Consider the following 55,712-nt stretch of genomic DNA (forward strand, 5'->3'; position numbering starts at 1 on the left):
CCAATCGTCAGAACCTGTTCCTGAGGGAGTTCAGGACAGGCTTTGTTCGTAGTCCGTGTAGTCGAACTCACGGACCGTCCTGAGGCTGCCATCCAGTTCGCGGATGGCGATTGCCGGCATTTGCACGCCGTTAAACCAGTTTTTCTTGACCATCGTGTAGCCGGCGGTGTCCTGCAGCGAGATGCGGTCGCCGATGTTCAATTCCTGTTCGAAATTGAACTCGCCGAAGATATCGCCAGCAAGGCAGGACTTGCCGCAGACCTGGTACCGGTGCGGTCCCTGGTTAGGGTGGACCTTTGCGCTTTCCCGGTAGATCAGGAGATCGAGGAGATGCGCTTCGATGGATGAATCCACCACGACAAGGTCCTTGCCGTTATAGAGCTTGTCGAGCACGGTGACTTCGAGCGTGGTCGACTTGGTGATCGAGGCTTCGCCGGGCTCCAGATAGACCTGAACCCCGAATTCGCCGGAGAAGCGCTTGAGGCGCTCGGCGAACTTCTCCAGCGGATAGTTCTCGCCGGTGAAATGGATGCCGCCGCCGAGCGAGACCCATTCGGCCTTCTTCAGGAGGGGACCGAACTTCTGTTCGATATCGCCGAGCATCTGATCGAAAAGGTCGAAATCGCCGTTTTCGCAGTTGTTGTGGATCATGAAGCCGGAGATCAGGTCCATGACCGGCTCGACCTTCTTCAAGTCCCATTCGCCCAGCCGCGAGAAGGGGCGGGCAGGGTCTGCGAGGTCGAAGCTCGAGGAGGAGACGCCGGGGTTCAGCCGCAGGCCGCGGATGATGCCGGAGGACTGGCTCTCGAAGCGTGTCAGCTGGCCGATCGAGTTGAAGATGATCTTGTCGGCATGGCTGACGACTTCGTCGATCTCGTAATCGGCGTAAGCCACGGAATAGGCGTGGGTTTCCTTGCCGAAACGCTCATGGCCGAGGCGGACTTCATTGAGCGACGACGAGGTCGTGCCATCCATGTAATCGCGCATGAAATCGAAGACGGACCAGGTGGCGAAGCATTTGAGCGCCAGAAGCGCCTTGGCGCCGGAGAGTTCGCGCAAGGTCGCGATCTTTTCCATGTTCTGGAGCAGCTTGGACTTGTCGATCAGGTAATAAGGAGTCTGGATCAAGGCTCTATCCTTCGTGAACCCAGCCATATCTGGCGGAAGTGAACGGGACGCCCCGAATGCGTCGGAGGGGTCCCATAGGCAAAAGGGGGTCAAAAGGCAAGCATATGCTCAAGGGAATCTCCCCCGTTCCTCCTGTTTGCCTTGACATGGTGAAACGGCGATGACGATCAACCCGGCCGTTTCACAAGGCCGTCTTGCGTGGACGGGAATGCAGCCATGCGTGAGGCGGCGGGCTTCGTTCAGCAATCGGCAAGCTTTGCGTTGCTAAGCCAGGTTGTATCGGTTCTGCCTGGACGCCTCATGCATCTCGACCTCGCCACCATCCTGATCCTGCATCCGCTGTCGCTGACGGTCGGCGCGCTGTGTTTCCTTTATCTGCGCTTTGGCTCGCGGCGCGGCCATGGGCTCGGCAAGATGGCCGTCGCGTCCCTCGTGCTTGCTGTCGCCTCGGTACTGGCGGGCGCCTCCGAGCAGGGCTTCGTCGCTTACGAGACCTGGACCTATCTCACGACGATCGTCACCCCCGTTGCCTATGTTCTGATGCTTGTGGGGCTGAGCGACGTGATCACGGAAGACCGTGCGGGCAGGCTCTGGTGGGTGCTGCTCGTGCCTGCTGGCATCGCGGTCGCTGCCCTCGTGACCGCGTTTCCGCTGGAAAGGTTCTACCGCGGCGCAGTTTTCCTCACCTGCATGGGCGGCTTTTCGGCCGCCTCCGCTGCACTGGTGATGTGGGATCCGAAAAGGCAGAGGCTGACGAGCCGTTTCGGGCTTGCGGCAGCCTTCGGCGCCAAGGCCGTCACTGCTGCCGTAACCTTCGTGGCGCTCGTCGTGCCTGATAGCGTCCAGATGACGCCGGCGGCGGCATTTCTCGTGCTGATACTCGCCCAGTTTGCCATCGCCATGTTTGTGCTGATTCTGGTGCAGGAGCGTGCAGAACAGAGACTGATCGCCCTCACCGAAACCGACAGCCTGACGGGCATCCGCAATCGCCACTGGATGATGGACCGTCTGCCGCGCGAGGCGCCGGTCGGCAGTGCCTATGTGATCATCGACATTGACCACTTCAAGCAGGTGAATGATCGTCTTGGTCATCTGGCGGGTGACGAGGTGCTGACATCGGTGGCGCAGGCGATGACACGACAGCTGGGGCGCAATGCCATCCTGGCGCGTATGGGGGGCGAGGAGTTCGGCCTCTATCTGCCGGCTGCCAACGAGGCTGATGCCATGCAAACGGCGCAGCAATTGTGCGCCTCGATCGCCACGCTGACCATTTTCCACGAGGGGACGAAGATTGCGGTGACCTTGAGTGCCGGCGTGGCTGTGGCGCCAACGGCAATGTCGATCATGCAGCTCATCGGCCGCGCCGACGAGGCGCTTTACGCCGCCAAACGCGGCGGCCGCAATCGGGTCGTTCTGGCGCGATTCGAGCCCGCGGCACATGATATGCGCCTCCCGGAGGTCGATGTACCACTGGTGGCAAAACCCGTCTGAACCGCGGGAGGGCGAACGCTTTTGCCGTAGCGGCGGCTTGCCACAGCGACCGTAATTTGATTGGCCTTGGATCCATCCAGGTCCGTTTTTTGGCGAGTCCATCATGCTCAAAGACTTTTCTCCCCAGGCGGCCTTCATGGGCGTGCTCGTCGCCTTTGTCGGTTTTGCCAGTTCGTTTGCCGTCGTGCTCCAGGGGCTGAAAGGCGTCGGCGCGACGGATTACGAAGCGGCCTCCGGGCTGATGGCGCTGTCGGTCGCCATGGGGCTCTGCGGGATCGTCTTGAGTGTGTGGACGAAGCTGCCGGTCTCTGTTGCCTGGTCGACTCCGGGTGCTGCGCTGATGGTGACGGCGGGGATTCCGGTCGGCGGGTTTCCTGCGGCGGTCGGGGCGTTTCTGGTCTGTGCGGCGCTGATCGTGCTCGCCGGCCTCATCCGGCCCTTCGGGCGGGCGGTTGCCGCCATTCCGGCGCCGATTGCCAATGCCATGCTGGCGGGTGTCATTCTGAATTTGTGCTTCGCGCCGTTCAAGGCGGTCGCCTTCGATCCTTTGCTCGGTCTGCCGATCCTCGTGGTCTGGGCGGTGGTCGCGGCCTTCAAGCGGCTTTACGCGGTGCCGGCTGCGCTTTTGACCTTTGTTGTTGTCATCGTCTTCGGCGTAGACTTGCCGGAGGGGGCAATGGCCAGCTGGGCGGCATCGCTTGCGCCGCCGGTGGAGTTCGTGTTGCCGGTCTTCACGCTGCCGGCGCTGGTGTCGATCGCACTGCCGCTGTTCATCGTCACCATGGCCTCGCAGAACATTCCTGGTATCGCGATCCTAAAGGTCAACAAATATGACCCGCAACCGGGGCCGATGTTTGCCGTGACCGGTCTTTTTTCGGCACTCGCGGCACCTCTCGGCGGCCATGCAGTGAACCTTGCGGCAATTACAGCGGCAATGTGTGCAGGCGAGGACGCGCACCAGGACCCGAAGCGGCGCTACTGGGCGGCGATCATTGCTGGGATCGGCTATGTGCTGCTCGGGCTGGCAGCCGGTGCCGTCACCGGCTTCGTGTCGCTGGCGCCCCCGATCCTCATCCAGTCGGTGGCGGGACTGGCGCTGATCGGGGCCTTTTCGGGGTCATCGGTTGCGGCGTTCCAGGTGCCGGAGACGCGGGAGGCGGCGGCGGTGACGTTTCTTGTCACGGCATCGGGGATTTCGATCCTCGGGATTTCGGGGGCATTCTGGGGGCTGATCGCCGGGGTGGCGATGCTGGGGCTGGTCAAGCTGGCGAGAAACCGCACGTGAGACGGCTGCGCATCAAAGCCATCATCTTTGTGCTCTTTGCCGGTTTCTTCGGCTATGTCTTCTACACGCGCTACTGGATCTGGCGGGACTGCATCGCGGCTTCGCAATCGAGTTGTGTCACGCCCGATGGCAGCAATGTTACCGATGGCGGGATGGTCTGGGGCGTGATCGCGCTCGCCTTCCTGGCTGCCGCCGTCATTGCCCAATTCGGGCGGCGGTGATCTGGGTGTGCCGGATCTGGTGCAGTCGTAAGGGTTGCGCTAGGTTTTGCGCATGGAGTTCGAATTCGATCCGGTCAAAAGCGAGGCGAACAAGGCGAAGCGCGGAATCGATTTCGTGGCGGCGCAGGAGTTCGGTATGATCCTTAGATTTGAATGCTGGGTATGCTGCCGAACCAAGGCGGATCCGAATAGGCCTGATCTTTGATCTCTTGTGGGCAGGTATCTACGTTCTGCGTGACGAGCGCGTTCGGATCATTTCCGTTCGCCGGGCAAGAATTCAGGAAAGGCGTTTCTATGAAGACAATCAGCGCTGAAGAGCTGGATCGCCTGTTCGATGAGGGCGAAGAAGATGTGCTGCAGTACTTCAACCTGACCACGGCCAGACGTCCCAATCTCGAACCGGTTGAGCTGACCGTGACGGTCATGTTGGGAACGAAGCTTAGGCTGGAGCGTCAAGCAAAGGAACTCGGCGTATCCGTTGACTCCTTGCTTGAAGACTGGCTGCGCGAAAAGCTGGACGAGGCAAGTCCATCCGCCGCCGAATAACACCCTTGCGCGATTCAATTCATCGCGTTATTCCTGACCCCATGAAGATCAACGGCACGACCATTGCTGCGACTGAAATGACGGCCCGCACTGCGGCCCGCTTCGTCGCGTCGGTGCCAAACTCGCTTCTTCTTCTCGGCCTTATCCGCGGTTGCCGGGTCCATTGAGGAGCGCCCGGCGGCCGGGTCAGCCGTTTGGCGATTGCTCCTCGAAATCCCCTTTTGTAATGCAATCCATCCCTTGAATAGGGCCTGTTCGGACGTGCCAAAGCTCCGCTGATTTGTTATCAGCCATGGCAGCCGCCAGGGACGAGAAGAGACGAAGACGATGATTTTGAAGACCCATACCGTGAAGCAGGGCATGCCGGACGCTTCGCAGAAGTACCGCGCCTATCCGCAAATCGCCATTCCGGACCGCACCTGGCCGTCGAAGGTGATCGACAAGGCACCGATCTGGTGCTCGGTCGACCTGCGCGACGGCAATCAGTCGCTGGTCAATCCGATGGGCCATGACCGCAAGGCGCGCATGTTCCAGCTGTTGCTCGACATGGGCTTCAAGGAAATCGAGATCGGCTTTCCCTCGGCCTCCCAGACGGACTTCGACTTCGCCCGCTGGTGCGTGGAAGAGGGCGGCGTGCCCGCCGATGTGTCGCTGCAGGTGCTGGTGCAGTGCCGGCCGGAGTTGATCACGCGGACGTTTGAGGCGCTGGAAGGTGCCAAGAACCCGATCATCCACTTCTACAACTCCACCTCCGAGCTGCAGCGCCGCGTGGTGTTCGGCAAGGACGTCGCTGGCATCAAGCAGATCGCGGTTGATGCGGCGAAGATGATCATGGACATGGCGGCGAAGGCTGGTGGCGGTTATCGCTTCGAATATTCGCCTGAGAGTTTCACCGGCACCGAGCTGGAAGTGGCTTTGGAGATCTGCAACGCCGTTATCGCCGAAGTGAAGCCGACTGATGACAACAAGCTGATCCTGAACCTGCCGTCGACCGTCGAGATGGCGACGCCGAACATTTATGCCGACCAGATCGAATGGATGTGCCGCAACATCGACAACCGCGAAAACGTGCTGATCTCCTTGCATCCGCATAATGACCGCGGCACGGGCATCGCTGCGACCGAGCTGGGCCTGATGGCCGGTGCCGACCGCGTCGAAGGCACGCTGTTCGGCAATGGCGAGCGGACCGGCAATGTCGATATCGTGACGCTGGCGCTCAACATGTTTACGCAAGGTGTCGACCCGCAGCTGGATTGTTCCGACATCGAGCGGATCAAGGCCGTCTACGAATATTCCAACGAGATGGTCATTCCCGAGCGCCATCCTTATGTCGGCGAACTGGTCTATACGGCCTTTTCTGGTTCGCACCAGGATGCCATCAACAAGGGCATGAAGGCGATCAAGACCGCTAATCATCCGGTGTGGGAAGTGCCTTATCTGCCGATCGATCCGCAGGATGTTGGTCGCACCTATGAGGCGATCATCCGGATCAACTCGCAGTCGGGCAAGGGCGGTATCGCCTATATCCTGCAGGAGGACTACGGCATCAACCTGCCGCGCAACCTGCAGATCGAGTTCCGCGAGGACATCCAGCGGATCACCGACGAAGAAGGCAAGGAACTGCCGTCGAAGAAGATTTACGACCGCTTCATCGAACGGTACGTCGATCAGACCGGCGCGCGCATCAAGTTCGTCGATCACCACACCTATCCGGCCGGGACTGACCAGAAGGGTATTCGGGTGGTTGCCGCCGAGATTACCGACAATGGCGAGACAAAGCGGATCGAAGGCAAGGGAACGGGCCCGATCGACGGCTTCGTCAACGCGCTCTCGACCTATCTCGGCATCGACCTCTCGGTGCAGGATTATTCCGAGCACTCTTTGCAGCATGGCTCGAATGCAGCTGCCATCGCCTATGTCGAAATGACCCATGCTGGCGGCAAGTTGTTTGGGGCTGGCATCAACACCAACATCGTGACGGCCTCGCTGGAGGCGATCGTCTCGGCCGCCAACCGTGTGTTGGACGAGCAGAAGAAAGCCTGATGAGATGACGCTCTTCGCCGAGGTTCGACATCCGTCCTCGGCGAAGGCCCCACTTGCGTTGCTGCATGGTTTTGGCGGGATCGGCGCCTCCTGGGCGCCGGTCATCGAGCGGCTCGAGCCACACCAGCCGCTTGTCGTCTATGACCTGCCGGGGCATGGGCGCTCGCTTGATGCCGAGGGTGTCGGGCATGCCGGCGTGATGGCCAAGGCCATTCTGGCGGATCTCGACCGGCGCGGCATTTCGAGCTTTCATCTTTGCGGTCATTCCATGGGTGGGGCGATTGCCAGCCTGATTGCGCTCAGGGCGCGGGATCGGGTGGCATCCCTGACACTTGTGGCGCCAGGTGGCTTTGGTCCCGAGATCGATCATCAGGCCTTGCGGCGTTATGGTTCGGCCGTCGAACCAGACGAGTTGGCTGTCGGGTTGGCTGCAATGGCTGCCCAGGGTGTTGCGTTTGAGGCAGCGGCTCTCGATCGGCTCGCGGCTGCTCGACGGATTGCCGGGGCGACGGATCGACTGATGGAGATCCTCCAATCCTTCCTCGTGGAAACCGACGAACGGATCGGGCAGGGGACGTTGCCGCTCTCCTCATTCTCCGATCTCGGCATTCCAACGCGATTGCTCTGGGGAACGGCCGACCCGATCCTGCCGGTCGCGCAGGCAAAAAACATCTGGGAGGGCGCGGAGGTCACGCTGATCGAGACTGCAGGCCACATGCTGATCGACGAGGCGCCGGATAGGGTGGCTGTGGCGATCCGGGCGGCGATGGCTGAAGGATAGAACATTTCCGGCGGAATTAGAATCGCCTGAAATGCTCTATCTCTTTGCTTTGACGCAATTCCGAACGCAAAACCGGTTCCCACTTTTGCTGGAATTGCTCTAGCGGCTCAACCGAGCAGCCGTTCGCTGTGATCGAGCTTGAGCGGGGCATCTTCGCTTTCGATCTTGTAGCGCTGCCAGTCGAGTTGCCAGTTTCCGGCTTCGCCATCGATCGAGAAGAGATTGTAGCCGGCAGCGGGTTTCTTAGCGCCTGGTCCCTGGCTTGCCGAGGCGATGCCGACGACGGGGACGTTCTTTTCGCGGTCCGTCAGCCAGTAGAGCGTGTTGAGATGGGTGTGGCCGTGCAGCACGAGTTCGGCGCCGCCGGTGCGGATCGCGGCGGCGAAACGGCGGATGCCGATCATCCGCTTGTGCTGGGGAGCCGCTCCCCGGATCGGCGGATGGTGGATCATCACCACGCGGAAAAGACCTTCCTCGCCGGCGGCCTTTAGAAGTGCTGCGGTCTCGCGGGCCTGGCGACCGCTGAAATAGCCCTGGGCGGAGAAGGGTGGGGTGGCGATGGAGGTCGAGCAGCCGATCAGCGCGACCGGGCCACGGCGGCGGATATAGGGGAAGAGTTTGTGATCGTCCTGGAAAATCAGCGGATCGTCGTCGCCGCGCATGTAGTCGTACCAGGCCTGCACGACGCGCTCGTGGGCGCCAGGCACATAGGCGTCGTGATTTCCCGGCACAACGGATGTATCGAGCGGTGCACCAGCTTCCTTCAGCCATTCGGAAACGAGCTTGACCTCAAGCTTTGAGGCGAGGTTCACGAGGTCGCCCGTTATGGCAAGGTGATCCGGGTTTTCGGTACGAAGCGACTCCAGGACCATTTCCAGCGCATTGGGGAAAAGGTGCTTGCGGCGGTTGCGATGCCAGTTCACATAGCCCGTAATCCGCTTAGAGGCCAGTTCCCGGATCGTCAGGTTCGGCAGCGGGCCGAGATGCACGTCGGAGATGTGGGCGAGCTTGAACATGGCGCTTCTCTTAACGACGCTGAAACCGAGGGGCAAGGAAAATGACGCCAGCGGGTGGTGCCGGGACGGGTGCCGATAGCGAAAGGCTCGGATGGCCGAAGAGGTTCCTTGTTCGCCTTCTGCATGTCTATTTCGCCATCAATCGTGGCATGACGCTTGGTGTTCGTGCCGCCTGTTTCGACGAGGCGGGGCGGATCTTCCTGGTCCGCCACACCTATGTGCCCGGTTGGCATATGCCGGGCGGCGGGGTGGAGCGCGGCGAGACGGCGATCGAAGCGCTTTTGAAGGAAATGCGGGAGGAGGGTAATCTTGAACCCGTCGATGCTCCCGCACTCTTCCATGTCTACTTCAATGCCCGGATCAGCCGGCGTGACCATGTCTTGCTTTACCGTGTCAACGTGCGGCAGACGATGGTCCGCCCCGCAGACCGGGAGATTGCCGAGGCTGGCTTCTTCCACTTCGACGCTCTGCCGGAGGGCGTGACCCAGGCGACACGGCGTCGGATCGCGGAACTGCGCGGGGAAATCTCCCCGGGGCATCACTGGTGAGTGTCAGACGCCGAGCTTTTCTCGACCGTGCGGCGCCATCAGGTCCTCATCAGGGCCAACCGGCACGACCCCGGTCGGATTGATCATGGTGTGGCTGCGGTAATAGTGATGCTTGATGTGGCGCATCTCGACCGTCTCGGCCACGCCCGGCGTCTGGTAGAGGTCGCGCAGATAGGCCGACAGGGCAGGATAATCGGCGATGCGGCGGATGTTGCACTTGAAGTGGCCGACATAGACGGGGTCGAAGCGCACCAGCGTGGTGAACAGACGCCAGTCTGCTTCCGTCATGCCGCTACCGAAGAGGTAGCGCTGATCGGTCAGTCGCTTCTCCAGCCAATCGAGTGTCTCGAAGAGCGGATAGACGGCGCTTTCATAGGCTTCCTGGGTTGTGGCGAAACCGGCTTTGTAGACGCCGTTATTGACCGTGTCGTAAATGCGGGCGTTCACCTCGTCGATCTCGGAATGGAGATCTTCGGGGTGCATGTCGAGGCCCGAGCCGGTCAGGCCGTCGAAGGCCGAATTCAACATGCGGATGATCTCGGAGCTCTCGTTCGAGACGATAGTGTTCTGATGCTTGTCCCAGAGGACCGGTACGGTCACGCGGCCCGAGAAGGTCGGGTCGGCTTTGACATAAACCTGCCAGAGGAAATTCGAGCCGAAGAGATGATCCGGCGTGGCGCCGTCGCGGTCGTGGAATTCCCAGCCGTTCGACAGCATCAGCGGATCGACCACGGAAACCGAGATCAGGTCTTCGAGGCCCTTCAGGGCGCGGAAGATCAGGGTGCGATGCGCCCAGGGGCAGGCATAGGAGACGTAGAGGTGGTAGCGACCTGCCTCTGCCTTGAAACCGCCCTTGCCGGAAGGGCCGGCGGAGCCGTCTGCGGTCACCCAGTTGCGGAAGCTCGAGTCAGCCCTCTTGAAGTGCCCCGAGGTCGATTTCGTGTCGTACCAGACGTCCTGCCAGACGCCATCCACCAGTCTACCCATGGTCGCTTCCTTCTCGTTTGAACTTGACCCGGAAGATACGGCTGTCGGATGCAATTGCGAGGGGCGATGGATTGAACAGTGCGTTTTCCGTTGGACGGACAGAAATTTTGCTGCTATCGGAACAACACTCAAGATTTGAAGGCCCCGATGACCCTCGCACGGAACCCACGACGACGCTGAAGCTCTCGAACGCACGATATTCGTGCGCGTGAACCCTATTGCTGTCTGTCTATTGGTTTCGGTCATCCATGTTTCACTCCGGCCTTGTCTACCTCACCGAGGATGCGTCGCACGACGCTGTCATCGAACTCATCAACGAAGAAGCTTTCGGTCCCGGCCGGCACACCCGTGCGGCAGCGCGAATCCGCGAGCAGGGCCCACATGACCGGTCACTTTCCTTCATCTGCACCGACAATGGTGAGACGATTGCCTCGGTGCGCATGACGCCAGTGCTGGCCGGCGCCGTTCAAGGGCATCTGCTCGGACCGCTTGCTGTCCGCCCATCCCACAAGAACCGGGGGATTGGCCGCGAACTTGTGCGGATCGCGATCGAGGCGGCGCGTCGGAAGGGCTCGGAAGGTGTCATCCTGATCGGTGATCCGCCCTATTACATGCCGCTCGGCTTCGAGAAGGTCGCCTACCAGGCGCTCGACTTTCCCGGTCCCGTCGATCCGAACCGGGTGCTGGTCGTGCCTTTGGTGGGCGACGTGCATGACCGTTTGAAGGGTGTGATCGCCTGGCGGGACGCAAGTCCCGTCGAGGCCGCGGATGCGGCCGACGGTTCGAAACGCTACGCCTCCGCCTGACGCGGCGACTGCTCCCAGGGAAGGCACGGCCGTTCGCGCATCGGGTGGACGCTTTCAACCTCACGTTCGAGACAGGCACGAATGTAGACCCGGTTCACCAGTTGCATCAGCAAGGCAGTGAGCGGTGTTGCCATGGCGAGCCCAATCAGGCCGAAGAGCGTTCCGAAGACAAGTTGCGACGAGATCACCAGGACGGGAGGAAGAGACACTTTCTGCTTCTGCACGATCGGCGTGACGACGTAACTCTCCAGTGTCTGGACGAACATATAGACGGCAAGCACCATCAGCACCGCATTTGTCCCATCGGGTACGGCGAGCAGCAAGCCTGGGATCGCGGCGAGGATGGGGCCGACATTCGGGATGAAGGCGAGCAAGCCGGCGATGAGGCCAAGCGCCAAGGCGAGCGGTATGCCGATCAGCCAGAGACCGAGACCGGTCAGAATGCCGACGACGGACATCGATATCAACTGTGCCGACAACCAGCTCTGCAGCGTCGCGATGCTCTCGTCGATCACGTTGCCGGCCTCAGGACGGAGCGACGGCGCAAACAGGCGCAGAAAGCCTCTTCTGTAGGTGCCGGGATCGAACGCGCCATAGAGCGCGATAAAGAGCAGCAGGACACTGTTGCCGAGATAGCCGAATGCGGAACCAAGCGCCTGCGTGGCGGCGCCGCCGAACGCGCCGGACCAGAGATCGGTCTGCTCCATGCGATCGAGGAGTTCGCGGCCCCAGGCATATTGCTCGATGCGCTCGGCAAGGCTCTGTGCCGCTTCGGGGAGCTGTCGCCACAGCTCGTCGATCTGCGTCGATACGGCGGGCGCTGCGACCGTGCCGCCAATTGTAAAGCCGCCGACGATCAGCAGGAGGAAGATCGCCACACCCCATGCCGGGCGCAGCGACAGATGCCGGGCAATCCAGAGCCCTCCAGCCCGAAAGAATACGGCGAGCAGGAGCCCGGCAAAGATCATCAGCAGCGTTGCGGGCAAAAGAACCAGGAAAAGGATGAGCGCCGCTGCGAGGACGCCGAGTGACAGGACGCGCATCGAGACGCCTCTATCCCGCGCTTGATTGCGGCCTGATGCTCTGTCCGTTCGGTTCATGTGAATTGCCCCTTGTTCGCCAAAAGTCGCTGGGGCCATGCCGGCACCCTAGACTGGGAACAGTGGGGAGGGCTCGATGTTCCGATCCATTCTTGGCCCGCATGTGCTGGCGGTGATCCCAACAATGGGCGATCGGGCGAAGCAGAAGCTCAGAAGCGCTTGATCAGCCAGCAGATATCATAGCCCTTGGCAAAATCCTCGATGCGGCCGAAGACGTGGTAGCCGGCACGTTCATAGGCACGGCAGGCAGCCGGGTTGATCGTGTCGATATAAGCGCCGATGCAACCGCGCGCCTTCGCCTCTTCTTCGGCGAGTGTCAACAATCTGCCGGCCATGCCCTGACCGCGCAGGCGCTCAGGGACCGAGAGCAATTCCACATAAAGCCAACCGCGACCGGTATAGCCGACGAGGCCACCGTCGACGGAGCCGTCGTCTGCCTGAATCGGAATGAAGAGATCGCGCCTATCGGATGGGCCGAGCATGGTCTCGTTGTGGGCCTTGATGCTGGCGAGGATCGCGTCGCGGGCGGTTTCGGGGACGGTGTCGGCGGGAGGGAGTGATGGAGGCATGGGCGAAGGTTAGGCTGCGTTGGCTTCATTGTCCACGTGCTGGTCGGCTGGCCCACATCGGTCATGGGGGGATTCCGAGTGACCACAGCCGCAAAGTGCCTGTTTCCTCAGGGGGCTTGGTCGACGATGCATCGTTGGTCCGCCGTCGAATATGCTAGATCTGGTCCGCCCAGCTACCGATTTTGCAGTGAGAATTCCGATGCATCCGATACCGACATTCACAACAGGTCGCCTCGTTCTACGCGCCATGCGCAAGGAGGACTGGCCTTCGTACAAGCAGCTGATGGCGTCGGAACGGGCGCAATTCATGGGTGGCCCTTTCCTGGATGCTGCAGCCTGGGGCATGTTCTGCAGCGACCATGCGCAATGGGATCTGTTTGGTTGCGGGGCGCTGATGATCGATGAAACAACGACCGGTGCCTGTGTGGGACAGGTGGGGATCAATGCGGGGCCGCTGTTCCCGGAGTTCGAGTTGGGATGGTTCGTATATCCTCAATTTGAAGGCAGGGGCTATGCCCATGAGGCGGCTGAAGCGCTGCTCCATTGGGCGAGAGAAGTGCGGCAGTTGCCGAGCCTCGTCAGCTATGTCGATCCTGACAATGTCAGATCTGCCGGCCTCGCCACACGGCTTGGTGCCGAGCTGGACCAGCGAGCGGCACGGCCGTCGCCGGGCGATCTGGTATACCGTCACTATCCAAAGCAGCCGGAATAGGCGTGTCGGCTGGATGCGGCGTCACGGAAGGTCGCGGCATTACCGCCCCTCGCGCCACCACATGGCCGAGACTGCCAACAGCAAGATCCCCAAGCCAGCAAAACCGGCAAACAGGGGCATTGTGTTGACGCCCTTGAGCACCGTTTCGTCCGTCAGCTTGATCAGCATGCGGCGGTCGTCGGCGACGCGGACTTCGCCGCGCACCGGCAGGATGTCGGGGATGCGGACGGAAGCGTCGCCGTCGTCGAGGCGGGCGGTCAGGCCGCGGGTTTCCTCGCTGATCGGCGACAGCGTGTTCGTGCTGGAGATCATCGCGCGGAATTCGGGGGAGTCGACGGCGCCGACATGGACGAGGCTCGAGAAGTCTCCATTGGTGATGGTGAACAGGCCGGTCTCGGTCATGCGGCGTTCGCCGCGATAGAGGCCGGGCTGGATCTCGTTTAGGTTCAACGCAATCGTTTCGCCTGAGGGCGTGGTGATCGTCGCGGGGCCGGGGGCGTCGCCGATGGTCTGGCGGGTCACTTCCAGCGTGCGACCGGTGGCGCGCGCCTTCAGTGCCTCTTCCTCGAGCTCCGGCTCCTTCATCAGCCAGTGGGCGATGCGGCGATAGAGCGACACATGCGGGCCGCCGCCTTCAAAGCCGCGGGCCCAGAGCCAGCCCTGATCGGAGAGCAGCATGGCGACGCGGCCCTCATTGGCGCGATTGAGCACGAGCAGGGGACGGTCGCCGTCGCCCGTCATGACGGTTTCGCCATCGGTACGGCCGACATCGACGCTGCGGAACCAGCGACCCCATTGTGGCGGCTCGACGGCGGAGCCATCGAGGCCACGGGTGACGGGGTGGCGTTTGCCCTGCTCCGAGATGCGGGGATAGAAGCCGGCCTGATGGACATCGCCGGTCGGGGTGGCCGGAAGCACGGACTCGAGCGGTGTGAGGGCAATCGAATCCTGTCCGGCATGTTCCGGGCCGGCGGCGATCAGCAGCGCGCCGCCATTCCTGACATATTCGGCGATGTAATCGTAATAGAGGATCGGCAGGACGCCGCGATGCTGGTAGCGGTCGAAGATGATCAGGTCGAAATCATTGATCTTTTCGACGAAGAGTTCGCGGGTCGGGAAGGCGATCAGCGACAATTCGTTGATCGGCGTGCCGTCCTGCTTTTCCGGCGGGCGCAGGATGGTGAAATGGACGAGGTCGACCGAGGCGTCTGATTTCAACAGGTTGCGCCAGGCGCGCTCGCCGGCATGCGGTTCGCCGGACACGAGCAGCACGCGCAGGTTCTGGCGGATGCCCTCGATCAGGTGGATGGCGCGGTTGTTGACGTCAGTGACTTCGCCCGGTGTGGCGGCGACGGAGAATTCGAGGACATTGTTGCCGCCGCGCGGCACGCGGAAGGCAAAGGAGGTCTCGGCGCCGGGAACGGCCGGGACGATCCCCAAATCTTCGCCGTTCATCTTGACCGAAACATCCGCGGGCTGGTTCGAGGCTTCGCCGTCGTCGAAGACGCGGAAGGTCAGTTCCTGTTCCTCGTCGACGATTCCGAAGCGCGGAGCGCGGAGGACTTCGATACGGCGATCGAACTCGTCGGCCTTGCCGGTGATCAGCGAATGCACCGGAGCATCGAACGGGAGCGCCTGGTTTTCGGCGGGGATGTCATGCACCTGGCCGTCGGTGACGAAGATTGCGCCGCCGACACGGGCCGGCGGAACGTCCGTCGTTGCCGCAGCCAGCGCTTCGAAGAGCTTGGTGGACGGGGCGTCGCTGTCGCCGGGATCGGTGACCTCGATGATGCGCGGCTCGATATTGGGGAAGCGGCCGAGGCGGTCGCGGATGCCCTGCAGTGCCTGATCGGTCTGCTCGACACGGCCGGCGATCTGCTGGCTCTGGCTGCGGTCAACGATCACGGGCACGACTGTCGTCAGCGGATCGCGCTCTTCCTGGAGGAGGAGCGGGTTGGCAAGGGCTGCAAGTACGGCGGTCGAAGCGGCCAGGCGGATGGCGGTGCCGCGTACGCCGCGCAGGAAACCGAGGACGGACAGCGCCACGGCCAGCACGGCAAGGGTGGCGATGGCGATCCAGGGGATGAAGGGGGCGAATTCGAGCGTCATGGTCTCACTGCCCCAGTCGTTCGAGCAGCGCAGGCACGTGGACCTGGTCTGCCTTGTAGTTGCCGGTCAGCATATACATCATGATGTTGACGCCGGAGCGGAAGGACATTTCGCGCTGCATCTCATCGGCGGGGACGACAGGGAGCACGCTTGCGCCATTGGCATCGATTGCCCAGGCGCCCATGAGATCGTTGCCGGTGATCATGATCGGGCTCACGCCATCGCCGGAGGAGGCGACGCCGCTGTTGCTGGAGAGCGCTTCCTGGCGGGCCTCGACCCAGAGCGGGCTGCCGCTGTAGCGGCCGGGAAAGCCCTGCAGCAGATAGAAGGCGCGCGTCAGCACGTGGTCTGATGGAACCGGCTCCAGCGGCGGGATGTCGATATTGGCAAGGATCGCCTGCAGGCGTTCGCCGTTTGGAGAGGCCCCGACCTCGTTGCCGAGCGTCGAGCCCTGGTCACGCGTGTCGAAGAGCACGGTGCCGCCGGCGCGCATATAGGCGTCGATGCGGCTGATGGCAGCGGCAGAGGGCATAGGGGCGGAGGCCGAGATCGGCCAGAAGATGATCGGGTAGAAGGAAAGCTCGTCCTTCGAAATGTCGACACCTATGGGCGGAGCGGGCTCTAGCGTCGTGCGGTAGGTCAGGAAGTCGGTGAGGCCGGCGAGACCCTGCTCGGAAAGGCGATCAACCTCGGCTTCGCCGGTGATGACATAGGCGAGGTGGGTGTTGTCGAGCCGCTCAAGGATCTGCTCGTCGCCGGGCTTGGCATCAGTCGACTGGGCAAGCGCCTGACCGGGCATTGTTGCCGCAGCGAGTGCGACGGCAAGCGCCAGGATTGAGGCGGCAGCAGCCGGTGCGCGTTTCGGCAGGCGGGAGAAGGCTCCGCCCATGAAGAGGACGATCAGGCTGTCGATGACGAGAAGCAGGAAGGCGAGCGTCAGCAGGGAGGGCTTCAGCGGGGTGGCGGCCGTGCCGGCCATCGGGTCGCGGGCGACGGTGAGGCCTGCCGGCGAGGGGAGCGGGCGCAGTGTGGCATCCGATGGCAGGAGGTTGAGTGCCGTGAAGCCGTCTTCCGTGCCGTAGAGGCCGGGCGGATTGTCGAAGGTCGCGGCTTCTGGACGGTCCGGGCCGAGCGACAGGGGCTTTGCGGTGCCCGCCTCGGCGGTGAGCGCGCCGCGTTCGGTCAGAAGACGGAAGGGCGGAAGCGACGGGGCGGTTGCCTGGCCGGCCTGAGCCTCAGCTGCGCCGACACGAGTGAGCTGGACGATACGGCGGAGCATGTCGACAAAGGTGCCGGAAATCGGCAGATCCGACCAGGTGGCCTCGGCGCTGACGTGGAAGAGCACGATGCGGCCGGCGCCGTTGTCCTCGACGGTGACGAGCGGCGTGCCGTCGGCAAGGCTTGCCCAGGTGCGGGCGGCGAGATCCGGTGTCGGTTCGGCGAGCACCTGTCGCTTGACGAGGACGCCCTCGGGGCGCGGCATGCCGGCAAAGGGGCCAAAGGTCGGGAAGTCGGCAAGCGGCTGCGGCTCGGCCCAGGAGAGTGCGCCGCCGAGCGCGCGTTCGCCCTGGCGCAGGATGACCGGCACGAGCGGGTCGTCTGCGGGGGCGGCGGCAAGGCGGGGGCCGGCAAAGCGGATCAGCGTGCCACCACGGTTGATCCAGGCCTGCAGCGGATCATAAACATCGGCCGGCAGGCGTCCGACATCGGCCAGCACGAGGGCAGACGGGTTCTGGTTGAGGATTTCAGGTATGGCGACTGCAAGGTCGGTCTGGCCGGGCTTGACCACGTCGGCATAGGGACCAAGCGCGCGTTCGATGTAATAGAGCGGCGAGAGGAGTGGCTGGAAGCCGTCACCGCTGTCGCCGGAAACAAGCGCGACCTTGCGGCGGCGGAAGCCGTCGTCGAGCAGGTGGGTGGCGCCGGCCGAGGCGACGCCTGCGATCGAGAGGCGGGCGAAATCATTGCGCAGTTCGAAGGGCGCTGCGATCTCGCCGGACGCTTCCGTCGTGCCGGGGGCGAAATCGACCTGACCGGAGGCGATGACGCGACCCTGGCGGTCCTGAGCATCAACGATCAGGCTGCGAGGTTCCGAGGCGTTGAGGCGCGAGAGCGTGACGGTGAGCGCATCCGAGCCGTTGTTTGCGCCGGTGATTGCGACGCTTGCTGCACCATCGCCCTCGACGACGCGAAATTCGGCGGGCGAGAGGCTGGCGAGATCCGAGAGGAACGGATCTTCCACGTCGCGGGCGATGCCGTCGGAGACATAGGCGAGCGTGCCGGGGCGTTCCGACGAGAAGGTGGTGCGGAGCGCTTCGATGGTCCTTGCCCGATCGGGGCGCTGCGGATGGGGTGTGGCGGCGGCAAGTTTTTCGAGCGCCACGGCGGCGGTGCCGGGGATCGCGTCATGGTTTGCCTCTGCCGTGAAGACGATCGAGACGGGCAGGCTGCGGTCAGCGGCATCGCCGATCAGGGCGGTCGCGGTCTCGACGCGGCGATCCCAGTCGCCGACGGTTGCCCAGCCGTTGTCGACGACGAGCAGCAGAGGACCGTCGCCGGAGAGGGTGGCGTTGCGCGGATTGAGCACGGGGTCGGCCAGCGCAAAGATGACGATGGCGGCCATCAGCATGCGCAGAAGGGTCAGCCACCAGGGGCTTTTCGAGGGCGTTTCCTCGCGCTTCAAGACGCCAGCCAGGATTTTCAGCGGCGGGAAGACTTCCGTCTTCGGGCGCGGCGGGGTGAGCTTCAGGAGCCACCAGATCAGGGGCAGTGCAAGCAAAGCACCAAGAATGGCGGGAGCGCCGAAGGCGAGTGGCATACCGAACATCAGCCCGCACTCCTGTTGACGGCGGGCGGCATGCCCGACAGGTGCATGTGGACAGCGACGAGGGCCTCCGAGGCGAGGCGATCGGTGCGGTTGTGGGTGAAGCTCCAGCCCATGCGGCGGAGCTGATCCGACATCGATCCTCGGCGAGCGAGATAGGCCTGCTGGTAGTCTTCGCGCAGGGTCTCGGCGCGGCCGGAGGTGAGCTTTTCGCCGGTTTCGGGATCGGTGAACTCGGTGCGGCCGGTATAGGGGAAGGTCTCTTCCGCCGGATCGGCAACCTCGAGCACGTGGCCGCGAAGACCGCGGCGGGCGAGCGGCGTGATACGCTCCATCACCCGGTCCGCATCGTCGAGAAAGTCGCCGATCAGCACGATGTCGCTTGCGCCGCGGATCATGCGGGTGTCGGGCAGGCCTTCGGTCAGCGGCGCATGCATGATGGCGGTCGCAAGACGCTCGGCGGCGTTGCGGGCGGAGATCGGCTCCATGATGCCAGGGCAACCGATGCGTTCGCCGGAGCGCGCGAGGATTTCGGCGAGTGCCAGCATCAGCACAAGCGCGCGGCTTTCCTTGGAAACAGAGGCAAGCGTCGACTTGTACATCATTGAGGGCGACATATCGGCCCAGAGCCAGACCGTGTGGGCCGCTTCCCATTCGCGGTCACGGATATACATGTGGTCGTCGCGGGCAGAGCGGCGCCAATCGATGCGCGAGAAGCTCTCGCCATCTGCATAGGGGCGGAATTGCCAGAAGTTTTCGCCAATGCCGCGCTTGCGGCGGCCATGCCAGCCGGCAATCACGGTATTGGCGATGCGCTTTGCCTCGACCATGCAGTCAGGCACGAGCACGGCGCGCTGGCGGGCGCGCTTCAGCACTTCGCTGCCGGCTGTCTGCTCGACGATCTGGCCGATCGATGCCACGCGGTTAAGGCCTCCCTTACTTGCGCAGGTCGGAAACGAGACCCGCGATGACGTCGCGGACGGTCATGCCTTCGGCACGCGCCGCAAAGGTCAGTGCCATGCGGTGTTCGAGCACGGGTTCGGCGAGTGCGTATACGTCGTCGATGGAGGGGGCGAGGCGGCCTTCATAGAGGGCGCGGGCACGGGCGCAGAGCATCAGGGCCTGTCCGGCGCGGGGACCCGGACCCCAGGCGATGTTCTTGTCGGTCGTGTCGTTGCCGTGGCCGGGACGTGCCGAGCGGACGAGCGTCAGAATGGCGTCGACGACGGTGTCGGAGACCGGCATCTGGCGGATCAGCTTCTGGATCTCCAGCAGGCGGGCGCTGTTGATCACTGCACTGGCGCGGCGGTCACCGACGCCAGTTGTCTCCAGCAGGATCTGCCGTTCGGCGGCGAGTTCCGGATAGAGAACGTCCACCTGCAGCAGGAAGCGGTCAAGCTGTGCTTCAGGAAGGGGGTAGGTGCCTTCCTGCTCCAGCGGGTTCTGGGTCGCGAGCACATGGAAGGGAGCGGGCAGCTGATAGGGCTGGCCGGCGATGGTGACGTGGTACTCCTGCATCGACTGCAGAAGAGCGGACTGAGTGCGCGGGCTTGCGCGGTTGATCTCATCGGCCATCAGCAGCTGGGCAAAGACCGGACCCTTTACGAAGCGGAAGGAGCGACGCCCCGTCTCGTCCTGGTCCATGACTTCCGTGCCGATGATGTCAGAGGGCATCAGGTCGGGTGTAAACTGGATACGGTTGGCATCGAGGCCAAGGGCCGAGCCGAGCGTCGTCACCAGCTTTGTCTTGGCGAGACCGGGAACGCCGACCAGAAGAGCATGGCCACCTGAGAGAATGGCGAGGAGGGTGTTTTCGACGACCTTTTCCTGGCCGAAGATCACCTTGGCCACTTCCTGGCGGATCGCCGCGATATCTGCGAGCGCCTTCTCGGCCTCGGCGACGATCGCTTTCTCGTCCATTGCAACATCGGGATTTGGCATCATGCCCATGGTCTGCTCCAATTGGTTTTGGCCGAGTCCGGCGAATCGAACGGACGCGTAAGGTGCATGTTACTGAAACTAACTTATTGGCGAGAGGACGGCTGACAAGGACGTTTCGAATGACTATCTCGTGACTGTTATAAGCTAAAGACAAAACCGGGACGCAAAGATGGCAGGCGATACGCTGAAGGCGACTACAGATGCGGCGGGGCTCGCCGCGCTGATTTCGCGCGCGTCAGCGCAAACATCGGGCGGAAAGGCATCACTACCGCCGGTGGAACGCTGGGAACCGCCGTTCTGCGGGGATCTCGACATGGAAATCAGGGCTGACGGTACCTGGTTCTACATGGGCACGCCGATCGGTAGGGCGCCACTCGTCAGGCTGTTTTCGACGGTTCTGCGCAAGGATGAGGACGGCAAGACCTATCTCGTCACGCCTGTGGAAAAGGTCGGTATTCGTGTTCAGGACGCCCATTTCGTCGCGGTCGAGATGAGCGTGACGGAAGAGGCGGGTGAGTCGGTGCTGACATTCCGCACCAATGTCGGCGATGTGGTCGAGGCGGGGCCTGAGCATCCGCTGCGCTTCGAGATCTTTGGCGACAATCACGAGCTCAAGCCTTACCTGGCCGTCCGTGGTCGTCTGGAGGCGCTTGTCTCGCGAGCGGTCATGTATGATCTCGTCGAGCGGGGAGAGGTGGTGGAGATCGAGGGCAAGGCAATGTTTGCCGTGCGCTCTCGCGGCGCGGTATTTCCGATCATGCCCGCCGAAGAACTCGATCGCCTGTCCCGATGACATCAATGACGTTTACCGCAGATGACTTCCGCCGCCGGGCGCTGGAACAGGTGGGTGCACCGCTCGAGCATGCCTGGCGCGACCATGGCGACCATGCGCTGAACCCGGACACCATCCTGCAATACGAGCAGTTGAAGCTGAAAGACGCGGCGGTACTGATCGGTGTGATCGACGATCCGGACGAGGCGCGCATCATCCTGACGCAGCGGACCAGCAAGCTCCGGCAACATGCCGGGCAGATCGCCTTTCCGGGCGGCGGTATCGATGCGACGGACACGTCGCCGGAAGAAGCGGCGCTGCGCGAGGCCGAGGAAGAGATCGGCCTCGACCGTCGTTTCGTCGAGACGGTCGGGCGGCTGCCGCAATATCTCTCCGGAACCGGTTTCCGCATCCAGCCGGTGCTTTCCGTCGTGCAACCCGGCTTCGAATTGACGCTCAATCCCGACGAGGTGGACAGCGTCTTCGAGGTGCCACTTTCCTTCCTGATGGATCCCGCCAATCACCGCCAGGACAGCCGGATGTGGCAGGGCTCCGTCAGACATTTCTACGTGATGCCCTATCGGGAGCGGCATATCTGGGGCATTACGGCCGGCATCATCCGGACGCTTTATGAAAGGCTCTATGCATGACCAATCTGGCCGATCGCGACTGGTTCCAGGAGCCTGCCCTCAAGAAACTAATGACGTTGCTCAATAGCGGCGGCGCGGTGACACGGGTGGTCGGCGGCGCGGTGCGCAACAGCCTGATGGGACTTGATGTCGGGGATATCGACCTCGCCACGACGTTGATGCCGGAAGAGGTGAGCGGCCGGGCGGCGGCGAAAGGCATCAAGGCGGTACCGACCGGGATCGAGCACGGCACTGTGACGCTGGTCGTTGACGGCAAGGGTTATGAGGTGACGACGCTCCGGCGTGACGTCGAGACCAATGGTCGCCATGCCCAGGTCGCCTTTGGCGCAAGCTGGCAGGAGGATGCCGACCGGCGCGATCTCACGATCAACGCGCTTTACGTCGGTCTCGATGGTGAGGTGATCGATCTCGTCGGCGGCCTGAAGGACATCGAAACGAAGACAGTGCGCTTCATCGGCGATGCCGAGCAGCGGATTGCAGAAGACTACCTGCGCGTCCTGCGCTTCTTCCGCTTCTTCGCCCATTACGGCAGTGGTCGCCCCGATGCGGACGGGTTGAAGGCCTGTGCAAGGGCGCGGAGCCAGCTGAAATCGCTCTCCGCCGAGCGCGTCTGGAGCGAGATCAAGAAGCTCTTGTCCGCGCGGGATCCGGGGCGGGCGCTCCTCTGGATGCGCCAATCGGGCGTGCTGACCGAAATCCTGCCTGAAACGGAGAAATGGGGGATCGATGCGATCCCCGGTCTGATCGCGGCCGAACAGGCATTCGGCTGGGATCCGGATCCGTTGCTTCGTCTCTGCTCTATCGTGCCGAAGGATGCGGCGCGGCTGGTGACGCTGTCCGAGCGATTGCGGCTGTCGAATGCCGAGGCGCTGGCGCTCGACCGGTTCGCACGGGCGCCGAAGCCGCAGGAGACGGTGACCGACGTCGCCTTCGACCGCGATCTCTACCGCTTCGGCAAGGACGGCATGATCTCGATGCTGAAGCTCGAGCTTGCCTCCGCCCGTGCGCGTGCAGAGGGGGACCAGAAGGCGATGGCGCGGAGTGCGCGGCTGTTTTCGCTGTTGAAGCGTGCCGAGGGCTTTGTGCGGCCGGTGCTGCCGATCAAGGGCTCCGACGTGCTTGCCGCCGGTATCCCTGCCGGGCCGAAGGTCGGGGAAATTCTCGGCAAGCTCGAGGAAGGCTGGATCGCATCGCAGTTCAATCTCAGCCGCGAAGATCTGCTGGCCCGGCTGGAGACACTGGCGAAAGCTTGAGAGTTCGGCGCATCGAGGTAGGATGATACGCCCGAGAGCGGGTTCGGTTCATCAGGCCCCGCTCAACAAAGAATGTCCATTTGTCCGCGATCCAGCGGCGATCCCTGGAGCGTATCTCTCCCGGCTTCAGATGATCGACATGACGTCGGTCTGGCCTTTCATAGGAGGGATTTCCATGACACGCATTGCCGTCGCATTTCTTGCCGCAGGCATGACCTTTGCCGCTTCGTCGGCGAATTCCGCCAACATTGTCGAGACCGCCCAGCAGGCGGGCAGCTTCAAAACTCTTTTGGCCGCCGCTCAGGCTGCCGGTCTCGTTGACGCGCTTTCGGGCGGCGGTCCGCTCACGGTCTTTGCACCGACCGACGAGGCTTTCGCAGCGCTTCCAGCCGGTACGGTCGAGAACCTGCTCAAGCCCGAGAACAAAGATCAGCTCGTCGCGATCCTGAGCTACCACGTCGTCGGTCGTGAACTGACCTCGACGATGCTGCCGGGCCGCACCATCCATGTCCGCACGATCAAGAGCGGCGGCGACCGGACGCTCGCCGTGTCGAAGTCTGGCGCCGGCGTGACCGTCGATGGCGCAAACGTCGTATCCGCCGACATACGCACTGATAACGGCGTCATTCACGTGATCGACAAGGTCATGCTGCCGAGCAGCTAAGACACGCAGGTTCGTCCTGGACACGGAGCCCGCCTGTCGGGCTCCGTTGCCGTTCATGCCGTGTCGCCTGAGGTTTCAGGCCGTCTGGGACTGGTCGTTGCGGATCCGTTCCTTGATGTGGTCCACCATGGACGGACGGATGATCTCCTCGCCATGGGTGACCTTCAGGTGTTCCACGGCCCGTCTTACGACTTCTGCCTCCTCGTCGGCCCGCGTGTGCCAATCGCAGCCGGGGACAAGAGTTCCGCATTCGAAGCGTTTCATGATCGTCTCCTCCTTCGTCGTCTCAACTCTGCCGTAACCGCAGAATGCCACGATTGTTCGGCGGATGGCAAAAAAATGGCCCGCACGAGGCGGGCCAAGGGTATCGACGCGGTGGATTCGGACTGATCAATCGGGCATGGCCCAGGCATGGAATACGGAGCGCGCGGGCTGGCGCTTGCCCCGATGGCTGCCAGTCTCGATGTCGTTTGCGGCAAGCCGGTCGGCGAGATCCTTGCCGGCCGGACCGAGGCGCACCTGCTCAACGAAATAAGAATGGGGCAAGTCGACATCACTCGACTGACGCATTTGCTCCGCCAGCCGATCGATCAATTCGGGTGCCTTGAGCGCACGATCGGTGGGGTCACTGACGCGGGATACGGATACTGAGCTGGATGGGGTCATCGCAATCTCCTCCTCGATACTGCGTGAGGCCGCAGAATGCCTCCCGTCCGGCGCGAGCGCAATGCAAACTGTCAAGTTCGCGACACACTTTGTCGTAAGCGGCGGGAATCACCGCTCATTCTTTTTCGTGAGTTGACGTGTGGATAACCGTGACAGCGGTAACCCGTGCGATCAGGGATAGCGCACGAGCGGCGGGAGCGAGGAGAGGATTGATTCGACGTTACCGCCGGTCTTCAGGCCGAAGATCGTGCCGCGGTCGTAGAGCAGATTGAACTCCACATAGCGGCCGCGACGTACAAGCTGCTCCTCGCGGTCCTCGTCCGTCCAGGGATTGTTGAAATTGCCCCGGACGATCTTCGGATAGACGAGATTGAAGGCGCGGCCGACATCCTGGACGAAAGCAAAGTTGGCGGCCCAGCCGCCCTTGTCCTCGTCTGCCGTCAGCCAGTCGAAGAAGATGCCGCCGATGCCGCGCGCCTCGTTGCGGTGGGGCAGGAAGAAGTATTCATCGCACCACTTCTTGTAGGCGGGATAGTCGGCGACGGCGGGATGGCGTTCGCAGGTGACTTCCATCGCGCGGTGAAACAAACGAGTGTCCGGATCGTCCTGGCTGCGCCGGCGGTCGAGGACGGGCGTGAGGTCGGCGCCGCCGCCGAACCACTGGCTCGATGTGACCACCATGCGGGTGTTCATGTGCACCGTCGGCACATGCGGGTTCACGGGATGGGCGATCAGCGAAATGCCTGAAGCCCAGAAGCGCGGGTCTTCCTCGGCGCCGGGCATCTGCTTGCGGAACTCGGGTGAAAACTCGCCATGTACCGTCGAGGTGTGCACGCCGACCTTCTCGAAGACGCGGCCATACATCATCGACATGCGGCCGCCGCCGCCTTTGCCCTCTTCGCGCTGCCAGTCCTTGGCCTGGAAACGACCCGGCTCGCGATCGGCCATCGGGCCGGTGAGCTCGTTTTCCAGCGTCTCGAAAGAAGCGCAGATCGTGTCGCGCAGGCTTTCGAACCAGGCGCGGGCGGCGTCCTTCTTCTCCTCGATATCCTCTGGCAGGCCTTTCGGCAGAACCGGTCGCTCCATGTCGTCCCCCTCAACTTCTTCAGGCAAACGAATATCAGGTGAAGTCGCGGGCGGCCATATGGGGGCGGGGGTGTCCCCGTAAAATCGACTCGCCTTCCGGTTTTGCGTGGATTAATCTCTCGTCCATGCGAGGGATTTCATGACGAAGATACCTGGCCCGCCGCCATTTACAGGTCTCAGGAAGCGTATTGCCGATCACCGCGCGGGAACGGCCGGGCGTCTGGGCGGGCAGTTCGTGCGCGAGACCTATTGTCTGACCCGCGAAGAGGCCCGAGCCAAGGCGCGCGAGTGGTTCGACGCCTTTCCGAAGGCGGCCTACTGGACCGAGGTAGAAAGCTGGCGGCAGCTCGACGAAGACCAGATCGAGTTCACCATGCGCCGGCTGCCTTCGGCCGACTGACTGCGCCCTGCTCAGGTGCGATCCGAAGGCGAAACCTCAATTCGCTAAAATTCTAACAATCTTCGAAAGCCAATCACAAAGCCTCGTCGCTAGGGTGATCCCTATACAGCCGGAATGATGCCGGCTTCGGATCGACATGACATGCGACACAAGGTTTTCCCATGACTGCAGCCTCGTTCAACCCATCCATTGCCAGTCAGGCTTCGATGGCGAGCGCTGCCGCGTCCGCCCTTGACCGGGTAGCACCGCGCGCGGTGGCAGCGCCTGTCGCCGAGGTAGATGCGGCTGCATCGAGCTATTGGTCGATTTCCACCACCATGCGGCCCGGCAGCCTGTCGGCTGGCAGCGTGCAGGAAGCGAACGAGATTGCGGCCGCAGTCTCCGATACGGCTGCACTCGGCCTGGAGCAGGCGACGGATATCGTCGCACGCATCCAGCAGAAGCTCGTGCTTGCCAAGGCTATCGGTGCCGATCGCAATGCGATCAATGCCGATATCTCGCAGATGAAGGTCGATCTCGGTGCCGTGGTTGAGGACAGCACGTTCAACGGCGACAACTGGCTGATGGTTGAGGCCGGCGGGCGGCCCAAGGTCGCCTCGCTGCTCGCCTCGGTCACCACCGGCGATGACGGTGGCCTGTCCATCAATATGGTCGATTTCGACACTGCCAAGTCGACGCTCGTCTCGCGCCAGGAGGCGCGCGATGGGGTGCTGACGCGGGCCTATGCCGGCACCAGCCTCGGCGGCGTGCCTTACAATTACTACCTGATGGATGCGCAATCGCGCGAGCCGGCAGAGGCCGGGGCCCGCGAGATCAGGCTCGATAGCGGCACGACCAGCGACGAGATCGACGGGATGATCTCGACCCTCAATCGGGTCTTGATCGATATGGTGAGCGCCAGCGCCGAGGTGAGCAAGACGCGCAGCCAGGTGACGGGCGGCGGCGTGCTTCTGCAAGGCTTGCAGGGGATGTCCGAACTCGGTGTCAGCCGACTGGTCGATACGGAACTCAACGAGCAGCGGGTTCGGCTGACAGCAGAGAAGGTGCAGGACCAATTGCAGTCCTCCGCGCTCAACATGGCGAATGTTTCGATGACGTCGTGGTTGAAGCTCTGAGCTCAAGCTGCTGTTTGTGAATCGAAAAGGCCCGCTTTGAGCGGGCCTTTTGCTGTTCTCGGCAGCTGACCTGGTCTCGTTCAGCTCTTGGCGCGGGGACGCCTTGCCTTGCCGCGCGGCAGCGGGACCATGATGGGGGTCGCGGCTTTTCCGGCCTTCTTCGGCAAGTCGGTGTCCTTTTCCGGGGCGGCCGCTGTCGCAACAGGCTCGACGGTCGGATCTGCCGCCTCCTGTGATGCCGAAGCCTCCGGCAAGGGCTCGTCCGGTACTGGTGGTTCAAGGTCGATCACGGCTGGAAGCGGCGCCTCCACGGCGAGCACGGGAAGAGCTTGCGGCTCGACCGGTTCTGTTTCGATGGTGACCGGTTCTGCGACGGTGTCTTCGACGAGGTTGGCTGCGACCGTCTCGGGTGTTGCGGTTGTCGCCTCAACGGGTGCTTCTGCAGCGGGCGCTTCACCGCGCAGGATGTCGTTGATGATTTTGGTGACCTTCAAGGCCGTCGGCAGGTCGGTGTTGGTCGAATGGCCGCAGAAGGAGACCTTGATATCGGTCGCAATCTTCGGACGCGAATTCAGTTCGCCGAACCAGTCGAGTTCGCCGACGACGTCGATGACCTCGGTGAAGGCTTCCGGCATCTTGATCCGGCCACCGAAGGTGACGATCCGCGCGGTGTTGGCCAGCGTCTCTAACCGACCCGGGTCACTGGCCTTCAAGGCGTAGAGGGCGTCGGCAATGACGCGGTTGCCGCGGGAATGGCCAGCGATCAGGGTGAAGGACAGTGTGGGATCGGCAAGCAAGGTCGATACCGTATCGGCATCGAGGCCGGTGCGGCGATTGGTGTCGGTATCCTCGCTGCGCTTGCCATAGGCACCGAGCTTCGGCCGACCGACGACGTCGTCGATCACCTCGAGATTGCTTCTGATATGGCCGAGCCAGCCGAAGAGGAAGGCGCCGCCGATGGCCTCGTTGACGATGTCGCCAAGACCGTAGCCCGACACCACGGCTGCCACGGGGGCGTTGATCGCGTCGGCGACGTTGCGCGCGAAGGCGGCGGCACCGATCGCCGAGCCGCCGATGCCGGCGACTGCCATGGCGCGCACCTCGCGTCCACCGCGCAGGCGGAATTCCTCGACGCTGTCGCAGAGCGTCAGCATTCCGGCGCCTGTGGGCGGAACGATCATGATCAGGCCTTCAGAGGCCAGGCTGTCACTGATGTAGAAGGTCTCGTCGGCTGTGAGGGCCTTCACGTCATAATAGAGCGCGTCCATGCCGGTATTGCGGAGACGCCAGGGCTCCAGGGCGGCGTTGCGGACCGGGCGCTGGCTCAAGCGCTCGGGGAAGCTCAAGGATCGGGCGAACTGGGTGAGACCCAGGGCGAATGCTGTCTCGAACATGACTCCATCTCCCTATTTTGCTGCAATGCAGCATAGCGCGATGCGGTTGAATTAGCAATTGCCGTTGAAGCGGCGCATCGCTAACGTCTCGCTATCCTAGGCGAGGGCGACTGTGGGCGCCTTGATCTATGTCTGGTTCCTGCCGATCCGGAGTCAGAAGCCGGTCTGGCGCAGCGCTTCCCCGGTGATCATGGCCGCCGACATCGCGACATTGATCGAGCGCTGGCCCTCGATCATGGGGATAATGATCCGGTGGTCGGCCCGGTCATGCACCTGATCGGGGACACCGGCACTTTCGCGCCCGAAGAGAAGGATGTCATTTCCGACGTAATCGAATTCGGTGTAGGGCAGGGCGGCTTTGGTCGAGGCGAGCACGAGGCGGCGTCCTTCCGAAAGCCGCCAGGTGTCGAAGCGCTCCCAGTTGACGTGGCGGGTCATGGCGACGCTTGCGAGATAATCCATGCCTGCGCGCTTCAGGTTCTTGTCGGAGAGCACGAAGCCGGCCGGCTCGATGATGTCGACCTTCATGCCGAGGCAGGCGGCGAGCCGGAGGATGGTTCCGGTGTTGCCGGGAATGTCTGGCTGGTAAAGGGCGATGCGCAAGTCGGTCATTGGCCGGTCTTATGCGATCGGGGCACGTTGCTCAAGGCGGTCGCTGTCTTGCTGACTGCCGGCTGTGATCGGTGTGCAACAGTTGCGGGCGAATGTCTCGATCGCCGCGAAAGCCGGCTGGAAAATTCCCCTGTCCGCCGATAGAAGGAAGCTCTACTTCAACACTAGAGCGGGAGGGCCATCGATGGATCTATTCGGTATTTCGCGCCATCCCCGATTTATGGCTGTTGCCGCCTGAGGGCGTCACCTCCGCCTCTTTTCCCAAACTGATTCATCCTGCGGCCATAAGTGGCCCCAATCATTGAATATTCGCGTCCTTGCGCCACCTTCGTCCGGTGTCGCGCGCGCCATTTCTGGAGACGTTTCATGTTCTCGTGGTTCGAAAGCCGCCTGAATCCGTACCCGGCCGATGACCCGGTCCTGCCGCCCAAGGGCCTTGTCGCCTTCTGCTGGCACTACACCAAGCCCGCCGGCTGGTGGCTGGCGTTGCTTGGCCTGTGCTCCGGCCTGATCGCGGTTGCCGAAGTGTTCCTGTACCAGTTCCTCGGCAATATCGTTGACTGGCTGTCGACGGCCGAACGTTCGACCTTCCTGCAGACGGAAGGCGGCACGCTTGCCTGGATGGCGGGCCTTCTGCTGATCGGCCTGCCGGTGCTCGGTGTGATGCACACGATCACCATGCATCAGGTGCTGGCCGGCAATTTCCCGATGATCGCGCGCTGGCAGATGCACCGCTTTCTGCTCCGGCACTCGATGACCTTCTTCGCCAACGAGTTCGCCGGTCGCGTCTCGACCAAGGTGATGCAGACGGCGCTGTCTGTCCGCGAAAGCGTGATGAAGATCATCGACGTCTTCATCTATGCGACGACCTTCTTCGTCTCGATGCTGGCGCTGGTTGCGTCCGTCGACTGGCGCCTCGGCGTGCCGCTCGTCCTCTGGCTGGCGATCTACGCGCTGATCCTGCGCAACTTCATTCCGAAGCTGCGCAAGCTTTCCAGCGAACAGGCCGATGCCCGCTCGATGATGACGGGCCGTATCGTCGACAGCTATACCAATATCGCGACGGTGAAGCTGTTCTCGCATGCCGGCCGGGAAGAGACCTACGCCAAGGAGGGCATGGATGCCTTTCTCGGCACGGTGCACCGGCAGATGCGGCAGATTTCGCTGCTCAATATCTGCGTCGATATCAACAATGCCATCGTCCAGTTCTTCGTGGCGGCACTCGGCATCTGGTTCTGGCTGAACGGCACGGTGACCGTCGGTGCGATTGCGGTTGCCATCGGGCTTTCCATGCGCATCAACGGTATGTCGCAGTGGATCATGTGGGAGGTCGCAGCCCTCTTCGAAAACATCGGCACCGTCTATGACGGCATGGGCATGATGACCAAGGCCCACGACATCGTCGACAAGCCGGCTGCCAAGGCGCTCGCCGCACCGAAGGGCGAGATCGTCTATGACGCCGTGCGCTTCCACTATGGCAAGCAGAAGGGCGTGATCGAGGACTTCTCTCTGACCATCAAGGCGGGCGAGAAGGTTGGCCTCGTCGGGCGCTCCGGTGCTGGCAAGACGACGCTGATGAACCTGCTTCTGCGTTTCTACGACCTGGAGAAGGGCAGGATCCTTGTCGATGGCCAGGATATCTCTGATGTCAGCCAGGACAGTCTGCGGGCACTCGTCGGCGTTGTGACCCAGGATACGTCGCTTCTGCACCGCTCGATCCGCGACAACATCGCCTATGGTCGTCCCGACGCCACCGATGCCGAAGTCATCGAAGCGGCGAAACGGGCCAATGCCTGGGAGTTCATCCAGGGGCTATCCGACATGCAGGAGCGGACGGGGCTCGACGCGCATGTCGGTGAGCGCGGCGTGAAACTCTCGGGCGGCCAGCGGCAGCGTATCGCGATCGCCCGCGTGTTCCTCAAGGATGCGCCGATCCTCGTGCTCGACGAGGCGACCTCGGCGCTCGATTCAGAAGTGGAGGCGGCGATCCAGGAAAGCCTGTTCAAACTGATCGAGGACAAGACGGTGATCGCGATTGCGCACCGGCTGTCGACGCTGACGCAGATGGACCGGCTGATCGTGCTCGACAAGGGCCGGATCGTCGAGGAGGGAACGCATCAGCAGCTGGTGGCGAATGGCGGCATATATGCCGATCTGTGGAACCGCCAGTCCGGTGGTTTCCTCGCCGATCAGGCCGATGGGGCGAACGAGGTCCAGGAAACGGCAGCCGAGTAACACGCCGCAGGCGCGGTCAAGACGATTGCTGGAACACTGGCGGCGGCGGAGCAATCTGCCGCCGACCTTTTTTTGGCTGCAGCTATTCGGAAACCCCCCATTTTTGGCGCTATCAAAGGTTGTCTGCAATCTAAGTAAAATATTCATTTGTTGCATTCTAGAACGATTTCATCCCGACCTATCCGGACGATGTCTTGTCCTTACACCTGGCGACCTCCCACGCCCGGTTGGGAATGTGTTTTTCCTCCCCCCGGAGACATTCATGTCCAATCTCAAGATCAAAGTCGCGTTGCCGTTGCTGTTTGCCGTGGTGCTGACCTTCGGCATTGGCCAGGGCATTCTGGCCATCAATTTCATCGGAAACGTCAAGGAGCAGGTCGATGTCATCGGCCGTGAGCGCCTGCCGCGCACGCTGGCCGTCGCGCGCATGAACGCCTCCTTCGCCGAGGTACGCCGAGACTACGCCATGCTGTTGAATGCGGAACCGGCAGAGCTGGATTCGGTCGTGTCTGCCACTCAGACGGCGCTTGCGGAACGCGATGCGGCATTCGCCGCCTATGAGCCGATGATCACCATGCCTGCAACCCGGGCACGTTTCGACAGCATGAAGGCAGCGCTCGCAGAATATGATCGCCTTGCCTTGCAGATGGTCGAATTGAAGCGCACGGGCAGTGAGGCTGCGGCCAAGGCCGTGTTCAACGGTGCCATGGCAACGAATGCGCGCTCGCTTGTTCAGCTCATGGACGAGACGATCAAGGCGAATATCCAACTCAGCGACGCGGCGATCGCGACTGCCGACGATGTCTCCACGACCGCCATCAACACGACGATCACCGCCGTTCTGATCAGCGCGCTGATTGCCGCCGGTGCCGCCTTCTTCAGCTTTGCTCGGATCGTTCGTCCGATCTCGGCCATTACCGGTTCGATGCGCACGCTTGCTTCCGGCGACACACAGACCGAGATCCCGTTTGCCGGTCGTCAGGATGAAATCGGCGAGATGGCGGCTGCGGTCAGCGTGTTCCGCGACAATGCCATCGAGCGTGCCGCGCTCGAGCGTCAGGCGGAAGAAAACCGTTCGCTCAGCGAAACCGAACGACAGGCCCGCGAAGCCCAGAAGGCTCGCGAAGCGGCCGAAGTGCAGTTTGCCGTCGACCAGCTTGCCTCCGGTCTGAAGCGTCTGTCGGATGGTGATCTCGTCGCGCAGATCAACGAGCGCTTTGCCGATCATCTCGATCCGCTGCGTTTGAATTTCAACCAGTCCGTCTCCCGCCTGAAGGACGCAATGCGCGCCGTCAGCGAAAATGCCCGGACGATCGATGCCGGCGCCAACGAGATGCTGGCTGCCGCCGATGATCTGTCGAAGCGGACTGAGCAGCAGGCAGCCTCCGTCGAAGAGACGGCAGCAGCACTCGAGCAGGTGACGACCGCCGTCAAGGACAGCGCTGTGCGTGCCGATGAGGCCGGCCAGCTGGTCAGCCGCACGCGGGAAGGGGCCGAGCATTCGGGCGAGGTCGTGCGCCGTGCGGTTGCTGCGATGCAGGCGATCGAGAAATCCTCTTCGGAAATCTCGAACATCATCGGCGTGATCGACGACATCGCGTTCCAGACCAACCTTCTGGCGCTGAATGCCGGCGTCGAAGCGGCTCGCGCCGGTGAAGCCGGCAAGGGCTTTGCGGTCGTTGCCCAGGAAGTGCGTGAGCTTGCGCAGCGTTCGGCCAATGCGGCGAAGGAGATCAAGGCCCTGATCACCACGTCTGGCGAACAGGTCCGCAATGGTGTCAGCCTCGTGGATGAAACCGGCAGGGCGCTGGAGACCATCGTGCGCGAGGTGCAGGAGATCAACCAGAATGTTCTGGCGATCGTCACCTCCACCCGCGAGCAGTCGACCGGCCTCCAGGAAATCAACATGGCCGTCAATCAGATGGACCAGGGCACGCAGAAGAACGCGGCTATGGTGGAGCAGTCCACGGCTGCAAGCCATGGTCTGGCTCAGCAGGCCGGTCAGTTGATACAGCTGATGGCGCAGTTCAAGACGGGCGAGAGCGGCTATCAGGCATCGCCGCGGGTCGCCCCGGCAACGCCGGCCGCCCAGCCGCAGCCTTCGCCCGCACGGGCACTGGGCCGCAAGATCGCCAATGCCTTCAAGGGCAACACGGCGGTGGCGGCAGAGTGGTCCGAGTTCTAAGCACTGCATTCCAGAGGATGCGAAGAAGAGGGGCAGACATGCCCCTCTTTTTTTGTCGGTGCTTGCGCACTGGATTGTGGATGAGGCGAGAACTGCCCTTCGGCGCGTAAGGCTTTGTTAGAATTCGGATTGGCATGGAAGTCTGCCGGCATTTTTTCCCGGTCGTCTCATTCCGTTTCAATCCAGGATTTCAGTCGTGAAAAATCTCAAGATCAAACTTCTGCTGCCGCTTCTCTTCGGTCTGATGGTGATCGTGTCGCTCGGGCAGGGTGCAATTGCCGTCCGCTCCGTGACCGACATGAGTGGTCAGATGGAAGCGCTGGGCGGGCGCCTCGATCGGTCCATGATGATTGCCGAGATCGATTCCGTCCTCGGCGACGTTCGCCGTCTCAACCTGATGATCCTGACGGCCGCCACCTCGGCCGACAAGAAGACGCTGGTCGAGGATCTCGCAGCCGCGCGCACGCGGCTGGATGCCGCGATCGCCGAGTTTGACGCCGCGATCGTTCTCCCCGATGCCCGGCAGCGTTTTGACAGTTTCAAGGCGACCGTCGTCCAGTTCAATGGCCTGGGCCAGAGCTTCGTCGAACAGGCCATGGCCTCGAAGCTCTATCAGGCGAAGGACACGCTGGCCCAGATGGTGCCGCTCGGCAGCGCCGCGGAACAGAGCCTGGGGGAAATCAAGGACATCAACCGGGCTGCCGGCGTGCAGGTTCGTCAGGATGCCGATGCGTCTGCGACGCTTGCCATGCGCCTGTCGCTGGCGGCCTTCGTGCTGGCCGCGCTGATGGCGCTCGGTGCAGCGGTCGTGTCGATCCTGCGGGTTGCGCGCCCCATCTCCGCGATTACCGGTTCGATGCGGACGCTTGCCGGCGGCGACACCGAAACGGAGGTTCCTTTCGCGAACCGTCGGGACGAGATCGGTGAGATGGCGGCAGCCGTTTCCGTCTTCCGCGACAATGCGATCGAGCGTGCGGCCCTGGAGCGCCAGGCCGAGGAGAACCGTTCGATGAGCGAAACGGAGCGCCAGACGCGCGAAGCACAGAAGGCGCGCGAAGCGGCCGAGGTGCAGTTTGCCGTCGATCGTCTGGCCGGTGGACTGCAAAAGCTTTCCGATGGTGACCTCGCGGTCGAAATCGGCGAACGCTTTGCCGATCACCTCGATCCGCTGCGTGTGAACTTCAACCACTCCGTCGAACGGCTCCGCGATGCCATGCGCGCCGTCGGCGAGAATGCCCAGGCAATCGACGCCGGTGCGAGCGAAATGCTGGCAGCAGCCGACGACCTGTCCAAGCGCACCGAGCAGCAGGCAGCCTCCGTTGAGGAAACGGCAGCAGCGCTGGAGCAGGTGACGACAGCGGTCAAGGACAGTGCCGTGCGGGCCGAGGAGGCTGGGGCGCTCGTATCGCGGACACGGGTCGGCGCCGAGCGTTCGGGCGAAGTCGTGCGTCGCGCGGTGGATGCGATGCATGCGATCGAAAAGTCGTCGAGCGAAATCTCCAACATCATCGGTGTGATCGACGAGATTGCGTTCCAGACCAATCTTCTGGCGCTGAACGCGGGTGTCGAAGCCGCGCGTGCCGGAGACGCCGGCAAGGGCTTTGCCGTCGTTGCCCAGGAAGTGCGTGAACTGGCCCAGCGTTCGGCCCATGCGGCGAAGGAGATCAAGGGACTGATCACGGCGTCCGGCGAGCAGGTCCGGAGCGGGGTCACGCTGGTCGGTGAGACCGGTCAGGCGCTCGAAGCCATCGTCCGGCAGGTGCAGGAGATCAACCAGAACGTCGCCGCGATCGTCACGTCTGCGCGCGAGCAGTCGACCGGTCTGGCCGAGATCAACTCGGCCGTAAACCAGATGGATCAAGGTACGCAGAAGAATGCGTCCATGGTTGAGCAGTCGACCTCCGCCTGCCATGGCCTGGCGCAGCAGGCGACGTCGCTGATGCAGTTGCTCGGTCAGTTCCGCCTTGGCCAGGAGGCTCAGCGCATGGCCGCCCCGCGGATTGCTCCGGCGCCAGGCGCAAGCCAGCCGCAGGCCTCACCGGCGCGCGCCCTCGGTCTTAAGCTTGCCAGTGCCTTCAAGGGCAATGCCGCTGTTGCAGCGGAGTGGTCGGAGTTCTGAGATCCCTGAATATCGGATCCGGAGACCAAGAAACGGGGCAGGGATGCCCCGTTTTGCGTTTGTCGCAGGCGGTCGCCCCCAGGCATTCATTTGGCTGATCGGTTCATTTGCCGAATTGGCTTGTCGGCGGGATGGCGAGGCCGCTATGCGGTGACTTCAAACAGACGGGCCGATACCTTCACGCGCGCCCTCGCGTTCCACTCAGGAGCAACATGCTGAAACATATCGACTGGATCTGGGCGGTCCTTGCCGGGGCCCTGCTCGCCGTCATGGTGACCATCAACAGCGGTCTTGCGGCTTTGACCACACCGTTCACCGCATCCTGGGTGGTGCACGGCGTCGGCGGCGTGGTCGCCTTTCTCCTGCTGGTGGCCAATGGTGCCGTCGCGCGTCGGGCGGGCCGCATTCCGGCCAATGGCAAGGCACCCCTCTGGTCCTATCTCGGCGGTGCGCCCGGCGCCTTTGCGGTGGCCTTGAGTTCGATCGCGGTCAATTCGGAACTGGCGCTGGCCGGCGGCCTGTCGCTTTTGCTTGTCGGGCAGATCCTGTTCGGGCTCCTTTCTGATCAGTTCGGGCTGTTCGGCACGCCGAAGCGCAGGCTCAACCGGTTCGACTTCCTGGCCACAGCATGCGTTATCGGCGGCAGCGCGCTGCTCATCTTCTCAAAGGGGGCGTGAATGCTGGGCGCTGTTCTCATCGCACTCGCCGGCGGTGCTGCCGTCGGCATGAGCCGGTCGATCAACGGGCGGCTGACCATGGACCGCGGCGCGTTTACGGCCTCGGCCTGGAACCACTGGACCGGCTTCCTGCTGTTGACGGTCTATGTGCTGCTTTTCCACCGCATCGGCCTGCCGCTGATCGCCGATGTCCCGGTCTTCTATCTGACGGGTGGCGTGATCGGTGCCTGTTTCGTGGTCATCAGCTCCTATGTCTTTCCGCGCATCGGAGCGGCCCGATCCGGGCTTCTGATCATCGGCGGGCAGATGATCACCGGCTTGATCATCGATCTCGCACGCGGCACGGCTGAGTTCCATATCGGCCAGCCGGCCGGTGTGGCATTGATCCTTCTCGGCATCTATCTCACCCGCTACACGCGCTGACGGCGAGCGCCTTTCCCGCAGCATGCGCGGGGAGGCGGCGGCGCGATTGCGCCTGACAAAATTGTAATGGTCGAGATGCTGTTTGAGGCTTTGCCCTCCCGGGCAATCGGCCTATATCGCTTTTCATGTTTCAATCTGTCGCCCGCCTCTTCGAAAACTGGCTCGATCCCTTCGCCCGATCGGACAATCTGCGTCCACCGGAAAAGATCTGGGCCTTCGTCTGGTTCTATGTCAGCCAGGCGAAGATGGCCTTCTTCCTGATGGCGATCTTCGGCGGTGCCGTGGCCATGCTCGAAGCCGGCCTGTTCTGGTTCGTCGGACGGCTTGTCGACCTGCTCGATACCGTGCCCAAGGATGCCGGGTGGGACGGGCTGATCGCAGCGCATGGCGGCGAGTTGTTAGCGATGGCGCTGATCGTCCTCATCGGTCGCTTTATCGTCGTGACGATCGGTGCCCTCGTCGAGGAACAGGTGATCGTCCTCAACTTCTTCAACCTGGTGCGCTGGCAGGCGCATGCGCATGTGGCGCGTCAGTCGCTCTCCTTCTTCCAGAACGATTTTGCCGGGCGCATCGTCACCAAGGTCTGGTCGGCGGGGCAATCGACCGGGGATCTGCTGACGTCGCTGCTGCAGGTCGTCTGGTTCATGGTGATCTATACCATTTCTACCATGGCGCTGGTTGCACAACTCGACTGGCGGCTGGCGGCGATCATCGGCGCCTGGGTGGCGATCTTCCTGGTGCTGGCCCGGTATTTCGTGCCGAAGATCCGCCACCACGCAAGAGAGACGGCGGAGGCATCGTCGATGCTGAACGGCCGTCTGGTCGACAGCTATTCGAACATCCAGACCCTGAAGCTTTTTGCCCGCGAGCGGCAGAACGACCATTATATCCGCGCTGGTTTCGACCGGTTCCAGGACACGCTGCGCCCCTTCGCGCGGCTGCTCACCGGTGTGCGGGCTTCGCTTTCCATCCTTTCCGGCTTCATGATTCTGATGGTGGCGCTTCTGTCCGTCGATCTCTGGTTTGCCGGGGCTGTGACCGCAGGTGGTGTGGCGTTCACGCTCGGCCTGGTGCTGCGCCTCAACATGCTGCTCGGCCGGATGATGACGCAGCTCAACGGCATCATGCGCAATATCGGCACGATCCAGAATTCGGCCGAACTGGTGGCGAAGCCCATCGGGCTCACCGACAAGCCGGATGCGGCGAAGCTTCAGGTGAAGTCGCCGGAGATCCGCTTCGAAGACGTGACGTTTCATTATGGCCGCAAGACCGGTGCGATCGACAATCTGACGCTAACCATTGAGCCCGGCGAGAAGGTCGGCATCGTCGGACGCTCAGGCGCGGGCAAGTCGACGCTGGTCAATCTGCTCCTGCGTTTCTACGACCTGGAAGGTGGCCGTATCCTGATCGACGGACAGGATATCTCGACCGTCACGCAGGAAAGCCTGCGCTCGCAGATCGGCATGGTAACCCAGGATACGGCGCTTCTGCACCGCTCGATCCGCGACAACATTCTCTTCGGTCGCGAGGATGCGAGTGACGAGATGCTGTTGAAGGCCGCCGAGCGCGCCGAAGCACTCGACTTCATCCAGCGGCTGGAAGATCAGCGTGGGCGGAAGGGTTTTGACGCCCATGTCGGCGAGCGGGGTGTCAAGCTCTCCGGCGGCCAGCGGCAGCGCATCGCGATCGCCCGCGTGATGCTCAAGGACGCGCCGATCCTCGTGCTCGATGAGGCGACATCGGCACTGGACTCGGAAGTGGAGGCGGCGATCCAGTCCAATCTCGACCGGCTGATGCAGGGCAAGACGGTGCTGGCGATCGCCCACCGTTTGTCGACCATTGCCGCCCTCGACCGACTTGTTGTGATGGACAAGGGGCGGATCATCGAGCAGGGCACCCACCAGGAACTGGTGGCGCAAGGCGGGCTCTATTCCGAGCTCTGGGCGCGGCAATCGGGCGGCTTCCTCGATACGCGGGACCAGCTGGTAACGGCTTGATGCCTGCGGCCGCGTTTTCCTGGACGTCCAACGCGCTGCATTGCTTGATAAACTGTCGCTCACACTTGCGTTAAATCAAGCTTTTGGGGATGGTATCCCGGAAATCCGCGACAACGTGGCTCCTTGTCCGACGAAGACTGGACAGAATAGAATATCGGGCTTAGAACGCGCCAATCTGGCGGGGAATCTGTGGCTGCACAGTGGCCGGATTGTGATTCCCGCTGCGGGGGCAAATGCGGTGTGTCGCAGGATTGCGAGAGGAAAAAGTGACCGTGAGCGAACACGAGACAACGACAGAACATGCGGGCGAGCCTACGCGCCGCGACTTTCTCTACATGGTGACCGGTATTGCCGGCGCGGTTGGTGCGGCTTCGTTCGCCTGGCCTTTCATCGACCAGATGCGTCCGGATGCATCGACGCTCGCGCTCGCTTCGATCGAAGTGGACGTGTCTGCGCTTGAGCCGGGCATGTCGCTGACCGTCAAGTGGCGCGGCAAGCCGGTCTTCATCCGCAACCGTACGGAACAGGAAGTCGCGGAAGCCAACGCCGTTGCGCTTGCTGACCTCAAGGATCCGGTTGCCCGCAACGACAACGTCGATGCGACAGCCGAAGCGACCGACCTCGCGCGATCGGCCGGCGAAGGCAAGGAAAACTGGATCGTCATGATCGGCTCCTGCACCCATCTGGGCTGCGTGCCGCTTGGCCAGGCCGGTGATTTCGGTGGCTGGTTCTGTCCCTGCCACGGCTCGCACTACGATACGGCGGGCCGTATTCGCAAGGGTCCTGCGCCGACGAACCTTCCGGTGCCGACCTTCGCATTCACATCCGACACTGTCATCACGATCGGCTGAGGGGATAAGACACAATGAGTGGCCATTCGAGTTACCAGCCGTCCACCGGCGTCGAGAAGTGGATCGATGCGCGCCTGCCGCTGCCGCGTCTGATGTATGACAGCTTCGTTTCCTACCCGGTTCCGCGCAATCTGAACTATGCCTACACCTTCGGTGGCATGCTCACCGTCATGCTGCTCGTGCAGATCCTGACCGGTGTCGTGCTTGCCATGCACTATGCTGCTGAGACGACCGTCGCCTTCAACTCGGTCGAGAAGATCATGCGCGACGTCAACAACGGCTGGCTGTTGCGCTACATGCATGCCAACGGCGCATCGTTCTTCTTCATCGCCGTCTACCTGCACATTGCCCGTGGTCTCTACTACGGCTCCTACAAGGCGCCGCGCGAAATCCTATGGATCCTCGGCGTGGTGATCTTCCTCCTGATGATGGCAACCGCCTTCATGGGTTACGTTCTTCCCTGGGGCCAGATGTCTTTCTGGGGTGCGACCGTCATCACCGGCTTCTTCACCGCCTTCCCGTTTGTCGGTGAAACCATCCAGCAGTTCCTGCTCGGCGGCTTTGCTGTCGACAATCCGACGCTGAACCGCTTCTTCGCGCTGCACTACCTGCTGCCGTTCATGATCGCCGGCGTGGTCATCCTGCACGTCTGGGCGCTGCACGTCACCGGTCAGACCAATCCGACCGGCGTTGAAGTCAAGTCGAAGACCGATACCGTTCCCTTCACGCCCTATGCGACGCTGAAGGATGCGCTCGGCCTCTCGGTCTTCCTGCTCGTGTTTGCCTATTTCGTCTTCTACATGCCGAACTATCTCGGCCATCCGGACAACTACATCCCGGCTGACTCGCTGAAGACCCCGGCCCACATCGTTCCGGAATGGTACTTCCTGCCGTTCTACGCGATGCTGCGCGCGATCACGTTCGACATCCTCTTCATCGACTCGAAGCTCGGCGGCGTCCTCGTGATGTTTGGCGCGATCATCGTGCTGTTCTTCCTGCCGTGGCTCGACACGTCGAAGGTTCGTTCGGCCGTCTACCGCCCTTGGTACAAGCTGTTCTACTGGATTTTCGTGGCGAACTCGCTGCTGCTCGGCTGGCTCGGTGCCATGCCGGCGGAAGGCATCTACGTTATCCTGTCGCAGGCCGGTACCGCCTACTACTTCGGCTTCTTCCTCGTGATCATGCCGCTGCTCGGACTGTTCGAGACGCCAAGGCGCATCCCGAATTCGATCACCGAAGCGGTTCTCGAAAAAAGCGGCAAGTCCGCGGCCGCACAAGCCTGAGCACGTGAGAGGACGATAACAATGAAAAAGCTTGTCACGAGCATCGCTCTGATCGCAGCCATGGCCGGTTTTTCCGGCCAGGCCATCGCGGCAGAAGGCGGCGATCTGGCCGAAATGACGCATCATGCTGCGCAGACCGGTCACTATCCGATCCTGAAGCCCGAGCAGATGGACTGGTCCTTTGCCGGCCCCTTCGGCAAGTATGACAAGGGCCAGCTTCAGCGCGGCCTGAAGGTCTACACCGAGGTCTGCGCTGCCTGTCACTCGATGAATCTGGTTGCCTTCCGCACGCTGGAAGATCTCGGATACTCGGAAGCCCAGGTAAAGGCGTTTGCGGCAAACTACGAAGTCGAAGACGGCCCGAACGCCGACGGCGAAATGTTCATGCGCCCGGCCGTTGCTTCCGACCACTTCCCGTCACCCTTCCCGAACAAGGAAGCGGCAGCGGCGGCCATGGGTGGTGCGGCTCCGCCGGACTTCTCGCTGATCGCCAAGGCCCGCGGCGTGACCCGCGGCTTCCCGACCTTCGTATTCGACATCTTCACCCAGTATCAGCAGGGTGGCCCGGATTACATCCACGCGCTGTTGACCGGCTACCAGGATCCGCCGGAGGGTGTCGAAGTTGCCGATGGTACCTACTTCAACCCTTACTTCATCGCCGGTCAGTCGCTTGCGATGGCACAGCCGATCTCCGACGGCCAGGTGACCTATGATGACGGTGCGCCGGAAACGATGGAGCAGTATTCGCTCGACGTCTCCGCCTTCCTGATGTGGGCCGCCGAGCCGCATCTCGAAGACCGCAAGCGTATGGGCTTCATGGTCATGGTGTTCCTCGCGATCTTCACCGCGCTGATCTACCTGACGAAGAAATCGGTGTACTCGACCAAGGAACACTGATCCTTCGGGATGACGTTTCACGGAAAAGGCGGTCTTCGGGCCGCCTTTTTTGTTGGGGGGCCATGCCAATCTTGGTAAGGTCCCGCGAAATCCTCCTGTCACACTCCGGATGCCCCATGACCAAGATCGCTCCCGAACTCGCCGCAGCCATCCGCTCTATTCCCGACTATCCCAAGCCCGGGATCATCTTTCGCGACATCACTACGCTGCTCGGCGACGCGCGGGCGTTTCGTCGCGCCGTCGATGAGCTGGTGCAGCCCTATGTGGGGCTGAAGGTCGACAAGATTGCCGGCATGGAGGCGCGTGGCTTCATTCTCGGGGGCGCGGTCGCGCACCAGCTCTCGGCCGGCTTCGTGCCGATCCGCAAGAAGGGCAAGCTGCCGCACGAGACCGTACGGATCGCCTACAGCCTCGAATACGGCGTCGACGAGATGGAAATCCATATGGATGCGGTGAAGCCGGGCGAGAAGGTGATCCTTGTCGACGATCTCATCGCCACCGGCGGCACGGCCGTGGGCGCCGTACAGCTGCTGCGCCAGATCGGCGCTGACGTCGTGTCTGCCTGCTTCGTCATCGACCTGCCGGAGCTTGGTGGCCGCAAGAAGCTCGAGGCGCTCGGTGTCGAGGTTCGCACGCTCGTAGAATTCGAGGGGCACTGAGCCTTTTTACAACGACCGGGCGCTGCCGCCCGGTCGACCCCTCACTGGTCCCTTAGCGCTCAGCCAGCGCCAATCTCCCCGCCATTGCCAAGAAGCCGCATGAGAGCAACCGGTTGATGATCCGCATCCTGTGCGGACGCTCCACGATGCCATGGCGCATCGCGGCTGCGGCAAGGCCGTAGAGTGCGAAGACTACGAAGGTCACGGCCATGAAGACGAGGCTGAGACCGGTCATGGTGGCCAGAGGTGCAGGATCGGCCTGATCGACGAATTGCGGCAGGAAGGCCAGGAAGAAAAGCGGAAGCTTCGGATTGAGCAGGTTGATCAGGACCGCTTTTTGGATGATCCGCCAGGCCTGCCTGCTGGGTTCGGCCGTCTGCTCCTGGACGAGGCCGCTTTTCCAGAGACCGATCGCCATCCAGATCAGATAGGCGATGCCGGCATAGCGGATCGCCTCGAAGAGACGCGGCTCGGCGGCGACGAGGGCGGCGAGCCCCAGCGCTGCCGCCAGCATATGCGGGACGATGCCTAGCGTGCAGCCGAATGCGGCGATCAGGGCGTTGCGGCGTCCGCCACCGAGGGCTGCTGCCAGCGTAAAGAGCGCGCCCGTGCCGGGCGTTGCGACAATGATCAGGGTCGTCAAAAGGAAATCGAGGGTCATGCTTATCTCCTGCGTTGCTGGAGCAAGCATGCCGGTGTCAGGTGCTCTCGTCTTGTACAGGATTGCAGCCGAGCCAGGCGCTGCGATAGGCGCCGGGGGTAAGGCCGAAGCGGCGACGGAATTCGCGGTGCATATGGCTCTGGTCGACGTAACCGCAGGCCGCAGCGACCTCAGCGGGGACGAGACCTTGCATCAGCAGGCGGCGGCCCAGGTTGGCGCGGCTTTGCATGCGGTAGGCATGGGGTGTGAGGCCGGTGTGGCGCAGAAAGGCGCGGATCAGCTGAAAGCGGCTGAGGCCGGCTTCGCGGGCAAGCGTCGAGAGATCGGCAAGGGTTGTCGGATCCTCGTCCAGGCGTTGGCGAACACGGGCAAGGCTGGCGGGCAGGGGAGGTGGTGCCTCGCGGCGGCGAAGCAGCGCCTTTCCAAGGATGAGGACGAGCACTTCCTTTAGGGCGTCCGCTGGAAGGTCTTGCGGTCCATGGTCAAACCGGTGATGCAGGGCCGCGAGGTGATTGCGTATATCGGTGTCAGCGAAGACCGGACATTCGAATTCCAGGTCCGAGGTCGAGGAGACCAGATCGGATATGCTGTCCGTGACGAGGGCCGGCGTCAGGTAAAGCATGCGCCAACTGCGCGGCGTCCGGCCGATCGGGGCGCCGTCATGCACTTCGCCCGGATTGACCGTGATCAGCTGGCCGGCTTCGGCTTCCACCTGACCGCGCCCCGAGGACGAGATCTGACCACCGGCGGAAAGGAAGCCGATGCCATAGGTGTCGTGGCTGTGTTTGGGAAAGACATGGGCGCTTGTTGCCGAGACCGCTTCCAGGCCGATGATAGATGTCGGATGGAAGCGGAAGCCGGCCATGGCGGATCAGGGGGCGAGCGCTTTGGCGATGTCGCCGGCAAGCTCCGATGGGGCCGTGCGCGGCGAATAGCGGGCAATCGGCTGGCCATCGCGGCCGACGAGGAACTTGGCGAAGTTCCAGCCGATCTCGCTGCCCTGTTCTGCGCCCGGGGTTTCTGTCTTCAGAAAGGCGTAGAGCGGGTGGGTGCCTGCGCCGTTCACCTCGATCTTGGCGAAAAGCGGGAAGGTGACGGCGAACTGGGTTTCGCAGAAGAGCGCGATTTCCCTTTCCGTGCCGGGCTCCTGGGCGCCGAACTGGTTGCAGGGGAAGCCGAGCACCACGAGATCGGGATTGGCCTTGTGAAGCGCTTCCAGGCCCTCGTATTGGGGTGTGAGGCCGCAGGCGCTCGCGGTGTTGACGATCAATAGTACCTTGCCGGCATAGTCCTTCAGGCTGCGCTCGGTGCCGTCGATGGCGGTCATGGTGAAATCGTGAACGGTCATTGGGCTTGCTCCTCGTCGGGGAAGAATTCGATCAGGTTGCTCTTGAAGCGCAAGACTGTTTCACCGTGCTGATTGACCCCTTCCGAGAGGGCCGAATTCAAGATGTAGCGGTTCCGGCCCTGAACGGTGCGGCTTTCGAGCGGGGTCATGAAGTAGGTGATGGTATCGCCGACATAGACGGGTTTCAGCCATTGCAGCTCGGCAAAGCCGGGTGAGGGGCCGATCATCGGCGGCGCGATGCCCTCGGCATTCAGGCGCTTCATCTCGCGGCCGATGAAGCCGATGAAGCTCTTCATCCAGTTGGCGCAGGTATGCCAGCCGGACGCACAGAGCGCACCGAAGACGTAAGCCTTTGCGGCCTCAGCATCGACATGGAAGGGCTGCGGATCAAACTTCTCGGCAAAGCGGATGATGTCTTCGGCGGTGAAGGTGACCGAGCCGAGCTCAAGGCGGGTGCCGGCCGGATAGAGGTCGAGCATCTTCATGCCGGCACCTCCGAGGTCCCGCGGCGGCGGATCATCACTGCGTTGCGGGCCTTCATGACCGTTTCGCCGCGCTGGTTTTGCAGTTCATGGCCGAAGGTGACGATGCCGAGATGGGGACGGGAGCGCATGAGGCGGACCTCTTCGACGATGGATTGGCCGGACAGCGTGTCGCCAGCCAGCACGGGTTTGCGCCACTGCATGAATTCAATGCCGGGAGCGCCTTCGGACGCGGCTTTGAGAACGTAAGCGTCGATCATCAGGCGCATGAACAGGCTGGACGTGTGCCAGCCGGAGGCGGAGAGGCCTCCGAGGATGCTTGCCTTGCCGGCTTCTTCCGAGAGATGCATTGGCTGCGGATCGAATTCGCGGGCGAATTCGATGATCTCTTCGGCTGTCACGAGACGCGGCCCGAGCGCAAAGCTTCGACCCTCCGTGAAGTCCTCGTAATGAAGCCTGTCATCCTGCATGCGTCGTCTTCTCCCTTCCCTGTTCGGTGCTATCTATGGTTCATAAGCGGGAATCGGGAGGTGGTCCATGGCGGGCTGGGCGGAACAGGCGAGCTTTCTGGCCGAGATCGATCCGGATGCCCGGCGGGCGCTGGAGACGCTGAAGCCGATGCATGTGCCTGCGCGCACGACGCTGTTCCGGCCGGGGGATGCCGCGCAGAGCTTTGTCATTCTCTTGTCCGGCCGTATCGGTGTCTATCTCACGGGCCGCAACGGGCGGGAGTTGCTGCTCTATTCCGTGACGCCGGGGGAGACCTGTGTGCAAACCACGCTCGGTGTGCTGGGCGGCGCGGTTTATTCGGGCGAGGCGGTGGCCGAGAGCGACCTTGTGGCGGTCATGGTGCCGCCTGCCATTTTCGAGACCCTGATGGCGGAATCGGTGGCGTTTCGCCATTTCGTCTTCCGGGCCTTTGCCGACCGGCTGGGCGATCTGATGTTCGTGCTGGAACAGGTGGCCTTCGTGAAGGTGGAGCAGCGACTGGCCCATGCGCTGATCGAACGGGCCGACGAGGAGGGGCATGTCGCTCTCACACATCAGGAGCTCGCCGTCATCATCGGTACGGCACGAGAGGTGGTATCGCGGCGGCTGGAGGCGCTGGTCTCCAAGGGCGTGGTTGCAAATGAACGCGGGCAGATCCGTATCATCAATCGCGCCGAGCTTGCCCGCATGGCGCGGGCTGCTGACGGTTAAGACTTTGCAAAGCCCGTGACTAAGTCACCGACGCGGTGGCAAGGCCGCGCTAGTCTCATCCCATCGTCAAAACAACGGAGGGAAGTTTCCATGTTTGCCAAGAATGTCGGCGGTCTCGACCGCATCCTCAGGATCGTCGCAGGCCTCGTGCTGCTGTCGCTCTTCTTCCTCTATCCGGAAGCGTCGTGGCGTTATTTCACCCTGATCGGGATCGTGCCGCTTGCGACCGGTCTGATGTCGAGCTGCCCGCTCTATTCGATCATGGGCCTTTCGACCTGCCCGGTGAAACGGGCCTGACGCCCACCTCCCTGATCCAACAAAAAAAGGCCGCGAGTGATCGCGGCCTTTCGTCGTTCTGATTGTTCCGCTTATGTGTTGAAGCGGAAGTGGATGACGTCGCCGTCCTGGACGACATATTCCTTACCTTCGTCGCGGCCCTTGCCGGCTTCCTTGGCCCCGACTTCGCCCTTGAAGGCGATGTAGTCGTCATAGGCGATGGTAAAGGCGCGGATGAAGCCGCGTTCGAAATCGGTGTGGATGACGCCGGCGGCGGCAGGCGCCTTGGTGCCACGGACGATGGTCCAGGCGCGGGTCTCTTTCGGACCGACGGTGAAATAGGTGATGAGATCCAAGAGGTGGTAACCGGCGCGGATCAGGCGGTCGAGGCCGGCTTCATCAAGGCCAAGTGCCGAGAGGAATTCGGTCGCTTCCTCTTCCGGCAGCTGGGCGACTTCGGCTTCGATCGCAGCCGAGATGATAACGCATTCCGCGCCCTGTTCGGTGGCCATTTTGGCGACGGCTTCAGTATGCTTGTTGCCGGTGGCAGCATCACCTTCGGCGACGTTGCAGACATAGAGAACCGGATGCGAGGTCAGGAGGTTGAGGCCCTTCAGGATCTCGATCTCTTCCGGCGCCAGCGTCTTCAGGAGAAGACGAGCGGGCTTGCCTTCGTTGAGGAGCTTCACCACCTGCTCCATGATCGGCAGCTGGGCGACCGACTCCTTGTCCTTGCTGGTGGCGCGCTTGCGGGTCTGCTCGACGCGGCGTTCCAGGCTCTCGAGGTCGGCGAGCATCAGCTCGGTCTCGATGGTGTCGGCATCGCCGACCGGGTCGATCTTGCCTTCGACATGGGTGATGTCGTCGTCTTCGAAGCAGCGCAGCACGTGGACCACGGCATCGACTTCGCGGATGTTGGCGAGGAACTTGTTGCCGAGACCTTCGCCCTTCGACGCGCCGCGCACGAGGCCGGCGATGTCGACGAAGGAGATGCGGGTCGGAATGATTTCCTTCGAGCCGGCGATGTCGGCCAGCTTCTTCATGCGCGGATCGGGAACGGCCACTTCACCGGTGTTCGGCTCGATCGTGCAGAAGGGATAGTTCGCCGCCTGGGCTGCCGCCGTCTTGGTCAGCGCGTTGAAAAGAGTGGACTTGCCGACATTCGGCAGCCCGACGATACCGCATTTGAAGCCCATGGCTCTATATACCTGCTCGGGATGGATTTTCGTTGCCCACGCCTATGAGGTATAGGAGGGGCATGGTCAAGTGTTGCGGGCCTGATGCGGCCTCTAGATCCGGAAGGAACCCATGGCGAAGGATACGGTACTGACGCCGAAGACGGTGACCAAGCCCAAGGTGGAGAAGCCACGGCTCTACAAGGTGCTCCTGCACAATGACGATTACACGCCGCGCGAATTCGTCACGATCGTCTTGAAGGTCGTGTTCCGGATGAGCGAGGAGACGGGTTACCGGGTGATGATGACGGCGCACAAGTTCGGCTCGGCGGTGGTCGTTGTCTGCACGCGGGAGATCGCCGAGACGAAGGTGACGGAAGCCATGGACCTCGCCAAGGAAGCGGGCATGCCGCTGTTGTTCACGGCCGAACCGGAGGAGTGAGGCAGATGGCGAATGCACCTGCGCAGACCGATTGGGTCCTTGTCAGACGTATGATGCAGGCTGCCATCGACTTCTGCGAACAGGTCGAGACAGCGGGGTATCGCGAGACCGATCGTGATGCGATAGCGGTCGTCAATGGCCAGGCCGTCAGTGTGCAGGATGTGTTGACGAGCGCATGGACCTATCCGGAGACCATGCGCTACGCCATCATTCGTCGGCGTCATCAAACCGATGACGATCTCGCCTATGTGCCGGAGACCGCCCGGATCCTGACGGCGATGGCTGCTGCTTGCGCCGAACTCTGTGGCGCGAAGCCAGGTATCGGAGAAGCTGCCAGCACCGCCGACATGCTGCGGTGGTTCGAGATGCATGCCGGCGAGATGCTTAAGGCCGCGTTGGCAACGCGGCCCTGAGGGGCGATACCTCAGATTGCCGGCGTCCTAGGAATCCGCGCGATCACCTTGATCTCGAAATCGAAGCCGGCGAGCCAGTTGACGCCGATTGCCGTCCAATTCGGATAAGGTGGGGCGGGGAAGACTTCCGCCTTTACCTTCATGATGGTTGCGAATTGGGTCTCCGGGTCGGTGTGGAATGTGGTGACGTCGACGAGGTCGGCAAGTGAGCAGCCGGCGGCGGCGAGTGTCGCTTCGAGGTTGGCGAAGGCGCGGCGGACCTGGGCCTCGAAGTCCGGTTCTGGCGTGCCGTCCTCGCGGCTGCCGACCTGGCCGGAGACGAAAAGAAGGTCACCGGTGCGGATGGCGGCGGAATAGCCATGCTGTTCGTAAAGGGCGTGTCTGTTTGCGGGGAAGACGGGTTCAGGCTTGGTCATGGGTATCCTTTCGGGCATGCGGCATCGTTCCGCCCAAGGGTGGGTCGGTGAAATGCCGCTTGGCTGCAGGCTGAGAATTTCATATACGTCGCGTATGTAGAGCTACTCGCATGCGGATCGTATGTCAAATTCATATACGCAATGTATGTGAAGTCAGGAGAATAGTGTGAAGCGCACACGGTCTGAAAGCATGGCGGAAAATCGCAGCAAGCTGATCGCTGCTGCGCGCAAGGCCTTTGCGGACAAGGGCGTTGCGGATGCCTCGATGGATGCGCTCACCGCAGAGGCTGGGCTGACGCGGGGCGCGCTCTACCACAATTTCGGCGACAAGCGCGGGCTGTTTGCCGCCGTCGTCAACCAGATCGACAGCGAGATGGCCGAGCGCGCCAAGGCGCGAGGTGCGGCGGCAGGAAAGGGGTGGAATTCACTCCTAGCCGAGGGGGCAGCCTATATCGAGATGGCCCTCGATCCGGAGGTGCAGCGCATCGTGCTGCTCGATGGGCCGGCGGTGCTCGGTGATCCCTCGTTATGGCCGAGCCAGAATTCCTGCCTTCAGGTGACCCGTCAGGCCGTCGAGGACCTGATGTCGGAAGGCATCCTGAAGCCGGTCGATCCGGAGGCGGCCGCGCGGCTGATCAGCGGTGCCGCGCTCAATGCTGCAATGTGGATCGCGGCGAGCGCGGAGCCCGAGAGTGTCTTGCCAAAAGCGCAGGAGGCGTTCCGGGTGCTTGTTGAGGGGCTTCTGGCGAAGCCGGTGCAGGCCGGCCAAACCTGAGGCCTGAAACCAAATTATTACGTCTGCCGACTAGACTTCCACCATGACGCCCGACCCGCAGACACTCGCCGAAGCGGCCACCTGGCACTATGCCGTGGCGCTGGCTGTGCTCGCCCTGATGGGTGCACTGGGGCATGTTTCGCGTGCCGTTTTCAACATCTTGCCGGACCGCCTGTCGGACCGGCCGATGATGGATCTCGTGATCAGCGACGGCTACAGCTGGACCGATATGGTCTTCAAGACCGAGTATGACGAGGCGGGCTATTACCGCCTCGACAGCCTGCACAATCTGCGGCTTGCGGTGTGCTGGGCCATGCTGAGCGGGTTAATCGTGCTGCTGCTCGTCCCCGATGCCTCGAAGGTCACGGCCTACTGGATCGACTGGGGCCTCGCAGCACTCGTCGATCTCTTCTGGTATCGGGTCAAAACCTTCGAGTGGTGATAGCCTCGCCTCACTTGCCCTTGCTTGCCTTCACGCCCAGTGCTTCCGCGCTGATCCAGAACACCGCGTCTTCCTCTTCCGTCGTCTCGACCCAGAGGAAATCGAGGTCGGGGAATTCGGCTTCGAGTATGTCGCGGCCGCGGCCGATTTCGCAGAGCATGCCGCCACCCGGGTTGAGGTGCTTCGGCGCTTCGGCGAGCAGCGTGCGGACGAGGTCGAGGCCGTCTTCGCCGCCGTCATGGGCCATGGCGGGCTCGGCGCGGTATTCGGCCGGGAAGGCGTCCATAGCCTCGTGATCGACATAGGGCGGGTTGGTGATGATCAGGTCGAACTTGCGGCCGGCAAGTGGCGTGAAGAGATCGCCCTGGTGCAGCGTCAGCTGGTCTTCGAGGCCATAGGCCTGGCGGTTCTTTTCGGCCACTTCCAGCGCATCGGCGGAGAGGTCGACGGCATCGACGGCAGCGAGCGGGAAGAAACGCGTGGCGAGGATCGCGAGGCAACCGGAGCCGGTGCAGATGTCGACCACGCTTTCGACCGCAAATGGATCGGGCAGGAAGGTCGAGCCGAACTCGCCACCATATTCGTTGAACAGGATCTCGCCGATATGCGAGCGCGGCACGATCACGCGTTCGTCGACGAAGAAGCGCAGACCCTGGATGTAGGATCGGCCGGTGAGATAGGCAGAGGGCTTGCGGGTCGCGACACGCGTCTCGATGCGGTCTGCGAGCAGGCGGCGTTCTGCGGGGAGAAGCTTCGCGTCGAGGAAGGGGTCGAGCGTGTCGATCGGCAGGTCGAGGCTGTCGAGGATGAGGAACGCGGCATCGTCGATGGCGGTGTGTGTGCCGTGGCCGTAGCTCAGTTCTGCGGCGTTGAAGCGGGAGATGGCATAACGCCAGTAGTCGCGCAGGGTGACGAGGTCGGTGGTGATGTCGTGGCTCATGTCAGTCTTCCGGTCGTTTGCGCGGCTATTGGTTAAGGGCGGGGGCAGGGCGCCCCCGTGAGGGTGTGGTCAATCGCCCTTGGGGCCGAACATCTTCTTCAGCATCTCGGCCATTGGGCCGCTCTCGGGAAGCTTCTTCGGCTGGTTGAAGTTGCGGGCCTGATGGATATGGGACTGGGCGGGTTTCGGGGCCTTCGGCGCCTTTGCTGGCTTTTCGTCCTCAGCCTTGCTGCCGGTTGCGAGCGCGAGCTTATTCATCAGCTGCGAGTCTTCACCGCGCACCAGCATCTCGGCATTGTCGGCCAGTGCCTCGATCAGCGGATCGAGCCATTCGGCATCTAGCTTGGCGAAGTCGCCGAGGACGTGGTTGTGCACCTTGGATTTGTCGCCGGGATGGCCGATGCCGAGGCGCAGGCGCCTGTAGTTCAGGCCGCAATGGGCATCGATAGACTTGATGCCGTTGTGGCCGCCATGACCGCCGCCGGTCTTGATGCGGGCCTTGCCGGGCATGAGGTCGAGTTCGTCATAGATCGCGACGATGTCTTCGGGGCCGAGCTTGTAGAAGCGCATGGCTTCGCCGACGCTTTCGCCAGACAGGTTCATGAAGGTCTGCGGCTTGATCAGCATGACCTTCTCGCCGGCGAGGGTGCCTTCGGAGATCTCGGCCTTGAATTTCTTCGCCCATGGCGAGAAGGCGTGCCGACGCTGGATCGCGTCGACCGCCATGAAGCCGATATTGTGCCGGTTCTTCTGATACTGCGCACCGGGATTGCCGAGGCCGGCCAGGATGATCATTGCCCGAGATCCGTCTTGAGGTTCATGGCCTTTCCCGACAGCGAAACGGTTCGAAAGTCAAGACTGATGTCGGGGCCGTCAGGGTTTGGCTGCGACCTGGCCGATATTCGAATAGCGCAGATTGTAGGTGTCGAAGATCTCGGCCTGGGTGCCGTCGGCAATCAGCTTGTCCAGCGCGCCCTGCATCCGGGCCAGCAGATCCTCAGGGAAATTGACGTTGCAGGCGATGGCGAACTTCTGCTCGGAGAACACGAACTGGGCTTCGAGGTCGACGCCCTTCTCCTGCAGCTCGATATAGTGCTGCTCGGAAATCGGCATCAGGTCGATGCGCTTGCTCTCGAGCTTCTTCAGCGTGAGCTTCAGGTCGGTGGCGAGGTCGATCTTCGGAAAGCCCTCGTTCTCCAGCAGGGTCTGGGTGTAGTCGTTGCGCTGGGTGCCGACGATGTGGCGCTTGGCCTCTTCGATATTGGCGACCTTGATGCCGGAATTCTTGTGCGATACCATGAAGTTGCGGCCAACCGCAATCGGCTCCACCCATTTGAAGCGCGTGTCCCGCTCGGGGATGTGGGCTGTGGTGAAGACGCAGTGCATCGGCTCGCTCTCGGCAAGCGCGATTGCGCGGGCCCAGGGCATCATTTCAATGGTGTAGCGGACGTTGATGTCCTTCATCATCAGAAGAACCTGGTCGTAACCGGCTCCGCGGATTTCGCTTCCCACCCTGAAATTGTAGGGCGGGTAATCTTCCGTGGTGAAATGGACGATGTCTGCGGCGGCGACCGGGGCCGCCGCAAGTGAAAGCATGATGGTAAAGACTTTCATTGCGGTTCCCTCTTTCTGATGATGTCAGCCTGCGGACACCTTTGGCAGGTTGGTCGGGGCGGACAGGGCGAGTTCGATCAGCTTCGGCAGCGGCTGCGGACGGGCGAAGTGGTAGCCCTGGCCATAGTCGACACCGAATTCTTCCAGAATGCGGCGCTGTTCATCCGTCTCGATGCCTTCGGCGACGACAGTGCATTCCATCTTGTGGGAGATGGCGGTTATGCCTTCGACGAGCATGCGGCTCTTGTGGCGGAGTTCGGGTTCGTCCTCGGTCAGCGATCGGATGAAGGACTGGTCGATCTTCACGATGTCGACGGGGAAGCGGTTGAGATAACTCAACGAAGAATAGCCCGTGCCGAAGTCGTCGAGCGCGAGACGATAACCATAGCGGTTGAACTCATCGAGGATGGTGCGGATCTGCGGATTGTCGTGCAGCAGCGTCGCTTCGGTGATCTCGATGACAATCCGGCGCGGTTCAATGCCGAAATGGGCGGTGAGGGCTGCCAGCCTTACCGGCAGTGATGCATCGAACTGCAACGGCGAGAAGTTGACGGCGAGATAGGCCTCGTGGTTGCCGGTGGCCGCACTCAGGCGGGCAAGGTTGGAAAGAGCCTTCTCAAGCACATGGCCGCCGAGGCGGCTGATCGCGCCGGTTTCCTCGGCTACACCGATGATTTCTGCCGGTGGCACAACCCCGCGCTGCGGGTGGACGAGGCGCATCAAGGCTTCATAGCCGACCGTCCGGCCACTCTCGATCTCGACGATCGGCTGGAAGAAGGCATCGAACCAGTCTTCCTTCAGACCTTCCTCGATGTCATGTTCGATTTCGGCACGGCGGCGGGTGTGATCCTGGATCTGCGGGTCGTAGAGCTGCGCGCCATTCTTGCCGTCGCGCTTCTTGCTGTACATCGCCATGTCGGATTTCTGCAGCAATTCGGTGGCATTGGCGGCATGGCGCGGATAAAGGGCGATGCCGATGCTGGCGCTCAAGCGCACGGTCGAGCCCTCGATCGACATGGGGTCGACGAAGATGTTGCAGAGTGCACGGCTGATCGCGGTCGCTGCGTCCTCGATCGCGACACCACGCAACAGGATGGCAAATTCGTCACCGCCCAGCCTTGCGGCGATCGCGCCCTTCGGAAGCTGTTCCTGCATGCGCTCCACGAAGCGGCACAGCACGAGGTCGCCGGCCTGGTGGCCGAGATTGTCGTTGATCCACTTGAAGCGGTCGAGATCGACGAAAATGCAGGCGAGTTCTTCGCCCGCGGCGTCCGTGGCGACGATCTCGCTGTCGAGGGCTGTTTCAAAGCCCTTGCGATTGCGTAGGCCGGTCAGATGGTCGGTGATCGCCTGGCGATGGTTGCGCTCCTCGGACTGCTTCAGCGCCGTTACATCGGTCATGACCGACAGGGAGAGGTCTTCCTCGGCGCCCTCGATCTTGCGGCTTGCTTCGGCGATGAGGACGTCCATCACGATGCCGTCGGCGCAGACGAACTGGGTCGTCGCTTCCAGCACGTCGGCGATGGAGCGCGTCTTCTTGCGCTCCAGATAGGCGGCGCGGGCGTCGGTCGGCACCAGCTCGATGAAGCGGCGACCGACGATCTGGTGGCGCTGGTAGCCGGTGGCGACGAGCCAGTAATCGCTGACGCCGGTAATGCGATCTTCTTCATCGAGGGAAAACAGCATAGCCGGCGTGGTATTGTAGATGTCGGTCGAACGACGATGGGCGAGCCGCAATTCGTCTTCTTCCTGCTCGAGCTTTATCTGCATGGCGTTGAAGCTGCGGGCGAGCCGGCCGATTTCGTCGTTGGACTGCCAGTCCACATGGTGACGGGAGCCCAGGCGGCGGGTCGCCTCGATCGCAGCGGTGAGCTTGAGCAGCGGCTTCATGACCATCAGACGGTTGCCGATGATGGCCGCGCCGACGACACAGAGGACTGCCAGCATGAAGATGCCGATCAGCATGACCTCTGCCTGGCGCAGCGAGGAGAAGATGTCGATCCGGCTGTAATAGATGGTGATGGTGCCGACCAGCTTGGGGCCTTCGACCGCCTGGTAGAAAATCTCGCGGGTGATCGATTCCAGGCCGTTTTTCGGCCATTTCGGCAGTGCGGGCATGGAGACGGCAATGCCGCCCGAGACGTCCTTGACGTTGACGCGGCTAACAGGGCCGTTCGAGACGATGGTGGCGGTGATCTGTTCGACGCTTTCCTGGTCGAAGTCCCAGAGCGGCTTGGCGAGCGCCTGCGCATTCGCGGCGAGCAGGATGTCGAGGTTCTGCTGCAATTCGTCGGAGGCGCGTTCCGTCGCCAGCCACAGGAACAACGCGAAGAGCGGCACGACGAGGATAAAAATCGTCGTTCCCACGATCGCCAGGAAGCGGCTCTCCACCGAACGGGTCATCAACGGTCCGCCTCAAGCGGCGCGGGATGATGCGGCATGCTGCTCAGTGCTCCCTCACGCAATGATTGAGAGGCGGAGCGTTTCACGAAATACTTTAAACTTGCCTAAAGAGAAATAGTGGGATTCGAGTCTCTTCTACTGCCGCGCGTAAGCAACAAAAAAAGCCCACCCCGCAAAGGGTGGGCTCAATTCGTCAAATGGATCAGATCGATCAGGCTTCAGCCGAACCTTCTTCTTCCATGCCGCCAGCCGGAGCAACGATCGTAGCGATCGTGAAGTCGCGGTCGGCGATTACAGGCGTCACGCCCTTCGGCAGCTTGACGGCCGAGATGTGGATCGCATCGCCGACCTTGAGGCCAGCGAGGTCAACAGTGATCGCTTCCGGGATGTCCGAAGCGGGGCAGTGCAGTTCAACTTCGTGGCGAACGATGTTGAGAACGGCGCCGGTCTTGATGGCGGACTTCTCTTCGTTGATGAAGTGAACCGGGACCTGAACCGAAACCTGGCTGTTTGCCGAGACGCGCAGGAAGTCGACATGCATCGTGAAATCACGAACGACGTCGAGCTGGTAGTCCTTCGGCAGAACGCGGATCTTTTCGCCATTGACTTCAATGACGGCGACGGTGGTCATGAAACCGCCGGCGTGGATGCGCTTGGTGATCTCGTTCGTGTTGATCGAGATCGCAATCGGGGCCTGCTTGTCACCGTAGATGACAGCCGGGATGAGACCGTTGCGGCGAAGTTCGCGGGAGGACCCCTTACCTACCCGTTCGCGTGCTACGGCCTTGAGCTCGTAAGAAGCGTGGCTCATGGCTTTACCTTTCAAGTTACTGGAGAGCCCTGGCGACGCATCTTGGTCATGCCAGAACCGGAGACCGTTGCCGGTCCCATCCACATTGCCTCCAAGGGTGTCTGTGCGGATCGGGCGCCTATAGACCAGATGCAGTGGAATAGCAAGGTTGTGCGGGAGAAACCGCCGCATAACGCGCTTGTGACCCGGCTGCTCGCCAACGGGGCGTGAAACAGAGTCTGGTAACCATGCGCGGTGAGCATTTTGAAATTGACCACTGCTAGGTTTGG

General features: G+C 62.3%; 57 protein-coding genes. 31 read left to right on the forward strand and 26 right to left on the reverse strand.

Annotated elements, in window-relative coordinates; translation table 11 throughout:
- Positions 1–30: 30 nt before the first annotated feature.
- A complete protein-coding gene (locus tag BSY240_RS21320; protein WP_054151455.1) occupies positions 31–1,128 on the reverse strand; it encodes a carboxynorspermidine decarboxylase in 1,098 nt (365 codons plus the stop codon).
- 216 nt (positions 1,129–1,344) lie between these two features.
- Between BSY240_RS21320 and BSY240_RS21325 the strand changes: the two genes are divergently transcribed.
- The 6 genes from BSY240_RS21325 (at position 1,345) to BSY240_RS21355 (ending at position 7,495) form a co-directional block, all read left to right on the forward strand.
- Positions 1,345–2,619, forward strand: a complete 1,275-nt coding sequence (locus tag BSY240_RS21325) for a GGDEF domain-containing protein (RefSeq protein ID WP_083229694.1) — start codon at positions 1,345–1,347, stop codon at positions 2,617–2,619.
- A gap of 103 nt (positions 2,620–2,722) precedes the next feature.
- Positions 2,723–3,904 (forward strand): benzoate/H(+) symporter BenE family transporter, encoded by a 1,182-nt coding sequence (locus BSY240_RS21330; protein ID WP_069043661.1) that lies wholly within the window; start codon positions 2,723–2,725, stop codon positions 3,902–3,904.
- Entirely contained in the window at positions 3,901–4,125 is a 225-nt protein-coding gene (locus BSY240_RS21335; protein WP_069043662.1) for a hypothetical protein, read from the forward strand. The genes BSY240_RS21330 and BSY240_RS21335 overlap by 4 nt, the downstream gene beginning before the upstream one ends.
- A gap of 294 nt (positions 4,126–4,419) precedes the next feature.
- Entirely contained in the window at positions 4,420–4,671 is a 252-nt protein-coding gene (brnA, locus tag BSY240_RS21345; RefSeq protein ID WP_069043663.1) for a type II toxin-antitoxin system BrnA family antitoxin, read from the forward strand.
- A gap of 327 nt (positions 4,672–4,998) precedes the next feature.
- Positions 4,999–6,714 (forward strand): 2-isopropylmalate synthase, encoded by a 1,716-nt coding sequence (leuA, locus tag BSY240_RS21350; RefSeq protein ID WP_069043664.1) that lies wholly within the window; start codon positions 4,999–5,001, stop codon positions 6,712–6,714.
- 4 nt (positions 6,715–6,718) lie between these two features.
- Positions 6,719–7,495: an alpha/beta fold hydrolase gene (locus tag BSY240_RS21355; protein ID WP_069043665.1), complete on the forward strand. Its 777-nt coding sequence runs from the start codon at positions 6,719–6,721 to the stop codon at positions 7,493–7,495.
- Positions 7,496–7,602: 107 nt separating this feature from the next.
- Here the strand turns inward: BSY240_RS21355 and BSY240_RS21360 are convergent, their stop codons facing one another.
- The gene (locus BSY240_RS21360; RefSeq protein ID WP_069043666.1) at positions 7,603–8,511 is read right to left on the reverse strand and encodes a metallophosphoesterase family protein; all 909 of its coding nucleotides are present in this window, start codon (positions 8,509–8,511) and stop codon (positions 7,603–7,605) included.
- Positions 8,512–8,552: 41 nt separating this feature from the next.
- Here BSY240_RS21360 and BSY240_RS21365 point away from each other — a divergent pair, with 41 nt between their 5' ends.
- Positions 8,553–9,059: an NUDIX domain-containing protein gene (locus BSY240_RS21365; RefSeq protein WP_069043667.1), complete on the forward strand. Its 507-nt coding sequence runs from the start codon at positions 8,553–8,555 to the stop codon at positions 9,057–9,059.
- Positions 9,060–9,062: 3 nt separating this feature from the next.
- Here BSY240_RS21365 and BSY240_RS21370 read toward each other — a convergent pair whose 3' ends face one another.
- The gene (locus BSY240_RS21370) at positions 9,063–10,046 is read right to left on the reverse strand and encodes a glutathione S-transferase family protein (RefSeq protein WP_069043668.1); all 984 of its coding nucleotides are present in this window, start codon (positions 10,044–10,046) and stop codon (positions 9,063–9,065) included.
- A 248-nt stretch (positions 10,047–10,294) separates the two neighbouring features.
- Here BSY240_RS21370 and BSY240_RS21375 point away from each other — a divergent pair, with 248 nt between their 5' ends.
- Complete coding sequence (locus BSY240_RS21375) at positions 10,295–10,852, forward strand: GNAT family N-acetyltransferase (protein WP_069044088.1); 558 nt, start codon at positions 10,295–10,297, stop codon at positions 10,850–10,852.
- Here BSY240_RS21375 and BSY240_RS21380 read toward each other — a convergent pair.
- Both BSY240_RS21380 and BSY240_RS21385 read right to left on the reverse strand, forming a co-directional pair.
- A complete protein-coding gene (locus BSY240_RS21380) occupies positions 10,837–11,895 on the reverse strand; it encodes an AI-2E family transporter (protein WP_069043669.1) in 1,059 nt (352 codons plus the stop codon). The genes BSY240_RS21375 and BSY240_RS21380 overlap by 16 nt on opposite strands.
- A 206-nt stretch (positions 11,896–12,101) precedes the next feature.
- Positions 12,102–12,521, reverse strand: coding sequence for a GNAT family N-acetyltransferase (locus BSY240_RS21385; protein WP_069043670.1), 420 nt, complete (start codon positions 12,519–12,521; stop codon positions 12,102–12,104).
- 199 nt (positions 12,522–12,720) lie between these two features.
- Between BSY240_RS21385 and BSY240_RS21390 the strand changes: the two genes are divergently transcribed.
- Positions 12,721–13,233 carry a GNAT family N-acetyltransferase gene (locus BSY240_RS21390; protein WP_054151467.1) on the forward strand — a complete coding sequence of 171 codons (513 nt, stop codon included), beginning with the start codon at positions 12,721–12,723 and terminating at the stop codon, positions 13,231–13,233.
- A 39-nt stretch (positions 13,234–13,272) separates the two neighbouring features.
- Here the strand turns inward: BSY240_RS21390 and BSY240_RS21395 are convergent, their stop codons facing one another.
- Genes BSY240_RS21395 through BSY240_RS21410 form a run of 4 tightly spaced genes read right to left on the reverse strand, consistent with a single transcriptional unit; the run spans position 13,273 to position 20,116 of the window.
- Complete coding sequence (locus BSY240_RS21395) at positions 13,273–15,342, reverse strand: hypothetical protein (RefSeq protein WP_069043671.1); 2,070 nt, start codon at positions 15,340–15,342, stop codon at positions 13,273–13,275.
- A 4-nt stretch (positions 15,343–15,346) separates the two neighbouring features.
- Positions 15,347–18,169: a DUF4159 domain-containing protein gene (locus BSY240_RS21400; RefSeq protein WP_069043672.1), complete on the reverse strand. Its 2,823-nt coding sequence runs from the start codon at positions 18,167–18,169 to the stop codon at positions 15,347–15,349.
- Positions 18,169–19,086, reverse strand: coding sequence for a DUF58 domain-containing protein (locus BSY240_RS21405; RefSeq protein ID WP_054151470.1), 918 nt, complete (start codon positions 19,084–19,086; stop codon positions 18,169–18,171). Before BSY240_RS21405 ends, BSY240_RS21400 begins: the two co-directional genes overlap by 1 nt.
- Positions 19,087–19,102: 16 nt before the next feature.
- The gene (locus BSY240_RS21410; protein WP_069043673.1) at positions 19,103–20,116 is read right to left on the reverse strand and encodes an AAA family ATPase; all 1,014 of its coding nucleotides are present in this window, start codon (positions 20,114–20,116) and stop codon (positions 19,103–19,105) included.
- 160 nt (positions 20,117–20,276) lie between these two features.
- Between BSY240_RS21410 and BSY240_RS21415 the strand changes: the two genes are divergently transcribed.
- The 4 genes from BSY240_RS21415 to BSY240_RS21430 all read left to right on the forward strand — a co-directional run bounded on the left by BSY240_RS21415 (position 20,277) and on the right by BSY240_RS21430 (position 23,446).
- Positions 20,277–20,900, forward strand: a complete 624-nt coding sequence (locus tag BSY240_RS21415; RefSeq protein ID WP_069043674.1) for a DUF1285 domain-containing protein — start codon at positions 20,277–20,279, stop codon at positions 20,898–20,900.
- Complete coding sequence (locus tag BSY240_RS21420) at positions 20,897–21,529, forward strand: CoA pyrophosphatase (RefSeq protein WP_069043675.1); 633 nt, start codon at positions 20,897–20,899, stop codon at positions 21,527–21,529. Before BSY240_RS21415 ends, BSY240_RS21420 begins: the two co-directional genes overlap by 4 nt.
- Positions 21,526–22,782, forward strand: coding sequence for a CCA tRNA nucleotidyltransferase (locus BSY240_RS21425; RefSeq protein ID WP_069043676.1), 1,257 nt, complete (start codon positions 21,526–21,528; stop codon positions 22,780–22,782). Before BSY240_RS21420 ends, BSY240_RS21425 begins: the two co-directional genes overlap by 4 nt.
- Positions 22,783–22,957: 175 nt before the next feature.
- Positions 22,958–23,446, forward strand: a complete 489-nt coding sequence (locus BSY240_RS21430) for a fasciclin domain-containing protein (RefSeq protein ID WP_069044089.1) — start codon at positions 22,958–22,960, stop codon at positions 23,444–23,446.
- A 75-nt stretch (positions 23,447–23,521) separates the two neighbouring features.
- On the opposite strand, the gene BSY240_RS21435 is transcribed toward BSY240_RS21430, so the two are convergent.
- From BSY240_RS21435 to hemF, 3 genes are all read right to left on the reverse strand, one after another.
- Entirely contained in the window at positions 23,522–23,710 is a 189-nt protein-coding gene (locus BSY240_RS21435; RefSeq protein ID WP_054151476.1) for a DUF1059 domain-containing protein, read from the reverse strand.
- 126 nt (positions 23,711–23,836) lie between these two features.
- Positions 23,837–24,112, reverse strand: a complete 276-nt coding sequence (locus BSY240_RS21440) for a hypothetical protein (RefSeq protein WP_069043677.1) — start codon at positions 24,110–24,112, stop codon at positions 23,837–23,839.
- 171 nt (positions 24,113–24,283) lie between these two features.
- Positions 24,284–25,198 (reverse strand): oxygen-dependent coproporphyrinogen oxidase, encoded by a 915-nt coding sequence (hemF, locus tag BSY240_RS21445; protein ID WP_069043678.1) that lies wholly within the window; start codon positions 25,196–25,198, stop codon positions 24,284–24,286.
- Positions 25,199–25,337: 139 nt separating this feature from the next.
- On the opposite strand from hemF, the gene BSY240_RS21450 reads away from it, so the two are divergent.
- Positions 25,338–25,598 (forward strand): hypothetical protein, encoded by a 261-nt coding sequence (locus BSY240_RS21450; protein ID WP_054151479.1) that lies wholly within the window; start codon positions 25,338–25,340, stop codon positions 25,596–25,598.
- Between the two features lie 161 nt (positions 25,599–25,759).
- The gene (locus tag BSY240_RS21455; RefSeq protein ID WP_069043679.1) at positions 25,760–26,713 is read left to right on the forward strand and encodes a flagellin N-terminal helical domain-containing protein; all 954 of its coding nucleotides are present in this window, start codon (positions 25,760–25,762) and stop codon (positions 26,711–26,713) included.
- Positions 26,714–26,793: 80 nt separating this feature from the next.
- Here BSY240_RS21455 and BSY240_RS21460 read toward each other — a convergent pair whose 3' ends face one another.
- Positions 26,794–28,107, reverse strand: a complete 1,314-nt coding sequence (locus tag BSY240_RS21460; RefSeq protein ID WP_069043680.1) for a cell envelope biogenesis protein OmpA — start codon at positions 28,105–28,107, stop codon at positions 26,794–26,796.
- A gap of 153 nt (positions 28,108–28,260) precedes the next feature.
- Complete coding sequence (locus BSY240_RS21465) at positions 28,261–28,719, reverse strand: tRNA (cytidine(34)-2'-O)-methyltransferase (RefSeq protein ID WP_069043681.1); 459 nt, start codon at positions 28,717–28,719, stop codon at positions 28,261–28,263.
- A gap of 366 nt (positions 28,720–29,085) precedes the next feature.
- On the opposite strand from BSY240_RS21465, the gene BSY240_RS21470 reads away from it, so the two are divergent.
- The 10 genes from BSY240_RS21470 (at position 29,086) to BSY240_RS21515 (ending at position 42,045) form a co-directional block, all read left to right on the forward strand.
- Complete coding sequence (locus tag BSY240_RS21470) at positions 29,086–30,954, forward strand: ABC transporter ATP-binding protein (RefSeq protein ID WP_069043682.1); 1,869 nt, start codon at positions 29,086–29,088, stop codon at positions 30,952–30,954.
- A 262-nt stretch (positions 30,955–31,216) separates the two neighbouring features.
- Complete coding sequence (locus BSY240_RS21475) at positions 31,217–33,139, forward strand: HAMP domain-containing methyl-accepting chemotaxis protein (RefSeq protein WP_069043683.1); 1,923 nt, start codon at positions 31,217–31,219, stop codon at positions 33,137–33,139.
- Between the two features lie 196 nt (positions 33,140–33,335).
- Positions 33,336–35,258, forward strand: a complete 1,923-nt coding sequence (locus BSY240_RS21480) for a methyl-accepting chemotaxis protein (protein WP_069043684.1) — start codon at positions 33,336–33,338, stop codon at positions 35,256–35,258.
- A 212-nt stretch (positions 35,259–35,470) separates the two neighbouring features.
- Positions 35,471–35,935 (forward strand): DMT family transporter, encoded by a 465-nt coding sequence (locus BSY240_RS21485; RefSeq protein ID WP_069043685.1) that lies wholly within the window; start codon positions 35,471–35,473, stop codon positions 35,933–35,935.
- Positions 35,936–36,358 carry a DMT family transporter gene (locus tag BSY240_RS21490; protein WP_069043686.1) on the forward strand — a complete coding sequence of 141 codons (423 nt, stop codon included), beginning with the start codon at positions 35,936–35,938 and terminating at the stop codon, positions 36,356–36,358.
- A gap of 125 nt (positions 36,359–36,483) precedes the next feature.
- The gene (locus BSY240_RS21495; protein WP_069043687.1) at positions 36,484–38,355 is read left to right on the forward strand and encodes an ABC transporter ATP-binding protein; all 1,872 of its coding nucleotides are present in this window, start codon (positions 36,484–36,486) and stop codon (positions 38,353–38,355) included.
- 272 nt (positions 38,356–38,627) lie between these two features.
- Complete coding sequence (petA, locus tag BSY240_RS21500) at positions 38,628–39,206, forward strand: ubiquinol-cytochrome c reductase iron-sulfur subunit (RefSeq protein ID WP_054151489.1); 579 nt, start codon at positions 38,628–38,630, stop codon at positions 39,204–39,206.
- Between the two features lie 14 nt (positions 39,207–39,220).
- Positions 39,221–40,489 carry a cytochrome b gene (locus tag BSY240_RS21505; RefSeq protein ID WP_054151490.1) on the forward strand — a complete coding sequence of 423 codons (1,269 nt, stop codon included), beginning with the start codon at positions 39,221–39,223 and terminating at the stop codon, positions 40,487–40,489.
- A gap of 21 nt (positions 40,490–40,510) precedes the next feature.
- Positions 40,511–41,386 carry a cytochrome c1 gene (locus tag BSY240_RS21510; protein WP_054151491.1) on the forward strand — a complete coding sequence of 292 codons (876 nt, stop codon included), beginning with the start codon at positions 40,511–40,513 and terminating at the stop codon, positions 41,384–41,386.
- 116 nt (positions 41,387–41,502) lie between these two features.
- The gene (locus BSY240_RS21515) at positions 41,503–42,045 is read left to right on the forward strand and encodes an adenine phosphoribosyltransferase (protein WP_069043688.1); all 543 of its coding nucleotides are present in this window, start codon (positions 41,503–41,505) and stop codon (positions 42,043–42,045) included.
- A 52-nt stretch (positions 42,046–42,097) separates the two neighbouring features.
- On the opposite strand, the gene BSY240_RS21520 is transcribed toward BSY240_RS21515, so the two are convergent.
- From BSY240_RS21520 to BSY240_RS21540, 5 genes are read right to left on the reverse strand one after another with little or no spacing between them, the layout of a single operon-like run.
- Positions 42,098–42,706, reverse strand: coding sequence for a LysE family translocator (locus tag BSY240_RS21520; RefSeq protein WP_069043689.1), 609 nt, complete (start codon positions 42,704–42,706; stop codon positions 42,098–42,100).
- A 37-nt stretch (positions 42,707–42,743) separates the two neighbouring features.
- Positions 42,744–43,571 (reverse strand): AraC family transcriptional regulator, encoded by an 828-nt coding sequence (locus BSY240_RS21525; RefSeq protein ID WP_069043690.1) that lies wholly within the window; start codon positions 43,569–43,571, stop codon positions 42,744–42,746.
- 6 nt (positions 43,572–43,577) lie between these two features.
- Positions 43,578–44,054 carry a glutathione peroxidase gene (locus tag BSY240_RS21530; RefSeq protein WP_069043691.1) on the reverse strand — a complete coding sequence of 159 codons (477 nt, stop codon included), beginning with the start codon at positions 44,052–44,054 and terminating at the stop codon, positions 43,578–43,580.
- Positions 44,051–44,539 carry a MaoC family dehydratase gene (locus BSY240_RS21535; RefSeq protein WP_069043692.1) on the reverse strand — a complete coding sequence of 163 codons (489 nt, stop codon included), beginning with the start codon at positions 44,537–44,539 and terminating at the stop codon, positions 44,051–44,053. The genes BSY240_RS21530 and BSY240_RS21535 overlap by 4 nt, the downstream gene beginning before the upstream one ends.
- Entirely contained in the window at positions 44,536–45,006 is a 471-nt protein-coding gene (locus BSY240_RS21540) for a MaoC family dehydratase (protein WP_069043693.1), read from the reverse strand. Before BSY240_RS21540 ends, BSY240_RS21535 begins: the two co-directional genes overlap by 4 nt.
- Before the next feature lie 67 nt (positions 45,007–45,073).
- Here BSY240_RS21540 and BSY240_RS21545 point away from each other — a divergent pair, with 67 nt between their 5' ends.
- Together BSY240_RS21545 and BSY240_RS21550 are read left to right on the forward strand one after the other, a co-directional pair.
- Entirely contained in the window at positions 45,074–45,736 is a 663-nt protein-coding gene (locus BSY240_RS21545) for a Crp/Fnr family transcriptional regulator (protein WP_069043694.1), read from the forward strand.
- Positions 45,737–45,826: 90 nt separating this feature from the next.
- A complete protein-coding gene (locus tag BSY240_RS21550) occupies positions 45,827–46,033 on the forward strand; it encodes a YgaP family membrane protein (RefSeq protein WP_069043695.1) in 207 nt (68 codons plus the stop codon).
- Between the two features lie 71 nt (positions 46,034–46,104).
- Here the strand turns inward: BSY240_RS21550 and ychF are convergent, their stop codons facing one another.
- A complete protein-coding gene (ychF, locus tag BSY240_RS21555; RefSeq protein WP_069043696.1) occupies positions 46,105–47,208 on the reverse strand; it encodes a redox-regulated ATPase YchF in 1,104 nt (367 codons plus the stop codon).
- Positions 47,209–47,320: 112 nt separating this feature from the next.
- Here ychF and clpS point away from each other — a divergent pair, with 112 nt between their 5' ends.
- Positions 47,321–47,629 (forward strand): ATP-dependent Clp protease adapter ClpS, encoded by a 309-nt coding sequence (gene clpS, locus BSY240_RS21560; RefSeq protein WP_006725606.1) that lies wholly within the window; start codon positions 47,321–47,323, stop codon positions 47,627–47,629.
- A 5-nt stretch (positions 47,630–47,634) separates the two neighbouring features.
- Positions 47,635–48,042 (forward strand): hypothetical protein, encoded by a 408-nt coding sequence (locus BSY240_RS21565; RefSeq protein WP_054151500.1) that lies wholly within the window; start codon positions 47,635–47,637, stop codon positions 48,040–48,042.
- Between the two features lie 11 nt (positions 48,043–48,053).
- On the opposite strand, the gene BSY240_RS21570 is transcribed toward BSY240_RS21565, so the two are convergent.
- On the reverse strand, positions 48,054–48,458 hold the full coding sequence (locus BSY240_RS21570; RefSeq protein WP_069043697.1) for a RidA family protein: 405 nt from the start codon (positions 48,456–48,458) through the stop codon (positions 48,054–48,056).
- 166 nt (positions 48,459–48,624) lie between these two features.
- Here BSY240_RS21570 and BSY240_RS21575 point away from each other — a divergent pair, with 166 nt between their 5' ends.
- Together BSY240_RS21575 and BSY240_RS21580 are read left to right on the forward strand one after the other, a co-directional pair.
- The gene (locus BSY240_RS21575; protein ID WP_069043698.1) at positions 48,625–49,233 is read left to right on the forward strand and encodes a TetR/AcrR family transcriptional regulator; all 609 of its coding nucleotides are present in this window, start codon (positions 48,625–48,627) and stop codon (positions 49,231–49,233) included.
- Between the two features lie 43 nt (positions 49,234–49,276).
- Positions 49,277–49,675: a hypothetical protein gene (locus BSY240_RS21580; protein WP_069043699.1), complete on the forward strand. Its 399-nt coding sequence runs from the start codon at positions 49,277–49,279 to the stop codon at positions 49,673–49,675.
- 10 nt (positions 49,676–49,685) lie between these two features.
- Here BSY240_RS21580 and prmB read toward each other — a convergent pair whose 3' ends face one another.
- From prmB to BSY240_RS21605, 5 genes are all read right to left on the reverse strand, one after another.
- Positions 49,686–50,615 carry a 50S ribosomal protein L3 N(5)-glutamine methyltransferase gene (prmB, locus tag BSY240_RS21585; protein ID WP_069043700.1) on the reverse strand — a complete coding sequence of 310 codons (930 nt, stop codon included), beginning with the start codon at positions 50,613–50,615 and terminating at the stop codon, positions 49,686–49,688.
- A 69-nt stretch (positions 50,616–50,684) separates the two neighbouring features.
- Positions 50,685–51,410: an aminoacyl-tRNA hydrolase gene (gene pth / locus BSY240_RS21590; RefSeq protein ID WP_069043701.1), complete on the reverse strand. Its 726-nt coding sequence runs from the start codon at positions 51,408–51,410 to the stop codon at positions 50,685–50,687.
- Positions 51,411–51,488: 78 nt separating this feature from the next.
- Positions 51,489–52,229 (reverse strand): substrate-binding periplasmic protein, encoded by a 741-nt coding sequence (locus BSY240_RS21595; RefSeq protein ID WP_054151506.1) that lies wholly within the window; start codon positions 52,227–52,229, stop codon positions 51,489–51,491.
- 24 nt (positions 52,230–52,253) lie between these two features.
- A complete protein-coding gene (locus BSY240_RS21600; protein WP_069043702.1) occupies positions 52,254–54,632 on the reverse strand; it encodes an EAL domain-containing protein in 2,379 nt (792 codons plus the stop codon).
- A gap of 211 nt (positions 54,633–54,843) precedes the next feature.
- A complete protein-coding gene (locus BSY240_RS21605) occupies positions 54,844–55,443 on the reverse strand; it encodes a 50S ribosomal protein L25/general stress protein Ctc (protein WP_054151508.1) in 600 nt (199 codons plus the stop codon).
- Between the last annotated feature and the right edge of the window lie 269 nt (positions 55,444–55,712).

Source organism: Agrobacterium sp. RAC06, from assembly GCF_001713475.1.
Lineage (GTDB): Bacteria > Pseudomonadota > Alphaproteobacteria > Rhizobiales > Rhizobiaceae > Allorhizobium.

Coding starts and splice junctions, on each gene's coding strand:
- BSY240_RS21455 (WP_069043679.1), top strand. CDS start 25,760: ATGACTGCAGCCTCGTTCAACCCATCCATTGCCAGTCAGGCTTCGATG.
- BSY240_RS21355 (WP_069043665.1), top strand. CDS start 6,719: ATGACGCTCTTCGCCGAGGTTCGACATCCGTCCTCGGCGAAGGCCCCA.
- BSY240_RS21415 (WP_069043674.1), top strand. CDS start 20,277: ATGGCAGGCGATACGCTGAAGGCGACTACAGATGCGGCGGGGCTCGCC.
- BSY240_RS21525 (WP_069043690.1), bottom strand. CDS start 43,571: ATGGCCGGCTTCCGCTTCCATCCGACATCTATCATCGGCCTGGAAGCG.
- leuA (WP_069043664.1), top strand. CDS start 4,999: ATGATTTTGAAGACCCATACCGTGAAGCAGGGCATGCCGGACGCTTCG.
- BSY240_RS21380 (WP_069043669.1), bottom strand. CDS start 11,895: ATGCGCGTCCTGTCACTCGGCGTCCTCGCAGCGGCGCTCATCCTTTTC.
- BSY240_RS21505 (WP_054151490.1), top strand. CDS start 39,221: ATGAGTGGCCATTCGAGTTACCAGCCGTCCACCGGCGTCGAGAAGTGG.
- BSY240_RS21400 (WP_069043672.1), bottom strand. CDS start 18,169: ATGTTCGGTATGCCACTCGCCTTCGGCGCTCCCGCCATTCTTGGTGCT.
- BSY240_RS21390 (WP_054151467.1), top strand. CDS start 12,721: ATGCATCCGATACCGACATTCACAACAGGTCGCCTCGTTCTACGCGCC.
- BSY240_RS21330 (WP_069043661.1), top strand. CDS start 2,723: ATGCTCAAAGACTTTTCTCCCCAGGCGGCCTTCATGGGCGTGCTCGTC.
- BSY240_RS21465 (WP_069043681.1), bottom strand. CDS start 28,719: ATGACCGACTTGCGCATCGCCCTTTACCAGCCAGACATTCCCGGCAAC.
- BSY240_RS21425 (WP_069043676.1), top strand. CDS start 21,526: ATGACCAATCTGGCCGATCGCGACTGGTTCCAGGAGCCTGCCCTCAAG.
- pth (WP_069043701.1), bottom strand. CDS start 51,410: ATGATCATCCTGGCCGGCCTCGGCAATCCCGGTGCGCAGTATCAGAAG.
- hemF (WP_069043678.1), bottom strand. CDS start 25,198: ATGGAGCGACCGGTTCTGCCGAAAGGCCTGCCAGAGGATATCGAGGAG.
- BSY240_RS21490 (WP_069043686.1), top strand. CDS start 35,936: ATGCTGGGCGCTGTTCTCATCGCACTCGCCGGCGGTGCTGCCGTCGGC.
- BSY240_RS21385 (WP_069043670.1), bottom strand. CDS start 12,521: ATGCCTCCATCACTCCCTCCCGCCGACACCGTCCCCGAAACCGCCCGC.
- BSY240_RS21595 (WP_054151506.1), bottom strand. CDS start 52,229: ATGAAAGTCTTTACCATCATGCTTTCACTTGCGGCGGCCCCGGTCGCC.
- BSY240_RS21570 (WP_069043697.1), bottom strand. CDS start 48,458: ATGACCAAGCCTGAACCCGTCTTCCCCGCAAACAGACACGCCCTTTAC.
- clpS (WP_006725606.1), top strand. CDS start 47,321: ATGGCGAAGGATACGGTACTGACGCCGAAGACGGTGACCAAGCCCAAG.
- BSY240_RS21430 (WP_069044089.1), top strand. CDS start 22,958: ATGACACGCATTGCCGTCGCATTTCTTGCCGCAGGCATGACCTTTGCC.
- BSY240_RS21395 (WP_069043671.1), bottom strand. CDS start 15,342: ATGACGCTCGAATTCGCCCCCTTCATCCCCTGGATCGCCATCGCCACC.
- BSY240_RS21495 (WP_069043687.1), top strand. CDS start 36,484: ATGTTTCAATCTGTCGCCCGCCTCTTCGAAAACTGGCTCGATCCCTTC.
- BSY240_RS21435 (WP_054151476.1), bottom strand. CDS start 23,710: ATGAAACGCTTCGAATGCGGAACTCTTGTCCCCGGCTGCGATTGGCAC.
- BSY240_RS21580 (WP_069043699.1), top strand. CDS start 49,277: ATGACGCCCGACCCGCAGACACTCGCCGAAGCGGCCACCTGGCACTAT.
- BSY240_RS21375 (WP_069044088.1), top strand. CDS start 10,295: ATGTTTCACTCCGGCCTTGTCTACCTCACCGAGGATGCGTCGCACGAC.
- BSY240_RS21515 (WP_069043688.1), top strand. CDS start 41,503: ATGACCAAGATCGCTCCCGAACTCGCCGCAGCCATCCGCTCTATTCCC.
- BSY240_RS21530 (WP_069043691.1), bottom strand. CDS start 44,054: ATGACCGTTCACGATTTCACCATGACCGCCATCGACGGCACCGAGCGC.
- BSY240_RS21520 (WP_069043689.1), bottom strand. CDS start 42,706: ATGACCCTCGATTTCCTTTTGACGACCCTGATCATTGTCGCAACGCCC.
- BSY240_RS21440 (WP_069043677.1), bottom strand. CDS start 24,112: ATGACCCCATCCAGCTCAGTATCCGTATCCCGCGTCAGTGACCCCACC.
- BSY240_RS21470 (WP_069043682.1), top strand. CDS start 29,086: ATGTTCTCGTGGTTCGAAAGCCGCCTGAATCCGTACCCGGCCGATGAC.
- BSY240_RS21460 (WP_069043680.1), bottom strand. CDS start 28,107: ATGTTCGAGACAGCATTCGCCCTGGGTCTCACCCAGTTCGCCCGATCC.
- BSY240_RS21365 (WP_069043667.1), top strand. CDS start 8,553: ATGACGCCAGCGGGTGGTGCCGGGACGGGTGCCGATAGCGAAAGGCTC.
- prmB (WP_069043700.1), bottom strand. CDS start 50,615: ATGAGCCACGACATCACCACCGACCTCGTCACCCTGCGCGACTACTGG.
- BSY240_RS21420 (WP_069043675.1), top strand. CDS start 20,897: ATGACATCAATGACGTTTACCGCAGATGACTTCCGCCGCCGGGCGCTG.
- BSY240_RS21540 (WP_069043693.1), bottom strand. CDS start 45,006: ATGCAGGATGACAGGCTTCATTACGAGGACTTCACGGAGGGTCGAAGC.
- BSY240_RS21510 (WP_054151491.1), top strand. CDS start 40,511: ATGAAAAAGCTTGTCACGAGCATCGCTCTGATCGCAGCCATGGCCGGT.
- brnA (WP_069043663.1), top strand. CDS start 4,420: ATGAAGACAATCAGCGCTGAAGAGCTGGATCGCCTGTTCGATGAGGGC.
- BSY240_RS21605 (WP_054151508.1), bottom strand. CDS start 55,443: ATGAGCCACGCTTCTTACGAGCTCAAGGCCGTAGCACGCGAACGGGTA.
- BSY240_RS21360 (WP_069043666.1), bottom strand. CDS start 8,511: ATGTTCAAGCTCGCCCACATCTCCGACGTGCATCTCGGCCCGCTGCCG.
- BSY240_RS21370 (WP_069043668.1), bottom strand. CDS start 10,046: ATGGGTAGACTGGTGGATGGCGTCTGGCAGGACGTCTGGTACGACACG.
- BSY240_RS21565 (WP_054151500.1), top strand. CDS start 47,635: ATGGCGAATGCACCTGCGCAGACCGATTGGGTCCTTGTCAGACGTATG.
- BSY240_RS21535 (WP_069043692.1), bottom strand. CDS start 44,539: ATGAAGATGCTCGACCTCTATCCGGCCGGCACCCGCCTTGAGCTCGGC.
- BSY240_RS21545 (WP_069043694.1), top strand. CDS start 45,074: ATGGCGGGCTGGGCGGAACAGGCGAGCTTTCTGGCCGAGATCGATCCG.
- BSY240_RS21600 (WP_069043702.1), bottom strand. CDS start 54,632: ATGACCCGTTCGGTGGAGAGCCGCTTCCTGGCGATCGTGGGAACGACG.
- BSY240_RS21410 (WP_069043673.1), bottom strand. CDS start 20,116: ATGGGCATGATGCCAAATCCCGATGTTGCAATGGACGAGAAAGCGATC.
- BSY240_RS21450 (WP_054151479.1), top strand. CDS start 25,338: ATGACGAAGATACCTGGCCCGCCGCCATTTACAGGTCTCAGGAAGCGT.
- BSY240_RS21325 (WP_083229694.1), top strand. CDS start 1,345: ATGCGTGAGGCGGCGGGCTTCGTTCAGCAATCGGCAAGCTTTGCGTTG.
- BSY240_RS21485 (WP_069043685.1), top strand. CDS start 35,471: ATGCTGAAACATATCGACTGGATCTGGGCGGTCCTTGCCGGGGCCCTG.
- ychF (WP_069043696.1), bottom strand. CDS start 47,208: ATGGGCTTCAAATGCGGTATCGTCGGGCTGCCGAATGTCGGCAAGTCC.
- BSY240_RS21550 (WP_069043695.1), top strand. CDS start 45,827: ATGTTTGCCAAGAATGTCGGCGGTCTCGACCGCATCCTCAGGATCGTC.
- BSY240_RS21475 (WP_069043683.1), top strand. CDS start 31,217: ATGTCCAATCTCAAGATCAAAGTCGCGTTGCCGTTGCTGTTTGCCGTG.